Origin of the sequence: Micromonospora sp. NPDC047670 (assembly GCF_043204915.1) — a bacterium.
Lineage (GTDB): Bacteria > Actinomycetota > Actinomycetes > Mycobacteriales > Micromonosporaceae > Micromonospora.
The window spans coordinates 10,171-56,065 of record NZ_JBIDDA010000025.1 but is presented as its reverse complement, the minus strand read 5'-3'; the positions used below and the strand labels follow the sequence as shown (position 1 = coordinate 56,065).

General features: G+C 74.2%; 44 protein-coding genes and 1 tRNA gene. 22 read left to right on the top strand and 23 right to left on the bottom strand.

Annotated features, from left to right (window positions below; genetic code table 11):
- Positions 1–361: 361 nt before the first annotated feature.
- From ACGF7U_RS31215 to ACGF7U_RS31205, 3 genes are all read left to right on the top strand, one after another.
- A complete protein-coding gene (locus ACGF7U_RS31215) occupies positions 362–898 on the top strand; it encodes a kinase (RefSeq protein ID WP_393112862.1) in 537 nt (178 codons plus the stop codon).
- A gap of 56 nt (positions 899–954) precedes the next feature.
- Positions 955–1,794 (top strand): alpha/beta fold hydrolase, encoded by an 840-nt coding sequence (locus tag ACGF7U_RS31210; protein WP_393112860.1) that lies wholly within the window; start codon positions 955–957, stop codon positions 1,792–1,794.
- 177 nt (positions 1,795–1,971) lie between these two features.
- The gene (locus ACGF7U_RS31205; RefSeq protein ID WP_393112858.1) at positions 1,972–2,763 is read left to right on the top strand and encodes a sulfite exporter TauE/SafE family protein; all 792 of its coding nucleotides are present in this window, start codon (positions 1,972–1,974) and stop codon (positions 2,761–2,763) included.
- A gap of 110 nt (positions 2,764–2,873) precedes the next feature.
- On the opposite strand, the gene ACGF7U_RS31200 is transcribed toward ACGF7U_RS31205, so the two are convergent.
- Entirely contained in the window at positions 2,874–3,122 is a 249-nt protein-coding gene (locus ACGF7U_RS31200; RefSeq protein WP_393112857.1) for a flavin reductase, read from the bottom strand.
- Positions 3,119–3,517, bottom strand: a complete 399-nt coding sequence (locus ACGF7U_RS31195; protein ID WP_393112855.1) for a hypothetical protein — start codon at positions 3,515–3,517, stop codon at positions 3,119–3,121. Before ACGF7U_RS31195 ends, ACGF7U_RS31200 begins: the two co-directional genes overlap by 4 nt.
- A gap of 229 nt (positions 3,518–3,746) precedes the next feature.
- Here ACGF7U_RS31195 and ACGF7U_RS31190 point away from each other — a divergent pair, with 229 nt between their 5' ends.
- Positions 3,747–4,514, top strand: coding sequence for a Scr1 family TA system antitoxin-like transcriptional regulator (locus ACGF7U_RS31190; protein ID WP_393112853.1), 768 nt, complete (start codon positions 3,747–3,749; stop codon positions 4,512–4,514).
- Positions 4,505–4,696, top strand: a complete 192-nt coding sequence (locus tag ACGF7U_RS31185) for a DUF397 domain-containing protein (protein ID WP_393112851.1) — start codon at positions 4,505–4,507, stop codon at positions 4,694–4,696. The genes ACGF7U_RS31190 and ACGF7U_RS31185 overlap by 10 nt, the downstream gene beginning before the upstream one ends.
- Positions 4,697–4,820: 124 nt before the next feature.
- Here ACGF7U_RS31185 and ACGF7U_RS31180 read toward each other — a convergent pair whose 3' ends face one another.
- Together ACGF7U_RS31180 and ACGF7U_RS31175 are read right to left on the bottom strand one after the other, a co-directional pair.
- Positions 4,821–5,387, bottom strand: a complete 567-nt coding sequence (locus tag ACGF7U_RS31180) for a YdeI family protein (RefSeq protein WP_393112849.1) — start codon at positions 5,385–5,387, stop codon at positions 4,821–4,823.
- 6 nt (positions 5,388–5,393) lie between these two features.
- Positions 5,394–5,804 carry a VOC family protein gene (locus tag ACGF7U_RS31175; RefSeq protein WP_393112847.1) on the bottom strand — a complete coding sequence of 137 codons (411 nt, stop codon included), beginning with the start codon at positions 5,802–5,804 and terminating at the stop codon, positions 5,394–5,396.
- Between the two features lie 62 nt (positions 5,805–5,866).
- On the opposite strand from ACGF7U_RS31175, the gene ACGF7U_RS31170 reads away from it, so the two are divergent.
- The 3 genes from ACGF7U_RS31170 to ACGF7U_RS31160 all read left to right on the top strand — a co-directional run bounded on the left by ACGF7U_RS31170 (position 5,867) and on the right by ACGF7U_RS31160 (position 8,196).
- Positions 5,867–6,832, top strand: a complete 966-nt coding sequence (locus ACGF7U_RS31170) for a helix-turn-helix transcriptional regulator (protein ID WP_393112845.1) — start codon at positions 5,867–5,869, stop codon at positions 6,830–6,832.
- Positions 6,833–7,054: 222 nt separating this feature from the next.
- Positions 7,055–7,669: a hypothetical protein gene (locus tag ACGF7U_RS31165; RefSeq protein WP_393112843.1), complete on the top strand. Its 615-nt coding sequence runs from the start codon at positions 7,055–7,057 to the stop codon at positions 7,667–7,669.
- A 32-nt stretch (positions 7,670–7,701) separates the two neighbouring features.
- Positions 7,702–8,196: a hypothetical protein gene (locus tag ACGF7U_RS31160; RefSeq protein ID WP_393112866.1), complete on the top strand. Its 495-nt coding sequence runs from the start codon at positions 7,702–7,704 to the stop codon at positions 8,194–8,196.
- 162 nt (positions 8,197–8,358) lie between these two features.
- On the opposite strand, the gene ACGF7U_RS31155 is transcribed toward ACGF7U_RS31160, so the two are convergent.
- Positions 8,359–9,648: a hypothetical protein gene (locus ACGF7U_RS31155; protein WP_393112841.1), complete on the bottom strand. Its 1,290-nt coding sequence runs from the start codon at positions 9,646–9,648 to the stop codon at positions 8,359–8,361.
- Between the two features lie 10 nt (positions 9,649–9,658).
- A complete protein-coding gene (locus tag ACGF7U_RS31150; protein ID WP_393112839.1) occupies positions 9,659–10,171 on the bottom strand; it encodes a SigE family RNA polymerase sigma factor in 513 nt (170 codons plus the stop codon).
- 194 nt (positions 10,172–10,365) lie between these two features.
- Between ACGF7U_RS31150 and ACGF7U_RS31145 the strand changes: the two genes are divergently transcribed.
- Both ACGF7U_RS31145 and ACGF7U_RS31140 read left to right on the top strand, forming a co-directional pair.
- On the top strand, positions 10,366–13,857 hold the full coding sequence (locus tag ACGF7U_RS31145) for a S8 family serine peptidase (RefSeq protein ID WP_393112837.1): 3,492 nt from the start codon (positions 10,366–10,368) through the stop codon (positions 13,855–13,857).
- 115 nt (positions 13,858–13,972) lie between these two features.
- Positions 13,973–14,524, top strand: a complete 552-nt coding sequence (locus ACGF7U_RS31140) for a hypothetical protein (protein ID WP_393112835.1) — start codon at positions 13,973–13,975, stop codon at positions 14,522–14,524.
- A gap of 104 nt (positions 14,525–14,628) precedes the next feature.
- Here ACGF7U_RS31140 and ACGF7U_RS31135 read toward each other — a convergent pair whose 3' ends face one another.
- Positions 14,629–14,847: a hypothetical protein gene (locus tag ACGF7U_RS31135; protein ID WP_393112833.1), complete on the bottom strand. Its 219-nt coding sequence runs from the start codon at positions 14,845–14,847 to the stop codon at positions 14,629–14,631.
- Between ACGF7U_RS31135 and ACGF7U_RS31130 the strand changes: the two genes are divergently transcribed.
- Both ACGF7U_RS31130 and ACGF7U_RS31125 read left to right on the top strand, forming a co-directional pair.
- Positions 14,846–15,604, top strand: a complete 759-nt coding sequence (locus ACGF7U_RS31130) for a hypothetical protein (protein WP_393112831.1) — start codon at positions 14,846–14,848, stop codon at positions 15,602–15,604. The genes ACGF7U_RS31135 and ACGF7U_RS31130 overlap by 2 nt on opposite strands.
- 38 nt (positions 15,605–15,642) lie before the next feature.
- Positions 15,643–15,822: a hypothetical protein gene (locus tag ACGF7U_RS31125; protein ID WP_393112829.1), complete on the top strand. Its 180-nt coding sequence runs from the start codon at positions 15,643–15,645 to the stop codon at positions 15,820–15,822.
- Positions 15,823–15,904: 82 nt separating this feature from the next.
- Here the strand turns inward: ACGF7U_RS31125 and ACGF7U_RS31120 are convergent.
- Positions 15,905–15,991, bottom strand: a tRNA-Ser gene (locus ACGF7U_RS31120).
- 75 nt (positions 15,992–16,066) lie between these two features.
- On the opposite strand from ACGF7U_RS31120, the gene deoD reads away from it, so the two are divergent.
- The 3 genes from deoD to ACGF7U_RS31105 all read left to right on the top strand — a co-directional run bounded on the left by deoD (position 16,067) and on the right by ACGF7U_RS31105 (position 18,033).
- Positions 16,067–16,774, top strand: coding sequence for a purine-nucleoside phosphorylase (deoD, locus tag ACGF7U_RS31115; RefSeq protein WP_393112827.1), 708 nt, complete (start codon positions 16,067–16,069; stop codon positions 16,772–16,774).
- A gap of 156 nt (positions 16,775–16,930) precedes the next feature.
- A complete protein-coding gene (locus tag ACGF7U_RS31110; protein WP_393112826.1) occupies positions 16,931–17,569 on the top strand; it encodes a TetR/AcrR family transcriptional regulator in 639 nt (212 codons plus the stop codon).
- Positions 17,566–18,033, top strand: a complete 468-nt coding sequence (locus ACGF7U_RS31105) for an acyl-CoA thioesterase (protein ID WP_393112825.1) — start codon at positions 17,566–17,568, stop codon at positions 18,031–18,033. The genes ACGF7U_RS31110 and ACGF7U_RS31105 overlap by 4 nt, the downstream gene beginning before the upstream one ends.
- A 55-nt stretch (positions 18,034–18,088) precedes the next feature.
- On the opposite strand, the gene ACGF7U_RS31100 is transcribed toward ACGF7U_RS31105, so the two are convergent.
- Genes ACGF7U_RS31100 through ACGF7U_RS31085 form a run of 4 tightly spaced genes read right to left on the bottom strand, consistent with a single transcriptional unit; the run spans position 18,089 to position 21,634 of the window.
- Positions 18,089–19,333 (bottom strand): ABC transporter permease, encoded by a 1,245-nt coding sequence (locus ACGF7U_RS31100; protein WP_393112823.1) that lies wholly within the window; start codon positions 19,331–19,333, stop codon positions 18,089–18,091.
- Complete coding sequence (locus tag ACGF7U_RS31095; RefSeq protein WP_393112821.1) at positions 19,333–20,031, bottom strand: ABC transporter ATP-binding protein; 699 nt, start codon at positions 20,029–20,031, stop codon at positions 19,333–19,335. The genes ACGF7U_RS31100 and ACGF7U_RS31095 overlap by 1 nt, the downstream gene beginning before the upstream one ends.
- Complete coding sequence (locus ACGF7U_RS31090) at positions 20,028–21,110, bottom strand: efflux RND transporter periplasmic adaptor subunit (RefSeq protein ID WP_393112819.1); 1,083 nt, start codon at positions 21,108–21,110, stop codon at positions 20,028–20,030. Before ACGF7U_RS31090 ends, ACGF7U_RS31095 begins: the two co-directional genes overlap by 4 nt.
- The gene (locus tag ACGF7U_RS31085) at positions 21,107–21,634 is read right to left on the bottom strand and encodes a hypothetical protein (protein ID WP_393112817.1); all 528 of its coding nucleotides are present in this window, start codon (positions 21,632–21,634) and stop codon (positions 21,107–21,109) included. The genes ACGF7U_RS31090 and ACGF7U_RS31085 overlap by 4 nt, the downstream gene beginning before the upstream one ends.
- A gap of 190 nt (positions 21,635–21,824) precedes the next feature.
- Between ACGF7U_RS31085 and ACGF7U_RS31080 the strand changes: the two genes are divergently transcribed.
- Both ACGF7U_RS31080 and ACGF7U_RS31075 read left to right on the top strand, forming a co-directional pair.
- Positions 21,825–22,481, top strand: a complete 657-nt coding sequence (locus tag ACGF7U_RS31080; protein ID WP_393112815.1) for a response regulator transcription factor — start codon at positions 21,825–21,827, stop codon at positions 22,479–22,481.
- Positions 22,478–23,641, top strand: coding sequence for a sensor histidine kinase (locus ACGF7U_RS31075; protein WP_393112813.1), 1,164 nt, complete (start codon positions 22,478–22,480; stop codon positions 23,639–23,641). Before ACGF7U_RS31080 ends, ACGF7U_RS31075 begins: the two co-directional genes overlap by 4 nt.
- 19 nt (positions 23,642–23,660) lie before the next feature.
- Here ACGF7U_RS31075 and ACGF7U_RS31070 read toward each other — a convergent pair whose 3' ends face one another.
- The 4 genes from ACGF7U_RS31070 to ACGF7U_RS31055 all read right to left on the bottom strand — a co-directional run bounded on the left by ACGF7U_RS31070 (position 23,661) and on the right by ACGF7U_RS31055 (position 25,600).
- Complete coding sequence (locus ACGF7U_RS31070; protein ID WP_393112811.1) at positions 23,661–24,308, bottom strand: nucleoside deaminase; 648 nt, start codon at positions 24,306–24,308, stop codon at positions 23,661–23,663.
- On the bottom strand, positions 24,298–24,825 hold the full coding sequence (locus tag ACGF7U_RS31065) for a tRNA adenosine deaminase-associated protein (RefSeq protein WP_393112809.1): 528 nt from the start codon (positions 24,823–24,825) through the stop codon (positions 24,298–24,300). The genes ACGF7U_RS31070 and ACGF7U_RS31065 overlap by 11 nt, the downstream gene beginning before the upstream one ends.
- Before the next feature lie 114 nt (positions 24,826–24,939).
- Positions 24,940–25,107, bottom strand: a complete 168-nt coding sequence (locus ACGF7U_RS31060; RefSeq protein WP_350709602.1) for a hypothetical protein — start codon at positions 25,105–25,107, stop codon at positions 24,940–24,942.
- Between the two features lie 106 nt (positions 25,108–25,213).
- Positions 25,214–25,600 (bottom strand): hypothetical protein, encoded by a 387-nt coding sequence (locus ACGF7U_RS31055; protein WP_393112807.1) that lies wholly within the window; start codon positions 25,598–25,600, stop codon positions 25,214–25,216.
- 60 nt (positions 25,601–25,660) lie between these two features.
- Between ACGF7U_RS31055 and ACGF7U_RS31050 the strand changes: the two genes are divergently transcribed.
- The 3 genes from ACGF7U_RS31050 (at position 25,661) to ACGF7U_RS31040 (ending at position 30,669) form a co-directional block, all read left to right on the top strand.
- Entirely contained in the window at positions 25,661–26,416 is a 756-nt protein-coding gene (locus ACGF7U_RS31050; RefSeq protein ID WP_393112805.1) for a M23 family metallopeptidase, read from the top strand.
- Between the two features lie 388 nt (positions 26,417–26,804).
- Positions 26,805–29,528, top strand: coding sequence for a glycosyl hydrolase (locus tag ACGF7U_RS31045; protein ID WP_393112803.1), 2,724 nt, complete (start codon positions 26,805–26,807; stop codon positions 29,526–29,528).
- Between the two features lie 64 nt (positions 29,529–29,592).
- Positions 29,593–30,669, top strand: a complete 1,077-nt coding sequence (locus ACGF7U_RS31040) for a PHP domain-containing protein (protein WP_393112801.1) — start codon at positions 29,593–29,595, stop codon at positions 30,667–30,669.
- A gap of 97 nt (positions 30,670–30,766) precedes the next feature.
- On the opposite strand, the gene ACGF7U_RS31035 is transcribed toward ACGF7U_RS31040, so the two are convergent.
- Positions 30,767–31,747 carry a DMT family transporter gene (locus ACGF7U_RS31035; protein WP_393112799.1) on the bottom strand — a complete coding sequence of 327 codons (981 nt, stop codon included), beginning with the start codon at positions 31,745–31,747 and terminating at the stop codon, positions 30,767–30,769.
- 235 nt (positions 31,748–31,982) lie between these two features.
- On the opposite strand from ACGF7U_RS31035, the gene ACGF7U_RS31030 reads away from it, so the two are divergent.
- Positions 31,983–33,653 (top strand): DUF885 domain-containing protein, encoded by a 1,671-nt coding sequence (locus tag ACGF7U_RS31030; RefSeq protein WP_393112797.1) that lies wholly within the window; start codon positions 31,983–31,985, stop codon positions 33,651–33,653.
- 61 nt (positions 33,654–33,714) lie between these two features.
- Here the strand turns inward: ACGF7U_RS31030 and ACGF7U_RS31025 are convergent, their stop codons facing one another.
- The 6 genes from ACGF7U_RS31025 to ACGF7U_RS31000 form a co-directional block, all read right to left on the bottom strand.
- Positions 33,715–35,187, bottom strand: coding sequence for a DUF6114 domain-containing protein (locus tag ACGF7U_RS31025; RefSeq protein WP_393112795.1), 1,473 nt, complete (start codon positions 35,185–35,187; stop codon positions 33,715–33,717).
- Positions 35,188–35,265: 78 nt separating this feature from the next.
- Complete coding sequence (locus tag ACGF7U_RS31020) at positions 35,266–35,877, bottom strand: DUF6230 family protein (protein ID WP_393112793.1); 612 nt, start codon at positions 35,875–35,877, stop codon at positions 35,266–35,268.
- Between the two features lie 380 nt (positions 35,878–36,257).
- Entirely contained in the window at positions 36,258–37,430 is a 1,173-nt protein-coding gene (locus ACGF7U_RS31015) for a DUF3068 domain-containing protein (RefSeq protein WP_393112791.1), read from the bottom strand.
- Positions 37,431–37,499: 69 nt separating this feature from the next.
- Entirely contained in the window at positions 37,500–38,324 is an 825-nt protein-coding gene (locus tag ACGF7U_RS31010; RefSeq protein WP_393112789.1) for a class I SAM-dependent methyltransferase, read from the bottom strand.
- Positions 38,321–42,676, bottom strand: coding sequence for an alpha-(1->3)-arabinofuranosyltransferase family protein (locus ACGF7U_RS31005; protein WP_393112787.1), 4,356 nt, complete (start codon positions 42,674–42,676; stop codon positions 38,321–38,323). The genes ACGF7U_RS31010 and ACGF7U_RS31005 overlap by 4 nt, the downstream gene beginning before the upstream one ends.
- On the bottom strand, positions 42,673–44,340 hold the full coding sequence (locus tag ACGF7U_RS31000) for a substrate-binding and VWA domain-containing protein (protein WP_393112785.1): 1,668 nt from the start codon (positions 44,338–44,340) through the stop codon (positions 42,673–42,675). Before ACGF7U_RS31000 ends, ACGF7U_RS31005 begins: the two co-directional genes overlap by 4 nt.
- Positions 44,341–44,588: 248 nt before the next feature.
- On the opposite strand from ACGF7U_RS31000, the gene ACGF7U_RS30995 reads away from it, so the two are divergent.
- Entirely contained in the window at positions 44,589–45,746 is a 1,158-nt protein-coding gene (locus tag ACGF7U_RS30995; RefSeq protein ID WP_393112783.1) for a glycosyltransferase family 4 protein, read from the top strand.
- Positions 45,747–45,895 lie beyond the last annotated feature (149 nt).

Sequence of the window (45,895 nt, the reverse complement as noted above, 5' to 3'; positions counted from 1 at the left end):
TCAGCCCCCGCCATCCCCGCCGGAACCCCTGGTCAGCGGGGGTGACGACGCCCTGACCTGAGGCGATAAACAAGTTCGAATCTCGTATCCTCCGCTCTCCTGAGCAGGAAGAACGACAGGGTCGGCCCCCACGGGGACCGGCCCTTCGTCGTACGGCGGCCCGGTTGTCGGCTCGTTCGTGCCGCCGGTGGGGAGCAACCCCCGTGACCGCGGGGCCTACGCTCCTCCGGGCAAGCGACGACTCCGGCAACCCGGCCTCCCGGCTGGGTGCCGCGTGGCGAGAGGACGCCAGTTTGTCATCCCCTCGGTCCAGCCTCACCCGGCCGGACTCCCCTCATCCGCGCCTGCCGGGAGCCTCGGCGTGAACCCGGGCATCATCCTCTACGGCCCACCGGCCGTCGGGAAGGACACCATCACCCGGTGCCTGGAGGCGCTGCACGAGCGGTACGCCCTGTTTCCGCGCCTCAAGGCCGGACGGGGGCGGACGAACGGCTACCGGGCGACCACCCCGGCCGAGATCGAGGAGCTGCGCCGGCGGGGCGACGTCCTCTGGGAGGACCAGCGGCAGGGCGCCACCTACGCCATCGACCGGTCCCGGCTCACGGCGAGGCTGGCCGAGCACGTTCCCGTGGTCCACCTCGGCCAGGTCGGGGGCATCGACGCCGTCACCGGCGCCATCCCCGACACCCGCTGGGTCGTCGTCTTCGTGTGGTGCCCCCGGGAGATGGTCGAGGTGCGGCTGAGAAACCGCGGCATCGAGGACCCGGCCGAAGCGCTGCGGGCGTGGGACGCCGCCCCGCTCATCTCGGACAGGGCCGACCTGACCATCAACACCCTCCTGTACGACCCGGAGGACGCGGCCCGACAGATCCACGAGTACGTAACCGCCATCGGCTAGGAACGGCGGATGGCGGCCCCTGGTTCCGGCGAATCCCAGGTGAGAGGGTCTATGCCATGCCCTCCTTCTCCGCCTCCGACGGAACCCGGCTCTCCTACCGCACGGCCGGAGACGGCGACCCGCTCGTCTGCCTGCCCGGAGGCCCCATGCAGGACTCCGTCTACCTGGGCGACCTCGGCGGCCTGTCCCGGCGCCGCCGGCTGGTCGTCCTCGACCTGCGCGGCACGGGACGGTCGGCGATCCCCGAGGACACCTCCTCGTACCGCTGCGACCGCCTGGTCGACGACGTCGAGGCCCTGCGCGAACACCTCGGGCTCGACCGGGTGGACCTGCTCGGCCACTCCGCCGGCGCGAACCTCGCGACGCTGTACGCGGTCCGACACCCGCGGCGCGTCGGCAAGCTGGCCCTGATCACGCCCAGCACCTTCGCCGTCGGCATCGCGGTCACCGGGGAGACGCGACGCGAGACGGCACGACTCCGGCAGGACGAGCCGTGGTTTCCGGCGGCGTTCGCGGCGCTGGAGGCGATCACCAACAACCGGGCCGACGACGCCGACTGGGAGGCCATCGCCCCCTTCCGCCACGGCCGGTGGGACGCGGCCGCGAGGGGCCGGCACGCGGCCCAGGGCTCGCAGACGAACCAGGAGGCCGCCGGCATCTTCGCCGCCGAGGGCGCCTTCTGCCCCGAGACGATCCGCGCGGCCCTGGCCACCCACCAGAACTCCGTCCTGCTGCTGGCCGGGGAGTTCGACGTCAACAGCCCGCCCCGTTCCGTGATCGAGTTCGCCGGTCTCTTTCCGCACGCCTCGCTCGCCGTGCAGCCGGGCGCGGGCCACTTCCCGTGGCACGACGACGCCGACCTGTTCGTGGAAACCGTCACGGCATTCCTGAACTGACGGGTTGGGGGGCCGGCCGGGGCGTGGGACGGCTGGCGCTCGGCCGAGGTGATCTCTGACGCACGTCGGTCGACCGGCGGGGCGCGGACCCTACGCTGGCACCCGCATTCGACAGCGAGGTAACCGGGCGGCGGCGACCTGAGGGCGACGACCGGCCCGGGGAAAGCGCGGACACAAATGAACACGATGCTGAACGCCGCCGAGGGGCTGGCCGTGCTGGCCGCCGGGGTCGCGGCGGGCGCCATCAACGCGGTGGTGGGCTCGGGCACGCTGGTGACCTTCCCGGTGCTGCTGTCGCTGGGCTATCCGCCGGTGGTGGCGAACGTGTCGAACACGGTCGGGCTGGTGCCGGGGTCGTTCTCCGGGGCGTACGCCTATCGGCACGATCTGGCCGGGCACCGCGGGCTGCTGGCGCGGCTGGGCGTCGCCGGCGTGCTCGGTGGGCTGACGGGCGGCGTACTGCTGCTGCGTCTGCCGCCGGGGGCGTTCCGGGCGATCGTGCCGGCGCTGATCATCGTGGCGCTGGTGCTGGTGGTGGCACAGCCGCGACTGGCCCGGGCCCTGGCCCGCCGCCGGCAGGATGCGGGGGAAGCCCCGCCGGCCGGCGGGGAGGTCCGGCGGGTCGGGCCGCTCCTGCTCCTCGGCGTGTTCGCGACCGGGGTGTACGGCGGCTACTTCGGCGCCGCCCAGGGCGTGCTGCTGCTGGGGCTGCTCGGTGTGCTGCTCTCCACCGACCTGCGCTGGGTCAACGGGGTGAAGAACGTGCTCGCCGGGCTGGTGAACGGGGTCGCGGCGGTGTTGTTCGTCGCCCTCGGCACGGTGGCGTGGCAGCCGGCCCTGCTGATCGCCGCCGGTTCCGTGGTGGGTGGGCTGGTCGGCGGCCGCTGGGGACGCCGGCTGCCGCCGGTGGCGTTGCGCGCCGCGATCGTGGTCGTCGGGCTCGCCGCCCTGGTCAACCTGCTGGCCTGAGCCGCGCGCCGCACCACGGGCCGCCGGCCGTCGCCGCACGCACGGGCTGGTCAGCCCCACGCGCCGCACGCACGGGCTGGTCAGCCCCACGCGCCGCAGGCACGGATTGGTCAGCCGCGCGCGCGGGCCCAGGTGATGAAGCGGTCGGCCAGGCCGGCGGGGTCGACGCCGGGGTCGAGCCGGGCGAGTTGCTCGGCGGCCTCGGCCAGGAGGGTCGCCAGGTAGACGGTCAACGCCGCCTGGTCGTGGCGGTACTCGCCGAGCAGCCGCAGCTTCGCCGCCGAGCAGGGCCAGGCGATGCCACACGCCCGGCAGCGCCAGGTCGGCCGGGTCGGGACGTGCTCGCGGCGTCGACTCACGGCCGGGCCGCCGCCGCTCCGGCGGGCCCCGCACCGCCGGCCACCGGCCCGGCCGACTCGGCGACGACCGGCCCCACCGGTTCGGGGCCGGCGGAGAGCACCCTGGCCCGGTCGACGCGGACGAAGGCGAAGCGCGCGCGGGAGCGCAGGGCGCCGTCCGGGGTGACCTCGTGGCCGCGTACCTCGGCCCAGACCCGTCCCTCGAACGGGCCGACGCTCAGCACCTCGGTGATCCGGAGGGTCAGCGGCCCCTCGCCGAAGCGGTACGCGTCGTCCGGCACGCGGATCGTCGCGCCCACGGTCAGGGGCGTCCGCGGCTCGCGGTGGGGCGTGGTCGGGGTCGGTTGGCGCTGGTCGGCGACGGGGTCGGGGCCGGGCGGGCGACGGGTCGGCACGGGCGGGACCTCCTCCGGGAGCGCGACGCGAGGTGCGCGACGAGCGGGCTGGAGGGGGCCGCCCCGCCCTCCCCGCCGGGGCGGCCCCACGACTGGCGCGACCGCCGGGCTCCCTCGCCTCCACCGGCCACGCCGCCTTCGTCACCCCAACTTGCCGGTAGTGAGCAGACAGGTACACCGCGTGCATATATGGTCGCCAGATATTTGGGACATCCGATGGGAGGAGCCCGTGAACGACGCGCTGCGGGTCGCGCTCAGCGACACCGGGCACACGACCGAATCCCTCGCCGAGAAGGTCGGCGTCGACCCGAAGACGGTCGGGCGCTGGCTGACCGAGGACCGTATCCCGCATCCCCGGCACCGGCTGGCGGCGGCGGAGGCCCTCCACCGGGACGTGTCGGACATCTGGCCGGACACTTCGAGACGTCGTGACCCGATCTGGTTCCGTCCGTGGCAGGAGATCGAGCGCGAGGCGGTGTCGCTGCGGTCGTACGAGTCGGTGGTGTTGCCCGGGCTGCTCCAGACCGAGGCGTACGCCCGTGCCGTGCTGACCGGCGGCGGCCTGTTCCCCCGGGGCGACGTGGAGCGGCACCTGGCGGCCCGGCTCGCCCGCCAGGGCATCCTCCGGCAGGACGAGCCGCCGCAGTTCACGGCCGTCGTCGACGAGGCGGTGCTGCGCCGGCCGGTCGGCGGGCCGGCCACCATGCGCGAGCAGCTCCGGGCCATCGTCACCGCCTGCGCGGAGCCGCACATCCGGGTGCACGTCGTGCCGTCGTCGGTCGGGGCCTACGCGGGGCTGAACGGGCCGTTCGTCATCGCCAACAGCCACGACCACCGGATCGCCGGCTATCTCGACAACCAACTCCAGGGACAAGTGGTTAGCGACCCCGCCGACATCGCCGCCATGATGGCTGCGTGGGAGAACGTGCGCGGCGAGGCGCTGACCCACTGGCAGTCTGTCGATCTCATCACGGAAGTGGCGGAGACATGGAGCTGAACGGCGCGCGGTGGCGCAAGAGCAGCCGCAGCAGCGGCAACGGCGGCAACTGCGTCGAGGTGGCGGACAACCTGCCCGGCGTCGTCGCCGTGCGGGACTCGAAGGACCCGGCCGGCCCGGCGCTCGCCTTCACCCCCACGGCGTGGCGCGCCTTCGTCGCCGGGGTCGCCCGGCGCCCCTGAGCGGGCGGCCCCCCCCGAGCGGGCAGCCCCCCGCGCAGACGGCCACCCACGCAGACGGCCCCCCGAGCGGACGGGCCCCCGCGCGGGCGGCCCCCGCACGGACGGACCTCCGAGCGGGCGGGGCCTACCCGTCGAGGGCGGTCGCGCCCTCCAGGGTCGCCATCGCCCGCCGCAGCGCGCCGGCCCGCCCCGCCGCCGTGCGCGCCTTGAGCAGCGGCAGGAAGACGGCGTACCGGGCGCTGCGGCTCAGCGCCTCGTACGCGGCGCGGGCGCGGTCGTTGCCCGCCAGGGCCGCGGCCAGGTCGTCGGGCACGGCGGCGGCGCGCTGCGGCGCGTACGCCGCCGCCCAGCGGCCGTCGGCCTTCGCGGCCGCGACCTGGGCGCGGCCAGCGGGGCGCATCCGCCCGGCCGCCTCCAGCGCGGCCACACGCTCCACATTGACCTGCGACCACGGGCTGCCCGGCCGGCGCGGGGAGAAGCGCTGGAGGAAGCGCGTCGCGTCGAGGCGGCGGCGGTGGCTGTCGATCCAGCCGTGGCAGATGGCCACGTCACCGGCCTGGGCCGCCGTCATCCCCGCCGCGCCCTTCTTGGCGATCGTCAGCCAGACGGCGGAGCGGCTCCCGCCGTGCTCGGCGAGCCACCGGTCCCACTCGTCGATGTCCGCGAAGCAGATGGTCTCGGCGTCGTCCATCCAGGCTCAGCCTCTTCCGGACACGATCTCGACGTAGTGCGGGTTGTACATGACGCCCAGCAGGTTGCCGAACGGGTCGACCACCGTGGCGGTCACGAAGCCGCTGCCCCGGTCCTGCGGCCGCTCGTGCTCGGTGGCGCCCATGGCGAGCAGCCGCGCGAACATGCCGTGCACGTCGTCGACGTGCCAGTACAGGACGACGCCGCCCGGCCCGGACGCCGTGCCCGGCGGCCGGTAGCGGCTGTCGATCAGCCCCAGCTCGTCCCGGTCGTCGCCGAGCCGCCATTCCGCGTAGCCGTCGCGCAGGAAGTACGGCTCGAAGCCGATCAGGTCCGTGTACCAGTCTTTGGCGGCCTGCCAGTCCGCGGCCCAGTAGCTGACGTTCGCCATGCCGCGCAGTTTCGGTGTCTCGGTCATGACCCCACGCTAGGAGGGGTTGAGGAACATCAGGTTCCTCAACCTTCGGCAGAATCGGAGAAATGCTGGAAACCTCGGTACGCCTCCTGCGGCTGCTCGCCCTCCTGCAACAGCGGCGCGAGTGGTCCGGCGCCGACCTCGCGGCGCGGCTGGAGGTCACCGCCCGGACCATCCGCAACGACGTCGACCGGCTCCGCCGGCTCGGCTACCAGATCGACTCGGCCACCGGCCCGACCGGGGGCTACCGCCTGGGCGCCGGCACCGCGCTGCCGCCGCTGCTGCTCGACGACGACGAGGCGGTGGCGGTCGCGGTGGGGCTGCGGGCGGCCGCGGCGGGCACGGTCACCGGCATCGAGGAAGTGTCGCTGCGGGCGCTGACCAAGCTGGAGCGGACGCTGCCGAAGCGGTTGCGGCCGCGCGTCGACGCCCTGCGCGCCGCGACGGTCTCGGCGGCCGGCGGCGGCCCCACCGTCGACGCCGACACGCTGAGCACCGTCGCGGCGGCCGCGCACGGGCACGAACGGCTGCGGTTCGAGTACGCCGGCCACGACGGGCGCACCAGCGTGCGCGACGTGGAGCCGCACACGCTCGTCTACACCGGTCGCCGCTGGTACCTGCTGGCCTGGGACACCGACCGGCGGGACTGGCGCACCTTCCGCGCGGACCGGCTGCGGCCGCTGCCGCCGGCCGGGCCACGGTTCGTGCCGCGCGAGCCGCCCGGCGGCGACGCCGCGGCGCACGTGCTGCGCGGGGTGCGGTCGCTGGTCTGGCCGTACCGGGCGCGGATCCGCTTCCAGGCGCCCGCCTCGGTGGTGGCCGAGCGCAGCACCATCACCTCGGGTGAGGTGATCCCGCTCGACGACGCGACGTGCGAACTGGTCACCGGCACCGACTCGCTGCACGACCTGGCCACCTACCTGAGCAAGTTCGACGTCCCGTTCACGGTCCTGGACCCGCCGGAACTCCGCGACCTCCTGCGTACCCTCGCCACCCGCTACCTCGCCGCCCTCCCCACCCAACCCACCTAACCCACCCACCCTGCCACCGCCCACCCCGCCCCGGCGATCTTGCACGTCGCGCCCGGGCAAAAGCCGTTCACCGCCCGAAACGAGGGCCGAAAGTGCAAGATCGCGGGGGCGTGGTCGGCGGTTCACACCGTGGTGGAGGGTTCGGTACGGTCTCGGGAGCGGCGGGAGCGGGATCGTCGTACACATGTTCCATCCACAGGCTGTGGACGGCGGAGGGCGCGGATGAGTTACCAGCTCAGCGCGGTCGTCGCGGACGCCGAGCTGCTCCGCGAGCAGACCGCCGACCTCGACCACGCGGTCCTCGGCGAGCTGCGCCAGGACTTCGCACTGCTGCCGGTCACCCCGCAACTGGTCGAGGAGCTGACCGGGGCGCTGCCCGACTTCTCGACGGCGGAACGGTCGCCGGAGGAGCCCTTCCACCTCGTACTCTCGGCCGCCCTCACCGCGACCCTCGCGCGCTGGTCCCGGTCGGGCCCGGTGGCGTACCTGGAGGCCGAGTTCGCCGGGGGCGCCGGCTACCAGTCGGCGGTGGTGTGGCTCGGCGGCGGGGTGAGCTGGGGGCCGCGCGTCGACCGCCTCTTCGACGGGCCGCGGCCGGAGTGGCCGCTGAACGCCGCGCTCACCCGGATCGGCGTCGAGCCCGGCGCGTGGATCGACCCGTTCGCCGAGCTGGGCCTGCACGTCGAGCGGAACACCGCCGGGTGGCTGGCGCACGGCCGCCGCCGGCTGAGCGCCGACTACTGGGACGAGCTGGCCGAGGAGTGGGAAAGCCGGCAATCTGGGGACGAGCAGCAACCTGAGCGCTCCGGTCCCGTTGGGGACTGGGGGATTCCATGAAATTGCGACAATTCGGCTTTATCGCGACGCTGCTGACTGCTGCCTCGATCGCGGGCAGCGGCGCGCGCCCGTCGTGGCCCGAAGTGGACGGTCGGCCCGCCGGGGCCGTCGAGGTGGTCGACCTGAACGGGCTGCGCAACGTCGAGTTCGGCGACACCGAGGACGAGCTGACCCGGCGGGGCATCCTGCGTACCGACGTCGACGCCTGCGGCCCGTCACTCGCCGGGCACGACACCACCAGCCCGATCTTCGTCGACGACCGGCTGGTGCTGCTCTGGCTGGGCGACGCGACGCGCACCCCGGAGGGGGTCACCGCGGGCAGCCCGGTCGAGGAGGTCTGGGCCCGCTACCCGTCCCTGCGCGAGCTGGACGCTCCACGCGGAACGCACCGGTTCGACGGACTGCTCGCCCGGCAGGGCGACCGCGCGTACCTCTTCCTGCACGACGGGCGCTCGGTCCGAAAGATCATCGTCGGGTACGCCGACTGGGCGCAGCGTCTCTTCGACGAGGGCCACAGCCCCTGCTGAACCCGGCCACATCCCCTGCTGGACCCGGCCAGTCACCTGCTGACGGCGCGGCGACGGCATCGCGCGGGCCGGCCGTTCCGACGCCCGGGCACCGCCGGGATCGGGAGACGCCCGGCCGGTCCACGCGGATCGACCGGGCGTTCCCGCCGCTGCCGGACTCCGTCACCCGCAGCGCCAGACGACGGCCTGGATCGTGCCCGACGCGTCGTCCGACTGCCCGCCGATCGTGCGCCCGTCGTCGCTCACCGTCGTCGCGATGGTGGACAGGCCGTCCGGCCGGCCGGCGGTCAGCCCCGGAAGCACCACCGTGGCGGCGTCGGTGACGAGCACCGCGCGCCCCTGCTTGTCGGTGCCGAGCAGCCAGCCCTGCGCGTTCACCGTGCCCGCCTGAACCTGCAACTCGCCGAACACGCGCACCTCGCCGGTGCGGACGTTCCACCGGACCACCCGCACCGGGTTCTCGCGATCGGTGCCCCGGCCCGCGGCGCCCGACGGGTCCGCCTTCGGGCGCGTCCCCGCGCGGTCGAGGGCGCCGGCCACCCCGGTCGCCCAGCCGTTCCGGATGGCGAAGACCCGGCTGCCCGGGTTCTGCACCCCGTCGATGCGTGGCGTCGGAAGCTCGCGGTGGGTGCCGTCGGGGAACCAGACGTACGCCTGCCCCCCGCTGACGTTGCCGACCACCGTGCCGTCCTCGTCGATGTCGCCGGCCGTGACCTCCGACGCGCCGGCGGGCAGCGGCAGCCGGATCGGCTGCGCGGTCGCCGACGGCCAGACCAGCGCGGCGCGGCCGCTGTCGTCGTCGCCCACGATGGCCCCGGCGTCGTTGATCGCGTAGGCGGATCCGCGCCGCACTCCCGGCAGCTCCGAGACCCGGCCGTCGCGGTAGACGTACGGGACCGGGCCGGTGTCCGCCTCGCTGCCCCCGGCGTAGCTCCAGCCGACCGCCGTACCCGTCGAGTTCACGTCCTCCAGCAACTCCTCGTCGCCGCCGGGCAGCATCACCTTGCGGGCCTGACCGTCGTGCCAGATGACCGCCTGGTAGCCGCCGGCCTTCGGGTACGAGCGCCCGACGAGGTACCGGCCGCTGGGGTCGGCGCCGCTGACCAGCGCCATCGGCGCGTTGTCCGGGGCGGGCAGCCGTTCGAGCGCGCAGCCGGTGGGCGGGGTCGCCGCCGGCGCCCGCCAGCCGGGGGTGCCCGGGATCGTGTACGCCGGGACGGTGGCGCGCGGCGCACCGGTCGCCGCGGTGTGCGCCGGGGCCTGCTCGAAAACCCCTGCGATGACCGACGTGCCGGCGACGGCGAGCGCGGTCACGGCCGCGGCGCCCGCGTACCCGACGCGGCGCCGGACCCGGCGGCGGCGTCCGGCGGCGATCGCGCGCCCGATGTCCACGGTGGAGGGGGAATGCGGTTCGTCGTCGAGCGACCGCAGCAGATCGAGTTCGGATGACATCATCGGCTCCTCAGTTCACGGCGGAGAAGGTCGCGAGCTCCCGCTCACCGAGCAGGCGCCGCAGCGTGGCCAGCCCTCGGGACGTCTGGCTCTTGACGGTGCCGGACGAGCAGCCGAGCATCTCGGCCACCTCGTCGACCGGCAGGTCGTGGTAGAACCGCAGCACCAGCACGGCCCGCTGCCGGCGGGGCACCTGGCTCAGCGCCGCCCGGACGACCTGGCGCTCCTCGACGCCGTCGTCCTCGAACGGCGGCGGCTCGGGCGCCTCGCGGAACAACCGGACCCGCGCCCACGCCAGCCGTCGCTCGTTCAGGTACGTGCGCACCAGCATGGTCCGCACGTACGCGTCGAGCCGGTCGGCGGCCCGCGCCCGGCGCCACTTCACGTACAGCGTGGTGATGGTCTGCTGGACCAGGTCGTCGGCGCGATGCTCGTCGCCGGCCAGGAGGTACGCCAACCGCCGCAGCGCGGGAATCCGCGCCGAGACGTAGTCGACGTACTCCTGCTCCGAAACATCGCGCATCGCCTGTCCCTCCGTCGGGTCGCCACCCCTCAGACGAGAGCGGGCGACCGCCCGGTTGTCACGCCCCACGAACTGATCCGAGGCCGGGCTGGCCACCGCGTGTCGCGCCGCGCCGGCCGCGCTCGATCCGCCGATCCGGCGGTTCGGGCAACCCGGTGGGCACCCGAGCCTCTCTAAGGGGCGTGAATGTCTCGATGGATGGACCAAGGAAACGCGGCCGCGTTCGCCGGCTGATGCTCGGGCTGCCCGCCGTCGCGGTGCTGCTGGCGTCGCTGACGGTCACCGGCGTGGGCGTCGCGGGGGAAGCGAGCGGCGCGACCGGCCCGGCGGACGCCGCCACACCGTCGCTGCTGCCGGCCGGGCGGACCTACACGGTGACGCTGTTGACCGGGGACGTGGTAACCGTACGGGGAACGTCGTCCGGCTGCCCGGCGGTGACCGTGCGCCCCGCCGCCGAGAGCGGCGTGCTGAGGCGCAGTTGCGGCCCCGACGGGCACGTACGGGTCGTCCCGGCCCGGGTGGCGTCGATGGTCGGTCCGGTGCTGGACCCGGCCCTGTTCGACGTGACCGCGCTGATCCTCGACGGGTACGACGACGGGCGCACGAAGCACCTGCCGCTCATCGTCCGTCCCGGCGGGCAGGCACGGGGGCTGACGACCGACCCGCTCGTCGCGGGCCTCGCCGGGGCCCGGACGTTGCCGAGCATCGCGGCGGTCTCGGGTCGCCGCCCGAAGGCGACCGGCACGGACCTCGTCCGGTCGTTGTCGGCCCGCTCGGCAGCGGTGCGCTCGTCCGGCCCGGCGCCGAAGGTGTGGCTGGACCGGCGGGTACGCGCCACCCTCGCGCCCGCGGCCGGCGCCGAGCGGCGGGAGCCCGCCTCCCGCACGCCCGCGACCACCGAGCGGTGGGACCGCAACCTGCGCCAGGTCGCGGCGCCGCAGGCGTGGGACGCCGGGTACACCGGCGAGGGCGCCCGGGTCGCGGTGCTGGACACCGGCGTCGACGCCACCCACCCGGACCTGACGGGACGCATCGCGGAGAAGAAGGACTTCACCGTCGACGGCGGCGACGCGGGCGACCGGGTCGGCCACGGCACCCACGTGGCGGCCACGATCGCGGGCACCGGCGCGGCCTCGGGCGGCACGCGCCGGGGCGTGGCGCCGGGCGCGCGCCTCGTCGTGGGCAAGGTCCTCGACGACAACGGCGAGGGCACCGACTCGCAGGTCATCGCCGGGATGGAATGGGCGGCGAGCCGAGCCCCGGTGGTGAACATGAGCCTCGGCGGCTGGGCGCCGAGCGACGGCAGCGACCCGCTGTCGCTCGCGCTCGACGCGCTGTCCCGGCAGACCGGCGCGCTGTTCGTGGTCGCGGCCGGCAACTCCGGCTCCGCCGACCGCACCGTGTCCTCGCCGGGGGCCGCCGCGACCGCGCTCACCGTCGGCGCCGTGGACGACGGTGACCGGCTCGCCGACTTCTCCAGCCGCGGACCACTGGTCGACACCCACGTCGCGAAGCCCGAACTGGTCGCGCCGGGAGTGGAGATCGTCGCGGCCCGCGCGGCCGGTACCACCATGGGTCGGGCCGTCGACGCACGCTACGTCGCCGCCTCCGGCACGTCGATGGCCACCCCGCACGTCGCCGGCGCGGCCGCCATCCTGGCCCAGCGCCACCCCGGCTGGCGGGCCGAGCAGCTCAAGGCCGCACTGGTCGGCGCGGCCGATCGGATCGCCGACGGTGACGCGTACGCGAGCGGCGCCGGGCGGCTCAACGTGGCCCGGCCGTTGTCCGGCGTCGTCAGCGCCCAGCCGGTGGTCCACCTCGGCACCTTCGCCCACCCGCAGTCCGGCACGGCGGAGACGAAGCTGGCGTGGGTCAACACCGGAACCGGCCCGGCGGCGGTCACCCTCGACGTGGCGGTGACCGACCGTCACGGCGTTCCCGCGCCGGCCGGCGCCGCCACCCTGTCGGCCGGTCAGGTGGCACTCGCCGCCGGTGCCGGCGGCGGCGTCACGCTGCGCGTCGACCACGCCGCGTTCGCGGCCCGTCCCGGCCTGTACACGGCCGTGGTCACGGCCCGCGCCGGCGGTGCCGTGGCGGCGCGTACGCCGGTGACGTTCTTCGTGGAGCCACCCAGCCACGACCTCACCGTCGCCACGACCGCGATCCCGGGCGCTCCGGACGCGGCGATGAAGTGGGTCGACGTGACGGTGGTGAACCTCGACGACCGGGCCGTGTACGCCCGGCTCGAGTCCGGTGAGCCCGGCGACACGTTGAGCTTCCGGGTGCCCGCCGGCCGGTACAGCGTCATGGCCTCGTTCGTGTCGTGGGCGGAGGGCGACGAACGCGCGGTCCTGGCCGGCGATCCGGACGTGGACGTCGCGGGCGACACGCCGCTGCGGCTCGACCTGTCCCGGGCCCGCCGACTCGCGGCGAGCGTCGACGGCGTCGCCACCGAGGCCAACTCGATCGGCCTCACCTACGTGCAGATGCCCCGGCGCGGCCCCGGCTGGAGCGACTTCGCCTTCGCCTGGGGCGACGCGGCCAGAGCGGGCAACGTGCTCGTGGTGCCGAACAGCGGGACCGGCCTCGGCACGTTCCAGACGTACGCGTCCTTCGGTCTCGACGCGCCGGGGAACGGGCAGAGCCCGTACCTCTACGACCTCGTCCGCCCGTTCGGCAACGGGATCCCGGACGATCCGACGTACCGGGTGACCGCCGCCGAGCACGCCACCCTGGCCCGGATCGACCAGCGCTTCCACAAGCTCGACGCGCCGGAGTTCGACACCGACCACAAGCGGTACGGGATCAGCCCGGACGGGGTGTTCATCGCCGAGAACACCACCCGCCGGCTCTCCGGCGACCGCACCGACTACGTGTCGTCCGGCTACGCCTGGTTGGACGAGGCGTTCTGGAAGGGGACGGTCACCCAGGAGGGGACGCGGCGGTACGCGCCGGGCAGCCGGCAGGAGAAGGTGTGGGTCCGGCAGCCGCTGCGCTCCGACTGGTACGACGACCCGGCCGGCTCGCCGAGCGGATGTCAGCCCCTCGCGCCGGGGCGCACCAGCGGCAACCTGCACGTCGAACTCGTCACGCTGACCGACCAGCACGGCCGGTTCGACTGCCTCGCGGACGGCGTCGACCTCGACATCGACCGCACGCTCACCCTCCAGCGTGACGGGCAGACCGTGGGCAGGGTGGAGGACGCGGTCGCGGACTTCAGCGTCCCGCGGCGGGCCGCCGACTACCGGCTGACCTACGACATCGACACCAGCGCCGTCCTGCCGGTGTCCACCAGGGTCACCACCTCCTGGACCTTCCGGTCGGCCGGCCCCAAGGGCACCGGCACCGTCCCGCTGCCGCTGTTGTCGGTGGACTACGCCCTGCCGCTGGACGCGGCCAACCACCCCACGTCCGGCACGGCGACCTTCACCGTGCGCCAGGCGCACGGCGTCCGGCCGCAGGCCATCACCTCCTTCACGCTGGCCGCCTCCCTCGACGGCGGCGCCAGCTGGCAGCCCGTACGGGTCGACCGAACCACCGACGGCACGTACCAGGCCCGGCTGCCTCAACCTGAGGCCGGCGGGACGGTCTCGCTGCGGGTGGCGGCGCAGGGCGACGCCGGCAGCGGCATCGAGCAGACCGTCATCGGCGCGTACCGGGCCGGTCAGCCCCAGCCGACGGGCTGACACGTGTACGTGCTCCTCGCCGACCGTGTCGGCGAGGAGCACGTCCGTGCCGCCGGGGGCGGTCACCGGCATCGCCTGAGGCATGGGTGGCCGAGCGTCGGGTAACCGCCCGGGCATGGCGCGGTACACGAAGCCCGAACTGCGGGAGCAGGTCAAGGAAGAGATCATGGCTTCCGACAAGGGCGGCAGGCCGGGGCAGTGGTCGGCGCGCAAGTCGCAGCTACTCACCAAGGAATACCAGCGGCGCGGCGGGGGCTACCAGGGCCCGAAGGACGAGCGGCAGAAGTCCCTCCAGCACTGGGGCAGCGAGGACTGGCAGACCAAGGAGGGTGGCACCCGCGCGCGGCGCGGCGGCGAGACGAGCCGTTACCTGCCGAAGAAGGCATGGGAGCAGCTCTCCGAGGATGAGCGGCGCGCGACGGACGCCAAGAAGCGCCGGGAATCTAAGTCCGGCAAACAGTTCGTCGCCAACACCGAGCCGGCCAAACGGGCACGCCGGGACGCCACGTCCGTCGCGCGGCTGTCGGAGCTGCCGGTCGCCGAGGCGGTCAAGCTGGTGCGGGGCCTCGACACCGGCCAGCTCAGGGCGGCGCTGCGGCGCGAGCGCGACGGCAAGGGCCGCAAGACGCTCATCCAGCGGCTGGAGTCGGAGCTGGACCGGCGCTGACCGGCGTCCGAGCTGTCGCGCCCGGCGCGCGAGGGTCGTCTGCAGCAGCGCTCGGCGCCCGCCGGGCTCGACCGGGCGGGCGCCGACGAGGACGCTGCCGAGGATCATTCCCACGGCGTACGCGGCGAGGGCGCGGCTCGACCAGACGGCCGTCGCCGGTCCGGGCCCAGCAGGTCGCCGTACCAGGCCGGGAGCATCGCCAGCACCGGCGACACGGCCAGGTTGCTCCATGCCCCGAAGGCGAGCAGGTAGCGCAGCCCGCCGAACCCTCGCGAAAGCGTGATGTCACGAACGTCGGAGCGCGGTGCTAGCTTGCGCCGCATGAGCATCAGCGAAAAGGTCGCGGCGCTTCGCGAGGCCGCCGAGATGAACGATGCAGAGGCGGCTCGCGAACTCGGTCGGCTGATGTGCCTGGTTCCACAGGACCCGAAGGCCCGAGGGCAGGTCGAAGCCTTCGATTTCGACGTGACGTGGCCCGCCGAGCCCTGGTTGCGTGCTGCTACCTCCGCGCGCGCTGAGGACGGGCTGGCAAAAAAGCTGCTGGCCGGTGTGCTGATTCGCCAGATTGCGTATTGGCAGAGCGTTGACCAAATAGGCAGTCCGGATGTGGACGGAGCTGAGTTGGCGGCTGCCAACAACCGTCGGCAGGCCGAGGCGGAGCGCCTCTACTCTGATGTCCTGAGAGCGAATCCCGACGACCGCACGGCCCGCGCCGGGCTCAACGCGCTGCTCGAAGCGAATGTGATCGTGGACGACTATCCGACGGAAGAAGGTTTCTCCTTCTACCGTGTCGAAAACGAGCTGTGGAGCGGATCGGTCTGCACCTTGGAGCGCCTCGTCGTGACTGATCCCGACGAGCTGCGCTGGGCGTGCGACGCCTGGCTGGGATTGGACCCTGACTGGCCGGTTGGCGACCTGACCCTCGTCGTATACCGCCACGGAACGGAGACTGACAGGATCTCGCTGGCTGAGCACTTCGACGAGACGATGGACTGGAGCGCCGTCACGATTCCGCCACTGGCCGGCGAGATATTACCGGTTGAACACATGTGCTACGGGTACACGATGGAGGCGGGCTAGCCCCATCGCCGTCCATTCGGGCGGAAAACGAGAATGGCTTGTCGCACTTTTCGGGAGACCTGATCACCTGGCTGCCGGGAAGCTACGTCAAGTACAACAACGCGACATCGAAGCCGCAGGACCTGTCCTACGACAGGCACACCCGATGGCTGTGGAACATGTTCGAGACGCCCCGCAAGCGCCTCGTGTACGCCCGCAGCATCGACCAACTCGCGTAGCAGGTCGGCCAACCAACTGGCCACAAGCGGAACGCCCGGTGCGATCCTCGCGGATCGACCGGGCGTTCTCGCTGTTCACGAGCGGTGGCGGCGGGATTTGAACCCGCGGAGGGCGTAAACCCTCACACGCTTTCGAGGCGTGCTCCTTAGGCCACTCGGACACGCCACCGCCGACGAGGGTACAGGACCGCGGGTCTGGATGCCGAACCGGTATCCCCGCCTCCGGCCTGGCAGGATCCTTGCCATGAGTACGCACATCGGCGCGAAGCCGGGAGAGATCGCCGAGCGGGTCCTGATGCCGGGCGACCCGCTGCGGGCCAAGTGGATCGCGGAGACCTACCTCGAGGACGCCCGGTGCTACTCGACGGTCCGGGGCATGCTGGGCTTCACCGGCCGCTGGAACGGCGTCGAGGTCTCCGTCCAGGGCTCCGGCATGGGCATGCCCTCCGCCTCCATCTACGCCCACGAGCTGGTCAACGAGTACGGCGTGAAGACGCTGATCCGGGTGGGCTCCTGCGGCGCCCTCTCCGAGGACCTGCGGCTGCGCGACGTGATCGCGGCGATCGGCTCGTCCACCGACTCGAACATGAACCGGATGCGCTTCGACGGGCTGATCGACTACGCCCCGGTCGCGGACTTCGGGCTGCTGCGCACGTCGGTCGAGGTGGCCGAGCGGCGCGGCATCAGCATGCGGGTCGGGCCGATCCTGGCGGCGGACGCCTTCTACACCGACCGCCCGGACCTCTACGACACGCTCGCCGACTACGGCGTGCTGGCGGTGGAGATGGAGTCGGCGGCGCTCTACACGATCGCCGCCCGGTTCAAGGCCCGCGCGCTGACCGTGCTGACCGTCAGCGACCACATCAAGACCGGCGAGAAGACCACCTCCGAGGAGCGCGAGCAGACCTTCAGCCAGATGGTCGAGATCGCCCTGGACACGATCATCGCCTGATCCCTCGTCGGCTGCCGCCGCCCCGCCGTCCCCCGGATGGCGGGGCGGCGTCGTCTTCCGGACGCTCCGGCCGTACGCGGTGCGAGGCCGGTCCGGTGACCACCGTCACTCCACAAAACTATACGACCGGTCGTGCTTATTTATTAGCCTCTGCTCATGACAGTCGACGGACGCGTCGCCCGCGGCGACCGGACCCGCGCCGCCGCGCTGGACGCCGCCGTGATGCTGGCCACCGAGGTCGGCCTGCACGGGCTCTCCCTGGCCCAGCTCGCCGACACGCTCGGGGTCAGCAAGTCCGGCCTGTTCGCGCACTGGCGCTCCAAGGAGGCGCTCCAGCTCGCCACCGTCGACCGGGCGGTCGAGCAGTGGCAGGAGCGGATAGTCGAGCCGGCCCTGCGCGCCCCGAGGGGCGTACGGCGGCTCTGGGCGCTGCACCAGGCCCGCATCGACTTCTACGCCGCCCGGGTGCTCCCCGGTGGCTGCTTCTTCGCCAGCACCGACTTCGAGTACAACGCCCGGCCCGGTCCGGTCCGCGAGCGGCTCGCCGAGGTGTTCGGCCGCTGGACCGCGTTCCTCGAACGGCTCGTCCGGGAGGCCGTCGACGCCGGCGAACTGCCCGCCGACACCGACGTCGCCCAGCTGGCGTACGAGATCGACGCGCTCGGGATCAGCGCCGCGCTGCGCTCCCGGCTGCTGAACCCCGACACCACCTACCGGCACGCCCGCCAGGGCCTGCTGAACCGCCTGCGGGCGCTGTGCCCCGACCCCACCCTGCTACCGGAAGGCCACCCATGAGCCACGCCATCGTCGACCAGCCGGCCGTCGAGTTCGGTCACGTCGAGCACGTCACGGTGCACTTCGACGACCTCGACGCCCTCGGCATCCTGCACAACGCCAGGTACGCGGTGCTGCTGGAGCGGGCCCTGACGCCGTACTGGGCCGAGCGGGGCGTCTCCTTCCAGGCCGGGCGGCAGAGCGCCCCCGACGTGTTCCACGCGGTACGCGAGTTCACCATCACCTACCGCGCCCCCATCACCGGGACCGGGCCCGTGGCGGTGCACTTCTGGCTCGAACACTTCGGCACCAGCAGCGCCGAGTACGGGTACCAGTTCCGCTCCCTCGACGGTCGGGTCGTGCATGCCGAGGGCCGCCGGGCGATCGTCCGGCTCGACCCGGCCACCCTGCGCCCGGCGCCGTGGACGGAGACCGCGCGGGCGGTGGCCGCCACCCTGCTCCGCCCCGCCCCGAGCCCGGCCTGACGCGGTCCGGGTGCGTCCGTCGTCGCGCGGGGCGACCACGGACGCACCCGGACCGTCAGGCCAGCGCCTCCGTGGGGGCGAGCCGGGCGGCACGGACGGCCGGATACAGGCCGGCACAGCCGCCGATCACCAGGGTCGCCGCCACGCCGCCGGCCACCGCCCAGGCCGGCACCACGGTCGGCCACCCCTGGGAGAACGCGTAGCCGGCGGTCACCAGGATGCCGAGCAGCACCCCGCCCGCCCCGCCGAGCGCGGAGAGCAGCAGCGACTCGGCCAGGAACTGGGTGCGGACCTGCCCCCGGGTGGCGCCCAGCGAGCGGCGCAGCCCGATCTCCGCGCGCCGCTCCAGCACCGAGATGACCATGGTGTTCGCCACCCCCACACCGCCGACCAGCAGCGCCACCGCGCCGAGGCCGAGCAGCAGCCCGGTGAACGCCTCGTCGGTGGCCTCCGCGGCCGCCAGCGCGTCCGACGGCCGGGACACCTCCACCTCGTTCGGCGCCTCCGGGTTCGCGGTCGCGCCGAGCACCGACCGGACCGCCTCCACCGACGCCTCCCGGGACCGCGTGTAGACGGTCGTCGGGTGCCCGTCGAAGCCCAGGTACGCCTCCGCCGCCGGCCAGCCGACCAGCGCCGAGCCGTCCAGCTCCGGGGCGAGCGGGGCCGGCGCCAGGATGCCGACCACGGTGAACCAGCGCCCGCCGAGGTGGACCTGCACGTCCGGGCCGGCCGCCCCGAGGCCGAGCCGCCGGGCGGCGGCGTCACCGAGCACCACGGCCGGGTACCGCTCGGTGGCCCCGTTCAGCCAGGTGCCGCTGCGTACCGTCGCGCCCACGGTGTCGAGCAGCCCGAGCTGGGCGGCCCGGGTGGCGATGCCGCCCGTCTCGCCCGCCGGGATGCGGTCGGAGCGGTAGACCGGCGTGTCCGGCACCTGCCCGGTGGCGGCCACCCCGGTAACCGGCCCGATCCGGCGGATCATGGCGACCGACTCCACCGGGAGCCGGGCCTGGTCGCCGAAGAGCGTGCTGCCCGGGGCCACGGTGAGCAGGTTGGTGCCGAGCCGGTCCAGCGTGCGATCCAGGTCGGCGCGGGACGACGACGAGATGCCGACCACCGCCACCATCGCCGCGATGCCGATCGCGATGCCCAGCGCGGAGAGGAACGCGCGCAGCGGCCGGGTGCGCAGCCCCACCCCACCGACCCGGAGCACGTCCGCCGGCCCCAGCCGGGCCGGGACCAGCGGCGGTCGGGTGTCCACGACCGTCAGCCCACGCCTGTCGCGCCGGGTGTCCACGGCCATCAGCGCACCCCCACGACGGCCGGCGGCGCCGAGTCGGCCACCACCCGGCCGTCCCGCATCCGCACCTGGCGGGGCAGCCCGTCGGCGATCTCCCGGTCGTGCGTGATCACCACGACCGTGGTGCCGGCCGCGTGCAGCTCGCGCAGCAGCGTGAGCACGCCGGCGCCGGCCGCCGAGTCGAGGTTGCCGGTCGGCTCGTCGGCGAGCAGCACCGCCGGCTCCCCGACCACCGCCCGGGCGACCGCGACCCGCTGCCGCTCGCCGCCGGATAGTTCGTGCGGCCGGTGCGCCAGCCGGTGACCCAGCCCGACCCGGTCGAGCGCGGCCTCCGCGCGCCGCCGCCGCTCCCGTCGGGGCACGCCGGCGTAGAGCAGCCCGTCCGCGACGTTGTCCAGCACCGGCGTGCCGGCGGCGAGGTGGAACTGCTGGAAGACGAAGCCGATCCGGCGGGCCCGCAGCGCGGCCAGCCGGCGGTCCGGCAGGGTCGCCACGTCGTGCCCGTCGATCCGGACCCGGCCGGCGGACGGGCGGTCCAGCGTGCCGATCAGGTGCAGCATCGTGGACTTGCCCGACCCGGACGGGCCCACGATCGCCAGCAGCTCGCCGTACCCGATCCGCAGCGACACCTCGCGCAGCGCCACCACCCCGCCCGGGTACGTTCGGCTCACCCCGTCCAACACGACGGCGTCGGCGGTCATGCCGGCATCCCCACGGTCATGCCCTCGGCCACGTCCGGGCCGCTGATCTCGACCTGACCGGCGGCGAAGAGCCCGGTGGTGACCGCGACGATCCGGCTCCGCCCGTCGTCGACCACCTCCACCCCGTAGCCGCCCTCGGCGAGGGCCAGCAGCGCGGCCACCGGCACGGCGAGCACGTCGGGCCGCTCGGCCGCGGTGAAGGTGACCTCCACCGACGCCTGGTCGTACCCGGCGAGCTTCGCCGGGTTGGCCAGCGACACGGTGACCTCGATCTTCGTCTCCGCCTCCGTGGACTGCCCGGCGGCGCTGCCCGTGCCGGCGTCGATCACCGTCTGCACGCTCTCGATCCTCCCGGCGACGGGCTCGCCGCCCGGCAGGCCGACGTCGACCGCGCCGCCCTTCTTCGCCAGCCGCTGGTCGTCGACGTCCAGCTCGACGGTGACCAGCCGGCTGGTGCCGGTGTACGTCAACACCGCCTGGCCCGGCTGGGCCGCGTCCCCGGGCGCCGCCTGGTGGCTCTCCACCCGGACCGCGCCGGCCGCGTAGACGATCCGGCCCGGCTCGACCCGGCCGGTCTCGGGCAGCCCCAGTTCCTCCTGCCACTGCCGGACCGCGTCGGCGGTGCTGCCGGTGTACTCGTCGTCGACCGTGAAGCCGTCGTGGCCGAGCGCCCGCAGGTTCCGCTCGAACTGCTCGACGTCCGCCCCCTCCACCCCGGGTTCGAGCACCCGGTACGCGGGCAGCGACCCGTACAGCAGCAGCACCGGGTCGTTGTCCACGGCGTACAGCCGCCCGCCCCGCTTCACCGTCGCACCGGTGTCCGGCACCGCGGTGATCGTCCCGGTGAGCCGGGCGGTGGCGGTGCGGGTGGCGCCGTACCCCAACTCGCCGTCCACGGTCTGGGCGTCGGTCAGCGTCCGCCGGGTGACCGTGGCGGTGGCCGGCGGGGCGGTGTCGGCGGCGGCGGTGCTGCGGTCGGTCCCGTCGAAGCCCACCGCGGCGACGACACCGGCGGCGGCCGCGACCACGACGGCGGCGGTCAGCGCGACCGTCCGGAGCCGGAACCGGCGAGCGCTCACCGCGCGGCTCCGGCGATCTTCGGCGCGTACTGCCGGCACTTCTCCATCGCGGCCTTCACCTTCGCGTCCTTGACGTCGACCGCGTCGAGCCGCAGCTGGATGCCGCCCTCCGCGGAGGGGTCCGGGAACTCGGGCACGCCGTTCTCGCGCATGCAGGCGGAGAACCTGCGCAGCCGCTCCACCTGCTCCGGGTCGAGCTTGCGCTTCTCCCCGCCGTTCGGCAGGTGCTGACGGCACTTCTCCATGGCCGCCTGCACCTTGGCCGGGTCGGTCTGCCCGTCGAACCGGAACAGCCGGCCGCCGCCCGGCTCCGGGTCCGGCACCTCCACCCCGTTCTCCCGCATGCACTCGGCGAACCTCAGCTGCCGTTCCTCGTCGCTGAGCTGGGCGGCGGCGGAGGCCGGCACCGGTTCGGCGCCGCCGGCTCCGCCCGCCGTCGCCACCGCCGGTCCGTCGCCGGGCCCGCCGCAGCCGGCCGCGGCCAGGGCGACCAGCAGCGGCACCGCGAGTAGTCCTCGTCGCATGACACGCTTCCTCTCCGCCCGGCGAGAGCCGCCGGGCGCTTCCCGATGGGCCCGACGGAAGTTGCCGGGCACCCCCCGTTCGGCCCGGCGGTCCGCCGGGCGTCCCGGTCAGTCGACGGCAAGGGGCGTATCCCGGGCGTAACCGTCGGCGTTAACGGCGGCGTTATCCGGGGCGCGGCACCATTGGCGGGTGAGAGTGCTGGTGGTGGAGGACGAGAGCCTGCTCGCGGAGAGCATCGCCGAGTGGCTGCGCCGGGAGGCGTTCGCGGTGGACGTCGCGTACGACGGCGACGCGGCGCTGGAGCGGCTCGGCGTCAACGACTACGACGTGGTCGTCCTCGACCGGGACCTGCCGCTGGTACACGGCGACGAGGTGTGCCGGGCGATCGTGGACGGCGGCGGGGAGACCCGGGTGCTGATGCTCACCGCGGCGGCGGCCGTCCGGGAACGGGTGGCCGGCCTGGCGCTCGGCGCCGACGACTACCTGACCAAGCCGTTCGCCCTGGTCGAGCTCTCGGCCCGGGTGCACGCGCTGAGCCGGCGGGCCCGCCGGGCCGCGCCGCCCACCCTGGTCCGGGCCGGCATCGCGGTCGACCCGGGCCGCCGCGAGGTGCACCGGGACGGCCGGTACGTGCCGCTGTCCCGCAAGGAGTTCGCGGTGCTGGTCGAGCTGCTGCGCGCCGACGGCGCGGTGGTCTCCGCCGAGGAACTGCTGGAACGGGCCTGGGACGAGCACATCGACCCGTTCACCAACGTGGTCCGGGTCACCGTGATGAAGTTGCGCCGCAAGCTGGGCGACCCGCCGGTGGTCGAGACCGTGCCCGGTGTGGGATACCGGATCTCGTGAAGCGCCTCTCGCTGCGGGCCCGGCTGACCCTGATCTACGGCGGCCTCTTCCTGGTCGCCGGGCTGGTCCTGCTCGCGGTCACCTACGTGCTGGTCGAGCAGCGCACGACGCAGCCGTTCGGGGTGGCGCTGCGCGACGTCAAGCCGGTCGTCCACGGGGTGGAGACCAAGCTCGACGGCGTCCAGGCCGAGCAGCTGCGGCTGCTGGTCAACAGGGCCCAGGACGACGCCCGGGAGCAGACCCTGTACTCGCTGCTCACCCAGGGCGGCATCGCGCTGGCCCTGGTCTCCGTGGTGGCCATCGCGTTCGGGTGGCTGGTCGCCGGCCGGGCGCTGCAACCGCTGCACCAGATCACCGGGACCGCCCGGCGGATCGCCGGCGCCGACGTCGCCGGACGCGGCCTGCACGAACGCATCTCGCTGCATGGGCCGCGGGACGAGGTCCGGGAGCTGGCGGACACCTTCGACGAGATGGTGGAGCGGCTCGACCGCTCGTTCGACGGGCAGCGCCGGTTCGTCGCGAACGCCTCGCACGAGCTGCGCACCCCGCTGGCGCTCAACCGTGCGCTGATCGAGCTGGCCGTCACCCGGCCGGGCGCGTCCGAGGACGTCCGCCGGCTGGGCGAGTCGCTGCTCGCGGTGAACGAGCGGCACGAGCGGCTGATCGACGGACTGCTCACCCTGGCCGACTCGGAGAACGAGCTGAGCGCCCGGTCCCGGGTCGACCTCGCCGAGGTGGCCGCGCACGTCGTCGACCAGGCGGTCCGGGCGGGCGACGGGCCGGCGGTGACCCGGGAGCTGGCGGCGGCGCCGGTCACGGGCGACCCGGTGCTGCTGGAACGGCTCACCACCAACCTGGTGGAGAACGCGCTGCGGCACAACCTGCCGGCCGGCGGGTGGGTCGCGGTCAGCACCGGCCTGGTGGCCGGGCGGCCGACGCTGACCGTGAGCAACACCGGCCCGGCGGTGCCCGGCTACGAGGTGGAGACCATCTTCGAGCCGTTCCGCCGGCTCTCCGGGGAGCGGGTCGGCGGTGGCCGCGGGTTCGGCCTGGGGCTGTCCATCGTCCGGGCGGTGGCCCGGGCGCACGGCGGCACGGTGACGGCCCGGCCCCGCGACGGGGGCGGGCTGGACGTCACGGTCGAGCTGCCGCCCGCCTGATCCCCACCCTCCCCGGCGGTCAGCGGAAGAAGGCGCGCAGCAGCGCGGCGCTCTCCGGCTCCAGGACGCCGCCGTAGACCTCCGGCCGGTGGTTGAGCCGGCGGTCGCGCAGCACGTCCCAGAGCGAGCCGGCCGCCCCGGTCTTCGGCTCCCAGGCACCGAACACCACAGTGGACACCCGAGCCAGCACCAGCGCGCCCGCGCACATGGTGCAGGGCTCCAGGGTGACCACCAGCGTGCAGCCGTCGAGCCGCCAGCGACCCAACCGCTCGGCGGCCCGGCGCAACGCCAGCACCTCGGCGTGCGCGGTCGGGTCGCCGGTCAGCTCGCGCTCGTTGCGCCCGATCGCCAGCTCGGCGCCGTCCGGCCCGTAGAGCACCGCGCCGACCGGGATGTCGTCCGCGCCGCCGTCGCCGTCCGCGCCGGCGGAGGCGGGACCGGTGACCGCCACCTCCAACGCCCGGCGCATCCACACCTCGTGCCGCTGCCGCCGACCGGCGCCGTCCGGGTCGGCCAGCCACTCGTCTGCGCCGGGCCCGACCCGGCCGACCGAGCCCGGGGTCGGCTGCCCCGGTCGTACGGTCTCCAGAGCCGGATCGGTGGCGTCGGCCGGCTCGCCGCCGCCCGCCCCCGACCGGCCCGGCCCGACGGACCCGTCAGACCTCACGCAGCTCCTCGACCTCGTCGGCGCAGCCGAGCACCTGGCACACCTCGGCGGTGACGTCGGCGGGCATCATGCCCTCGTGCGCGCAGAGGTTGAGCAGCTTCTGCGCGGAGACCCCCAGGTCGGCCAGGATGTCGGCGTCGCCGACCGGGTCGGCCTCGGGGTCGACGGCGGGCTGCTCGGTCTCCTCGTCGCCGGAGGCGGCCGGGCGCGGCTCGTCGGTGTCGTCCAGCCCGGTCACCGAGGTCTTGAGGTCCCCGACCAGCAACGCGCCCAGCCGGGACTCCTCCGCGTACGCCGAGTCGGAGCCGAAGACCCGCAGGTCCTCCCCCTCGTCGAGGCGCAGGATCACCAGGTACGCGTCCTCCGCCTCGATGAAGAGCAGCGACAGGTCGGCGTCCTGGTCGACGTCGCGCAGCCGGTCGGCGACCTCGTCGAGGTCGGTGACACCCCGCAGGTTCACCTCGGCGGCGGTCCAACCGCTGTCGTCACGCACGACCGCCGCAGCGAAGTACGACACGGTCCCCCCAATAAGCCTCAGCACGCCGACCCGTTACGCGTGCACGTTAGCCGGTCGGGTCGGCAGGCGACCGGTCAACGCCCCGAAGGGCCGGTCAATCCTGGGGAAAACTCATCAGCCGGCGACGCGACGGCGGGTGGCGATGAGCTCCCGCAGCCGCTCGCTGCGTACCCGCTGCGGCCGCTCGCGCTGGCGGACCGCCCGGGCACCCGCCAACTCGGCGAGGAGCTGCTGGCGACGACGGCTGCGCTCGGGATCGAGGCGCGGAGTGGTCCAGGCCATACCGCCGAGGGTGCCGAGTCCGGGCGGCCACGTCAAGCCGGGATTCGCTGCGCAGCCGGCCCGCGACGCAGCGCAGCCACGCGAACCGGGCACCCGCGACGACGGCCTACCAGAGCGGCCAGTTTCCGCTCGACGCCCAGCGGGCCGCCACGATGGCGGCGGCGATGCTCCACCCGCCGGCGGTGACGATCGCGATCCCGGTGGCCACCCCCCGGTCGCCCGCGCGGACCAGCAGCAGCGCGGCCAGCCAGGCCAGCCCGCCGGCCAGCACCGTCCACCAGGCGTACTCGAACACGCTGCGGCCGAGCAGGCCGAACAGGAGCAGCCAGAGGGTGGCCGCGCCGCCGCCCGCGGCGACGCCCGCGCCGGTGACCGGGTGCGGCTCGCGGTAGGTGGGCCGCGACGGCGGCCCGGCCGGAAAGAGCCCCGAGGGGGCGCGCGGCGCCGGCCGGAAGCCAGGGTCGGGCGGAAAGGCGTACCGTCCGGTCGTCACCGACCCCTCCCCTCCGCCGTGGACCTCGTCCCACCGTACCGACTCTGTCAGGATGTCCGGATGCCCTCGCCGACGATCGGACGCCGCCGCGCGCGTCCGGCGTATCCGGTCCTGTTGCTGCTCGTGCCGGTGCTGGCCGCCGGCTGCGCGACGACCCGGCCGGGGCCGGTGCCCGGCACCCCCCGTGCGAGCCTGCCCGCCACGGCCGCGCAGCCGGCGCCGCCCTCCGCCGCCCCGACCCGCGACGCCGCCGCCCCGACCGGCCCGTCGGCGGCGCCGACCCGCGCCGGGCTGCCGCATGTCTTCCCGGTACGCGCGGCGGATGTCGCCTACCACCCGACCCATTCGGCCTACCCGGGGACGGACATCTTCGCCGACTGCGGCGAGCCCGTGGTGGCGGTGACCGACGGCGTGGTCCTGGAGGTCAGCCGGGTGGACCGGTTCGACAGACGGGGCCCTCGGGGGCCCCACAACGGCGGGCTGTCGGTCTCGCTGCTCGGCGACGACGGGGTGCGCTACTACGGCTCGCACCTGCGGGAGATCGCCGACGGGATCGACGCGGGGGTGCGGGTGCGGGCCGGGCAGCGGCTCGGCGCGGTCGGCAAGACGGGCAACGCCAACAACGTCTGCCACCTGCACTTCGGCATCTCCCCGCCGTGCACCGGCCGGGACGGGTGGTGGATCCGGCGGGGCGTGGTGTGGCCGGCGCCGTACCTGGACTCGTGGCGGCGCAAGGGCAACCGCGAGCCGGCCGCCGAGGTGGCCGCGTGGCACCGCCGGCACGGCTGCCCGAAGGCTCCGGCGACGACGGGCTGACCGCCCGCGACCGCCCCTCGGGCCGGACGTCCCGACTCCCGCCCGACGCCGGCAATTGTCGACATCAGTGGTTCACCGCTCGGAAACATTGACGGGAGTCTTGCTGCTGGGCTAGCGTCCCGCCTCAAGAGAGCGCTCTCCGAAGCGACTTTCCTGACAATTCACATGCCCGCCCGCACCCCGTCCCCGACCGGCACTCCCCCGACCGGAGGCACTGTGAAACCTCCCGCGACCCGCCGCACCTGGGCCGTGGCGGCCACCTCCGCCCTGGCCCTCGCCCTCGGCGGCCTGGCCGTCGTCGCCACCACCCCCGCCGAGGCCGCCACCGTCGGCGCCGGCAGCTACACCACCGACCGCGTCGGCCCCCTGCCCACCCGGCTGCGGGGACATGACCACCAACCCCCGGCAGTTCGCCACCGCCGACGCGCCCGCCGGGCCGATCCCCACCAACGACTGGTGGTCGTCCCTGCTGTGGAAGCGGACCAACTGCTCCTACAGCGAGCCGCTGCACGCGCACCCCGTCTCCTACCAGCCCTTCGGCGACGGGCTCGGCCTGTCGGCCACCTCCACCCCCACGATCACCGGCACCGCGACCGGCGTCGGCGAGTTCAAGTACGCGTACGCCGAGGACATCCGCGTCGGCGTGGCCGCGCTCGGCGCCCCCGTCGTCAAGGTCGACGGCTGGACCGACTGGACCGTCACCCCGTACTGGAACGACGGCGCCCGCACCATGCGGGCCACCATCGGCCACGGCCTGCCGTTCGCGTACTTCCGCACCAGCGGCGGCGACGCCCTGGTCAACGCCACCGGCGGCAGCGCCACGGTCTGGTCGAACAGCGGCGCCACGATCGGCTTCACCGTCCGGGGGCACGACTACGTCGCGTACGCGCCCAGCGGCGCCACCTGGTCCGTCAACGGCGGACGGATCACGTCCAACCTGGCCGGCAGGGGCTACTTCTCGGTCGCCCTGCTGCCCACCACGCCGAGCACCGACGCCGCGTCCCGCGCCGAACTGGCCGCCACCTACGGCCGGTACGCCCACGCCCACGTCACCGGCACCCGGGTCTCGTACGCGTACGACCCGGCGACCAGCACCGTCACCACCACGTACGCCTTCACCACGACGCCCCGCGAGGGCACCGCCACCCGGACGGTGGCCAGCCTCTACCCGCACCAGTGGCGCTCGCTGACCGGCGCCACCCCGCTGGCGCTGACCTATCCGTCGGCGCGCGGCCGGATGAAGGTGCTCGCCGGCGTCGACGCGTTCCGCACCTCGATGAGGTTCCACGGGGTGCTGCCGGAGGTGCCCGCCGTGGCGACCGGCGCCGGAGCCGACCTGACCACGCTGCGCAACCACCTGGCGGCGGTCCGGGGCAACCCGATGGACCAGCGCGGCACCGACACCTACTGGACGGGCAAGGGCCTGGGCCGGGCCGCCCGGATCGCCGAGATCGCCGACCAGGTCGGCGACGCGGAGACCCGCACCGCCGCGCTGAACGCCATCCGCGGCACGCTCACCGACTGGCTCACCGCCACGCCCGGCGAGACCGAGGGCGTCTTCCACTACGACCGCAACTGGGGCACCCTCATCGGCTACCCGGCCTCCTACGGCTCCGACCAGGAACTCAACGACCACCACTTCCACTACGGCTACTTCGTCGCCGCCGCCGCGACCCTGGCCAAGTTCGACCCGGCCTGGGCCCGCCAGGACCAGTACGGCGGCATGGTCGACCTGCTGATCCGGGACGCGAACAACTACGACCGCGCCGACGGCCGCTTCCCGTACCTGCGGGACTTCGACATCTACGCCGGGCACGACTGGGCCGCCGGGCACGGCTCGTTCCACGCCGGCAACAACCAGGAGTCCTCGTCCGAGGGGATGAACTTCGCCAGCGCCCTCATCCAGTGGGGACAGGCCACCGGCAACACCGCCGTGCGGGACGCCGGCATCTTCATCCACACCACCCAGGCCGCCGCGATCCAGGAGTACTGGTTCGACGTGACCGACGAGAACTACCCGGCGGCGTTCGGGCACTCGACGGTCGGCATGGTCTGGGGTGACGGCGGGGCGTACGCCACCTGGTTCAGCGCGGAGCCGGAGATGATCCAGGGCATCAACATGCTCCCGATCACCGGCGGGCACCTCTACCTCGGCCACCACCCGGCCTACAACCGGGCCAACTACCAGGAACTGGTCCGCAACAACGGCGGCGAGCCCACGGTGTGGCAGGACATCCACTGGCAGTTCCTCGCGCTCGGTGACCCCGACGCGGCCCTGGCGAAGCTCCGCGCCAACCCAGGCCACACCCCGGAGGAGGGCGAGAGCCGGGCGCACACGTTCCACTGGATCCGCAACCTCGCCGCGCTCGGTCAGGTCCACACCGGCGTCACCGCCAACCATCCCCTGGCGGCGGTCTTCCAGCGCAACGGCGCCCGCACCTACGTGGCGAGCAACATCACCGCCGCGCCGCTGACGGTGACGTTCTCCGACGGCACGCGGCTCGACGTGCCGGCGGGCCGGACGGCGACCGGCGGCGCGCACACCTGGAGCGGTGGCACCGCGACCGGCGGGGTGACCGGCCCGACCCCGCCCACCACGACCCCGCCGACGACTCCGCCGCCCACCACCCCGCCGCCGTCGCCGGACCTCCCCACCCGGTACCTGCTCCCCGGCGGGGGTCTGGCGGCGGCCGGCAGTCCGGCGACCGCCACGGTGGCCGGCGCCGGCGGCGTGAACCGCGACGGCACCCCGACCAACGCGCAGGTGTTCACGGCGACCGGCCTCGATATGGCCTACCTCGGCGGACAGACCACGTTCGACCTGTTCCTCGACGCCGGCACCGCCGTCGGCAACGGGGTCCAGGTGCGGATCTCCTACGACCTGACCGGCAACGGCGGTTGGGAGCGGGTGGAGACGTACCGCTACTTCGCCACCGACCCGGTGCCCGGGTACGAGCACTACACCCAGCAGAGCGGGCTGCACTCCGCCACCGGCGCCCTCGGCAACCTGGCGAACGGCACGGTGCGGGTGGAGGTCTGGTCGGCGATCGGGAACAACCCGAGCACCCTCGGCATCGGCGACAGGTCCGTCGTCACGCTGCCGTACGCCTGATCCCCGCGTCCCGCGCCGCCGGTCGTCCCTGCGACCGGCGGCGCGGAGGCGTATTTTCCTTGGAATGAGCGCCCGGGACCCGATCGCCGATCTCCGCCGGATCGCCTTCCTCCTGGAGCGGGCGAACGAGGCGACCTACCGGGTCCGCGCGTTCCGGTCGGCCGCCACGGCCCTCGCCGCGCTGCCGGCTCAGGAGGTGGCCGAGCGGGCCCGCACCGGCAAGCTCACCGAGCTGTCCGGGGTCGGCGACGTCACCGCCCGCTGCGTCGCCGAGTCGCTCGCCGGCGAGGAGCCGGTCTACCTGCGCCGGCTGGTCGCCACCGAGGGCACCGACCTGGACGCCGAGGCGACCGCCCTGCGGACCGCGCTGCGCGGCGACTGCCACACCCACTCCGACTGGTCCGACGGCGGCTCGCCCATCGAGGAGATGGCGCTCGCCGCGGTGGAGCTGGGCCACGAGTACATGGTGCTGACCGACCACTCGCCCCGGCTGAAGGTGGCCCGGGGCCTGACGGCGGACCGGCTGCGCCGCCAGCTCGACCACGTGGCGATGGTCAACGAGGCGCTGCCGGAGGGCTTCCGGATCCTCACCGGCATCGAGGTGGACATCCTCGCCGACGGTTCGCTGGACCAGGACGAGAAGCTGCTGGCCCGCCTCGACGTGGTGGTCGGCTCGGTGCACAGCGGCCTGAACGACGACCGGGCGAAGATGACCCGGCGGATGCTGGCCGCGATCGCGAACCCGCACCTGGACATCCTCGGTCACTGCACGGGGCGGATGGTGTCGTCCCGGCCGGCCGGGGTGAAGGGGCCGGGCGACCGGGCGCACCGGCCGCGGACCCGGGCGGAGAGCGACTTCGACGCGGACGCCGTCTTCGCCGCGTGCGCCGAGCGGGGCGTGGCCGTCGAGATCAACTCACGCCCGGAGCGGCAGGATCCGCCGAAGCGGCTGATCCGCCGGGCGCTGGAGGCCGGCTGCCACTTCGCCATCAACACCGACGCGCACGCCCCCGGTCAGCTCGACTGGCAGCGCTTCGGCTGCGAGCGCGCCGCCCTGTGCGGGGTCCCCGCCGACCGGGTGGTCAACACGTGGAACGCCGACCGGCTGGTCGACTGGGCACGCGGGCACTCCGCGGGCTGAGCCGTCGTCGGCCACCCACCGGCCGGCTGATCGACCGGGCGCGCGGGGCGCACTCCGCGGGTGTGCCGTCACCCACCGGCCGCCGCGCGGCGACCGCTCAGGGGCGGGTGGCGGGCACGGCGGCCGGCGCGGGCGACGCGGCGACGTCGGCCGGCACGGACCGGCGCCGGCCGATCAGGCCCTGCGAGACGGCGACGCCCACCAGCACGATCAGGGCGCCGACCGGCTGGTGCCAGGTGAGCCGCTCGCCGAGGGCGAGGGCGCCGATCAACACCGCGAAGATCGGGATCAGGTAGGTCACGGCGGAGGCGGTGCTCGCCCCGGCGACCCGGATGTTGCGCATGTTGATGACGAAGGCGAGACCGGTGCCGAGCGCGCCCAGCGCCAACACGCTGGCGATCACCTCGGGCGAGAGACTGGTCGGCACCGGGGGCGCCCCGGCGACGAACGGCGCGACGACCGCGAGCTGGGCCACAGCCATCACCAGCTGTGCCGCCGAGAGCGAGAGCCCCGAGTGCGCGCTGGCGGCGACGAACTTCTTCTGGTAGGGGATGGCGACGCCGTAGCAGGCCGCGGCGCCGAAGCACATCAGTTGCCCGACGAAGTGCGCCCCGCCCACGCCCTGCCAGACGCCGAGCACCACCAGCACGCCGACGAAGCCCAACCCCAACCCGACCGCCCGGCGTACGGTCAGCCGCTCGGTGCGGAACACCAGCACCGCCAGCGGCAGCACGATGAGCGGGGTGGTCGCGTTCCAGATGCCGGCGAGCATCGACTCCACCCGCTGCTCGCCGTAGCCGAAGAGGGTGAACGGCACGGCGACGCCGAGCGCGGCGACCACGGCCAGGTGCGCCCAGACCCGCGGCTCGGTGGGCAGTCGGTCCCGAAACACGGCGAGCACCACCAGCAGCGTCACCGCGCCGGCGCCGACGCGGTAGAGGGTCAGGTGCAGCGGGTGCAGCTCCTCGACGCCGACCTTGATGAACAGGAAGCTGGAGCCCCAGATCGCGGCGAGTGCGATGAACCCGGGCAGCCAGCTCCGCAGCGCCGCCCGGTCAGGAGTGGATTCCGCCGTCACTCCTGACACTCTGCCGGAGACGTACGACAATGTCGCGCCACTTCCGGACGTCGTGTCGACCGCCACAGCGATCGTCCTACAGGTCGGGAGCACGGGGCCGGGGCGCCGACGCCGGGCCTCTCGGCCGGGGCCGGGCCGACCCCCTGTCCCCGATCCGGACCGACCCGCGCCTCCGCCCCCTGAACACCGCGAACACGCTCGACAACGCGGCGGTCGCTTCGCGTAGGGTCGCAGCGTGGGACGAATCGATGACCTCGCGAACCGGTACGTGGCCGACTGGGCGCCACTGAGCCCGACCGGCGCCACCTACGTCGGCATCGCCGGCTACGACGGCCAGCTCGACGACCTGTCTCCCGACGGGTACGCGGCCCGGGCCGACCTGATCCGACGCACCCTGGCCGACCTGGACGTGACCGAGCCGGAATCCGAGCCGGAGCGGACCGCCAAGGAGGCCATGCAGGAGCGGCTCGGCCTCGACCTCGCCCGCTACGAGGCGGGCGAGACGACCAGCGAAGTCAACGTGATCGCCAGCGGCCTGCACGAGGTCCGCATGGTGTTCGACCTGATGCCGACCGAGGGCGACGACGCCAGGGCCAACATCGCCGCCCGGCTCAACGGGTTCGCGGGCGCGCTGGAGGGCTACAAGGCGACGCTGCGCGAGGCGGCCGCCGCCGGCCACGTCAGCTCCCGGGTGCAGCTGGTCGAGGTGGCCAAGCAGTGCGACATCTGGACCGACCCGGACGGCGACAACTTCTTCCACGGGCTGGTCGAGCGGCTGGGCGCCGACGGCACCCTCGGGGCGGAACTGCGCCGGGGCGCGGCGGCGGCGACCGCGGCGACCGCCGAGTTCGGGCAGTTCCTCCGCACCGAGCTGGCCCCCCTCGGTCGGGAGAAGCAGGCCGCCGGCCGCGAGCGCTACGAGCTGGCCTCGCAGTACTTCCTCGGCGCCAGGGTCGACCTCGACGAGACGTACGCCTGGGGCTTCGAGGAGCTGGCGCGGCTGGAGGCCGACATGCGGGCGGTGGCCGCCCGGATCGTCGGTCCCGGCGCGACCGTCGACGAGGCGGTCGCGGCGCTGGACGCCGACCCGGCCCGGACGGTCCAGGGCAAGGAGGCGTTCCGGGACTGGATGCAGGCGCTCGCCGACAAGGCCATCAGCGACCTGCACGGCACCCACTTCGACATCCCGGAGCAGGTCCGCCGGATCGAGTGCTGCCTCGCCCCGACCAGCGACGGCGCGATCTACTACACGGGCCCGAGCGAGGACTTCTCCCGCCCGGGGCGGATGTGGTGGGCGGTGCCGCAGGGCGTCACCGACTTCTCCACCTGGCGGGAGGTGACCACCGTCTACCACGAGGGCGTGCCGGGTCACCACCTCCAGGTCGCCCAGACCGCCGTCCGGGCCGAGTTGCTCAACCGCTGGCAGCGGCTGCTCTGCTGGGTCTCCGGGCACGGCGAGGGCTGGGCGCTCTACTCGGAGCGGCTGATGGACGAGCTGGGCTACCTGGACGACCCCGGCGACAAGCTCGGCATGCTGGACGGGCAGGCGTTCCGGGCCGCCCGGGTGATCGTCGACATCGGCATGCACCTGGAGCTGGAGATCCCGAAGGACAACCCGTTCGGCTTCCACCCCGGCGAGCGCTGGACGCCGGAGCTGGGTTGGGAGTTCATGCGGGCGCACTGCCGGGTGCCGGACGAGAACCTGCGCTTCGAGCTGAACCGCTACCTCGGCTGGCCGGGGCAGGCCCCCTCCTACAAGGTGGGCGAGCGGATCTGGCTCCAGGCCCGCGACGAGGCGAAGGCCCGCAAGGGCGCCGACTTCGACCTCAAGGAGTTCCACCGCCAGGCGCTCGACCTGGGCTCGCTCGGGCTCGACCCGCTGCGCAAGGCGCTCGGCCGCCTCTGAGGTTGACGGTGCGGGGCCGGAGGGACACCGGCCCCGCACCTGGTCTCGTCGCGGAGCGAGGTCAGTCGAGGGTCAGCTTCAGCGTCGGCCGGGCGGTCAGCGTGTCGCTGCTGACGAAGGCCAGGTCCATGGCCGGATCGGTGAAGGTGATCGGAATTGGTGAGGTGACCGGCAGCCCGTCGGGGAACGGCAGGTCCGGGGTCAGCGTGATCCTGATGCCGAGCAGCCGCCCGACGAACCGGGTGGCGTAGAAGGCGACGTCCCCGCGTACCGTCAGCTGGTCCGTGGCGAAGCGCATCGTCCGGCCCGCCGGGCCGGGCGTACGGAGCAGGAAGTCGTCCGTGACCGCCTGGTCCATGCCGAACTTCAGCGCCCTGAGCGTGCCGTCGGCGGTGGGCAGGTCGATGATGCCCTCGAACCGCAGCCCGGTCATGGTCACCTTCGATCCGGTGAGCTTCGACGGCACCGCCGACACCAGGGGTTGCCCCGGTTCGGCGGCGATCCGGGGCAGTGGCCTGCCCTCTTCCGCCGTCGCGGGACGGCTCGGCTTCGGTCGGTCGGGACCGCACGCCGGGCCACGGGTGGGCCGGCCGGTGGCCGGGGGACGGGCGCTCGGGGCGGCCGAGGGCGTCGGGCCCGCCTGCTCGTCGCCGTACCGGCCGCCGCCCAGGAGATCCCCGATGCCCTCCAGGATGTCGGTGATGATGTTGCCGCCCGAGTCCCCGCCGACCGTCGAGGGAGACGGGCTCGGGCCGGCCGGGGTCGTCGTCGTGCTCGGCGTGCCGGTGGGCGCCGGCCGCGTCGGGCAGGCGGGGGCCGGCGGCGGGGCGGCGTGCGCCGGCGTGGCCTTCGGCGCGACGAGGGCCACGGCGGCGCAGAGGCCGAGCAGCGCCGGGAGCACCGCGTACAGCCGGGGGTCGTGCGGCCCGGGCACCCGCGGCGCGGACTCCGGCCCGGCCGGCTGCGCCGCCCCGGTCCCGCCGTCGTACGCCACCGTTGGCACCATGGCCGGCTCGTCACCGCCCGCCGACGCCTCGACGGGTGTCGCCCGTGCGTCGACGCCCTCGTCGACCGCCTGCGGGTCACCGGCGTTCCCCGTCGACGCCGGTCGTTCGCCGTCCGGTTCGGACGGGACGGCCGGCCGGGCGTCCGGCACCCAGGCGAAGCCGAGCGCGCCGCCGACCATGCCGAGCAGCAGCCCCACCAGGAAGCCACCCAGGTTGACCCCGATCAGGGAGAACACCGCGGTCACCGAGGCGACGACCGCGTAGAAGATCCGCTGCTGCGGACTGGACCACATCAGCAGTCCGCAGGCGACGAGGATGGTGGGGATCAGCCAGGAGAGGAAACCGGTCGGGCCCACTTGGAAGGTCAGGCCGCCCAGCGACATCTGGGTGGTACCGAAGATCTCCAGGCCGGCCAGCGCGGTCAGCAGGCCGCCCCAGAACGGTCGCGCCCGCCGCCAGCGGCGAAATCCGTGCCACGCCTCGCGCAGCCGGCCGCGCCGGTCGGGTTGCGGGTCGGCGGTCGTCACGTACGCCTCCTGCCGAAGCTGAGGGGTGGGCAGGGACAGGGACCCGCGCAGCCTGCGCCGCACGGGCCCACGGTCAGGTCAGAAGCATTCCTCGGCGTCCGCGCCGACGTTGACCTTCATGGTCAGCCCGGTCAGGTTGAACGTACCGGCGTGGGTGGACCGGGCCACCTGCCGCAGGTCCTTGATGACCACCGTGTCGGCCTGCTGCCCGAACGCCTTCACGTCGCCCCTCGCGCCCGCCGGGCCGCCGGTGAGGGTCGAGGCGTCCTGCCCGATGTTGATGTCCTTGAACGTGGCGTCGCCCTGGAGCGAGTCCATGTCGATCATGAGGCCGCTGGCGGTGGCGGGCTCGCCCCCGCCGCCGGCGTTGATGGTCAGCACGACCGGCGCGCCGGGGACCTTGACGGACTGGCAGAGGTCGTAGAGCTTGGCGTTGCGGATGCCGGAGACGGCCACCGGGTGCTTCCTGCCGTCGGATTCCTCGGCGATCCCGCCGTACTGCACGAAGCCGTCGCCGCGCAGCTCGGACGCGGAGACCTTGAACGTCTGGCCCGAGACGGCGAACGAGGCGGCGATGGCGCCGTTGGCCATGCCGAAGACGATCGTGCCGGCGACGGCCGTCGCGGGCACCAGCATCGCGGCGAAGCGCCGCCACCGGGTACGACCCGGGTTGTCGAACCGATCCTGCACGGTTCCTCCTCGAGGGTGTCGCGCGGACGGCCGGTCGGCGGACGGGAGGGCCCCGCACCTGGGCCTCGTCACCTGTTACCGGCGGGTAACGAATGTGCCGATGATGGTGCACCGGTGCGGCGCGGGTCACAAGACCCCGATTACCCGCCGGTAACACCTGCCGAGCCGGACGAGGCGGAGGCGTGACGGACGGTAGGCAAGCAGGCCTCGATGACGGTCCGACCAAGCCCACAAAGGGGTCAATTCACGCCGACACCGATCACCCTGAGCAACGAATATATCGATGCATTACGATTTCGTAACGAACGCCGATCGCGGCGTCGGTAACGGCGAAGGGGTGGACCGGCCGGTCCACCCCTCGCGATCGCGGCAGCGTGCGGTCAGCGCCGCTCCACCTCACCCGGCGCCGGGCGCTGGCCCGGCACCGACGGATCGTCGCCCCGCCAGTTCGTCGACGCCGGCGGGATCTCGTCGCTCAGCGGCCCGCCCGGGCGATCGGCGACGGTCGGCTGCTCGGCGGTGTCGTCGCGTACCGCCGGCTGGTCCACCCGGGTGGGCGTCGGGTCCGCGTCCGCCCGGTGTCGCGCCTCCACCGCCGACGCGGCAGCGCCGCGCCGGGCCACCAGCAGGCCGGCCACGATGAGCAACAGGCCCAGCAGCGCTACCCCGATCGGGGCGTACACCCCCAGGATGGTCAGCTTCTGCCGGCTGTCCTCCGCCCGCTTCACGGAGGCGGCGACGGTCTCCTCGTTGTACGAGAAGTCCGCGTCCAGCAGCGTGACCGGCGCCCCGATGTCCGGCACCAGGGTCTTGCGCTGCGCCTCGCGCACCTTCAGGAACGAGCCGGTCACCGGGTCGATCCAGACGGTCCGGGTGTTGCTGTAGACGACCTTGCCGGTGGTCGCACCCGGCGCCAGCCCGCCGAGCAGGAGCTTCACCCGGTCCTCCGCCAGGTTCAGCTGTTCGTCGGTGATCACCTGCTCGTAGCGGTAGGAATCGATGCCCTTGATGTCCTCGGTGCCCTTGAACTCCGCGGGGCGGACGTCCCGCAGGTCACGGTCGAAGATCTGGTAGGTCTTCTTCTCCGCCCCGAACGGGAACTTGTACATCTGGCCGGAGAACTGCACCTTCTCCCGCGTGCCGGTGTCGTCGAGGTACTGGTCGTTCCATTCGAGCGCGGCGCCGGAGACCCGGTCGAGCGCCAGCCCGGCACCGTAGGCGCTGACCAGCTCCTTGGTGTCGGTCCGCTCCACGGTCTGCCCGACCTGCCAGACGACGGCCTTGCCGTCGAGGTCACCGGAGAGGTTGCCGGTCGTCTTCGCGTCAGGCGAGACGCGGACGGTCGACTTCAGGTCGGCGCGGTTGATCGCGATGTTGCCGTTGGTGATCTGGAGGAAGGTCGCACCCCTCGCCTCGGCGACCGAGGTCGACGCCTCCAGATCGTACGGCAGCTTGGCCAAGGCGGGCTTGACCACGAGCACGAGCCCGGCGGCCAGCGCCAGGAGCAGTACGCCGCCGCCAAACAGCACGGCACCTATGGCGCGGTGCTTCATGTTTTTCCTCCCCGGAGGAGCTAATTTTCGCCGCTGTCGATGAGAGATGGCCGCGAGGTTACTACTTGGTCACATAGCACCGCGACCCCCGGTCAGCTCTGTTTTTTGCGCCGCGCCGCTCGGTTGCGCCCCGACGCGGCGCAGGACCAGCAGGAAGTTCCAGGCCGCGACCTCCCGGACGCCGGGGAGCCGGACGACCCACCGGCCCCACCACGGGTGGTAACGCGGCAGGGCGTCCAACACCTCGACGTCGCCGTTGCCCCTGGCCCAGCGCAGCGTCTCGGCGATCGAGGTCGGAAAGAGCGTCTCCCGGAACCGGTTCTTCGGGGGGCGGCCGTTCCGGCGCTGGTAGCGCCGCCGCGCCCGGTCGCCGCCGAGGTAGTGCCAGGGCGCGGTCTCGTGCCCGCCCCACGGCGAGAACCACGGCGTGAAGGACACGAAGAGCACACCGCCCGGGCGGGTCACCCGGACCATCTCGTCGAGCATCCGGGCCGGCTCCGACACGTGCTCCAGCACGTTGGACGAGAACGTCACGTCCACGCCGCCGGTGCGAACCGGCAGTGCGGTGCCGCTGCCCCGCAGCATGCCGGCGACCGACTCCCCGGCAGCGGAGAAGTCGCCCACGTCGGGGTCGAGCCCGACGTAGTGCGCGCCGGCGGCGCGGAAGGCCGCCGCGAAGTAGCCCGGACCGCCGCCGACGTCCAGCACGGTCCGTCCGGTGAGCGGCGTGTAGCCCGACACCTGGCGGACGGAGTCGTCGGCAAGCAGCCCGTAGAAGTGGTCCGGGTCGGTCTGCTCGACCAGGAAGGCCCGGAACAGGGCCACCGACCGACCCAGCGTGGCGAACCTGCGGCGGGCCGCCCGCCCACCGCTCTCCTCGTTTGCTGCGCTCATCGCGCCACCGTCCCGTCGTCGTCGCGATCCGTGGCCCCGGTCGGCGTACCGCCGCCCGTGTCCGGCGCCACATCATCCGCATCCGTCGCGCCGGTCCGCGCGCGGGGCACCACCGGCTCCGCCTCGGACGCCACGTCCGGCGTACCGGCGGCACCGGCCGGCGCGCCGGGAACCGCGGTGGGCGGCGGGCCGCCGGGGACCGGGAGCACCGCGGCGACGACCGCCGCGACGGCGACGAGCATCGCGCCCTGCGCCCACGGTCCGTACGCCCACTCCTGGCCGTGGCCCTGCAACCGCCCGCTCACCGCCGTCACCGTGGCGACGGTGAGCGCGCCGAACACCACCACCGGAAGCGCCCGGCGGGCGAACTGTCGCAGCAACATCGCGGCCAGCACGATGGCGAGCGGCAGCACCCCGCCCAGGGCGGCGAGCAACACCACCAGCAGGACGCCGGCGACCCAGGCGGGGCCCTCGGCCGGGACCACGTCGGTACCGGTCGCCACGGTGCCGGCGACCACGCGTCGCCGCAGCGGCAGCACCGCCAGCAGCAGCACCCCGAGCGCGGTCACCGCCCCGGCCGCCAGCCCGCCCCGGTACGTCCGGTCCGGCGCGAACGCCAGGTGAACCTCCCCGCCCGCGCCGGCGGGCAGCACCCATGCCTGCTGCCACCCGTCGACCCGGGTGGCGGTCAGGGGCCGGCCGTCCGCGGTCGCCGTCCAGCCGGCGTTGGCGTTCTCCGGCACCACCAGCAGCGCCTCACCACCGGCGGCCACCCGCACCCGCCGGTCGGTCGGTCCCCAGTCGAGCACGGTGACCTCGCGGTGCCGGGGCGCGACGGCCGCGGCCTCCGTACGCAGGGAGGCGTCCTGCACGACGAAACCGGCCGACGGCGACGTCGCCAGGCGGTGCCCGCCGGCGGTCAGGTCCACCACCGCGCCGATGTCGCCGCAGACGGTGACCGGCAACGGCCGGCCGGCCAGCACGTCGGCGAGGGTGCCGGTGACGGCGGTGTCGTAGCGGAACCCGTCCAGCTCGACGGCCGGCCCCGAGCCGCACCGCTCCGCGACCCGCGTCGTGCCGGGGATCGGGCGGAGCAGGTCGTCCAGCCCGGGAATCCGCACCTCGGCGATGCCGGGCGTCGCGCTCCAGCCGTTCCCCCGCCGGTCGGCCACCCGCTCCGCGGACTCCCGCACGACGATCTCGATCCGGTCCGTACGCACCGCCGGGAACCGGACCACGCCGTCGGCCCCGACCGGCAGCACCCTGCTGACGCCCGGGGTGCGCACCTCGACCGATTCCGGCAGCGAGCCGACCGGCAGCTCCGCGGGGCGCAGCCGCAGCTCGGCGATCCGTCGCGGCCCCGACCAGCTCAGCCGCAGGGTGGGGCGCAGGTCACCGGTGTCGGCGAGCCAGGCCGTCCCCGGGTCGCCGTCGATCGCCGCGTACCCGGCGACGGCCGGGTCGCCGGCCAGGTACGAGGAGGCGGCCGCCGTCACCGGCACCCCGGGCAGCGTCAGCCGGCCGCCCGGCCGGGGCACGGCGGTCAGGGCCAGCCGATACGTCCCCGGTTTCGCGCTCTGGAACAGCCGATCCACCCCGAGCGGCTCCTCGCCCACCCGGGCCAGGAACCGGTCGCACCGGATCACCGTCCCCGCGGGCCGGGCGCCCGAACCGGCCGACGGCACGGCGTCCGAGCCGGGGCCGGTGGCGGCGACCGGGAAGCAGGCGGGGCGGTCGGCCGGTCCCCGGCTGAACGACCAGGCGACCGGGCCGGCGAAGCCGGCCGGCAGATCGGTGGGAGTGCGCAACGCCCGGCGCGGCGCGGTGTCCGGAATGGTCAGCTCACGGATGCCGACGCCACCGTCGAGCCGCCCGCCGGCCACCGCCAGCACGGTGACCCGCACGCGGCTGGTGGAGCCCGGAAGCGTGTAGTACGGGTGGGCTCCCAGCGTCCGGGCGACCTCGTGGTCCACCGAACCCCGGTCCGTGGTGAGCCGGAACCGGGTCACCGGCCACCCCACCCCGAGGTCGTCGACGAAGGCGAGCGTGACGCGGTCGACCTGGCGCGGGGTGTCCAGGTCCACCTCGAGCCACTGGCCGACGGGCCCGGCCAACGACGCGGAGCGCCAGGCGGTGCGGTCGTCGCCGTCGACCGCCGCGAAGGGCAGGTGTGACGGGTCCGCGGGGGCCAGGTTGTCCACGAAGCTGGCGGCTGTCGAGGCGGTCACCTCGCGTACGCCCTGGTAGGTGGCGACCGTCTGGTGCCGCCTGCCGGAGAACGGCAGCAGGTCCAGAGCGACCCGGCCCTGACGGCCCGCCTCGGCCGCGGTCAACGTCTGGCTGAGATTGTCCCGGACCCGGCCGATGTCGCGCTCCCGGCGGCGCAGCCCGTCGGTCACGATCCACGCCTCGTCGTCGCCGGCGCGCAGGCCGGCCCGGTCGCCGGCCAGCACCACCGGCCGGTCCCGCTCCACGATCCCCTGCTCCAGCAGCGGCAGCAGCGACTCCGGTCCGCCGCTCACCGTCGGCACGTCGGCGGCGAGCACCGCCGAGGCGGCCGGCACCGGCCGCTGCACTTCGTACACCTCGACCGCCGGCAGCGGACCGGCGTCATCGTCGACGGGGCTGCCCGGCGTACGGCCGAAGGTGGTGGTGCTGCCGAAGGTCGCCACGCGCGCGATGCCCGGCGACGCGGCCAGGGCCCGGCGCAGCACCGCCACCGGCGGCGCGTCCACCTGGGTGCGGTCGATGTCGTTGCGCAGCAGCAGGTGCCGGAACCCGGACCGGGCCAGGAAGTCGGCCAGCGCGGCCGAACCCCGGCCGTGGGACAGGACCGACTCGACCGTGTCCATCATCCGGGTGTTGCCGGCGGAACCCAGCGGGATCTGATGGCGCACCGCCCAGGGCGCACCGGCCAGGGCCTGGAGCGGCTCGTCGACCGACCGCCCCCACTCGTACTGGCCGAAGCCCGAGCCGGGCACCACCAGGGTGCGGGCCAGCGCGTCCCGCTCGGCCAGCCAGGTCGCCGCCGCCCGCCAGTGCGACGGCAGGTCCGACCAGCCCGGCCCGGGCCGCAACTGGCCCAGCCACGCCGGCGCGGCGGCGCCCAGCACCAGCAGCAGCACCGGTACGAACATCAGCGGGCGCAGCCGGAGGGCGGGGCGTCGCCGGGCGGTGGCCCGGTGCAGCCGGGTGACCCAGGCGTCGACGCCGTGCGCGAAGCCGAGCATCAGCGGCAGCCGCAGCACCGGGTCCAGCTTGTGCACGTTGCGGAACGGGGCCAGCGGGCCGTCCAACAGGTCCCGCACCTGGGCGGAGAGCGGGCTGTCCAGGCTCCCGACATAGCCCATGGTGAGCAGGGTCAGCCCGGTGAGGAAGCCCAGCACCAGGAAGCGACGCTCGGGCAGCAGATTGCCGGCCAGCCCGGCCAGGCCGACCAGCGCCACCACGGCGGTGAGCGTCATCAGCACCGGGTTGTCGATCAGCAGCCAGCCCGCCGGCCACCACGGGTCGCCCTGCACGATGTACGCGACCCACTGGTTGGTGCCGCGGACCGCCTGGAAGAGCGAGGCCACGGCCGTCGTCGTGGTGGACGACTCGATGTAGTCGAGGAACGGCAGGCTGTACTCGCCGAGCAGCAGCAACGGCACGATCCACCAGAGGCTGACTGCCACCACGCAGAGGCACCACCAGCCCACCAGCCGCAGGTGGTCGCGGTCCCAGCGGCGGGTGAGCAGCCAGACGCCGGGCAGCAGCAGGGCCAGCAGCACCACCGCCGCGTTGATCCCGCCCATCCCGAGCACGGCCAGCGCGGAGAGCGCGGCGGCCCGGCGCGGGGACCCGATGCGGCGCACCAGGACCAACGGCAGCAGGACCCACGGCAACATGGCGGCGGAGAGCGTCTCGGAGGAGAGCGCACCGATCTCGGTGAGGATCCGGGGGGCCAGCGCGTAGCCGAGCGCGGCCGCGTACCGGGTCGGCTCGGTGCCGACGCCCAGCGCCCGGGCCAGCCGCAGCAGCCCGTAGAACGCGGCGGCGAGCAGCAGCGCGGTCCACACCCGCTGCGTGATCCACGGCGGTACGCCCAGCAGCTGCCCCCCGGCGAAGAAGGGCCCCATCGGGAACAGGTAGCCGTACGCCTGGTTCTGCAGCTCGCCGGAGGTGGCCTCGGGGTTCCACAGGTGCAGCGCCCGGGCCATGAAGTGCACCGGGTTCGCGGCGAGGTCGAGCTTGGTGTCGAAGGTGACCTGCCCGGGCCGCTGCACGAAGGCGACCACGGCGAGCAGCAGCAGGGAGAGGGCGGTGCCCGGCGCCTCCCGGGCCGGCCGGACTACCCGGCGCGCCAGGGTCACCGCCGGCACTCCGGGGGCAGGCAGCTCAGATCGGCGAGCGCGGAGAAGAAGATCTGCCTGATGCCGCTGGGCTGGTCGGTGCGGAACACCCGCCCGCCGGTGATCTCGGCGATCGACCTCAGCTCGTCCGCGTCGATGTCCTTGCCCAGCCCGATGAAGACGATCGGCAGCGGCCGGCGCGGGTCCTGCGACTCGGCCAGCTCGGCGAGGAACCGGGACCGGCCGATGCTGTCCTCGTCCTCGTTGCGCCCGTCGGTCATGACCAGCACCAGGTTGATCCGGCCGGGCGTCCAGTGCCGCCGGGCGTCCCGGTACGCGGCCAGCGTCGTGTCGTAGAGCCCGGTGCCGCCCTTCGGCTTCACCCGGACGTCGGCCAGCCGTTCGACCAGCCGCTGCCGCTGCGTGCGCAGCGGACCGACCGGCAGGATCTCGCGGTAGTCCCGGTCGCCGTCGACCTTCGTGGAGAAGACCCACACGCCCAGCTCGCTGTTGTCCAGCAGCAGGCCGGAACCCTCCCTGGCCGCCTTGAGCGTGGCCCCGAGCCGGGTCTCGTCGCTGCCCGGCACGCGGGCCGCCATCGAGCCGGAGATGTCCAGCACGGTGAGGATGCGGGCGCTGCGCTGCACGCCGCTCCAGCCGGTCAGCGCCTCGGTGACGGTCTCTTCGGCGGGCAGCGGCACCGGCTCGCGTACCTCCGCCGACAGCCGGCCGTCGCGGGGCATCGCCGGCGGGAAGCCGGCCGTGGTGCGAAAGCCGTACCCGCTCAGCGCGTCGCGGGCCTCGACGGTGAGCAGGTTGGCGAGGAAGTCGGCCGCGGCCTCCCGGACCGGGCCGTCGGCGCCGGGCAGCACCACGTACGGCAGGTCCAGCGAGGGGACCGCGACCTCCGGGTACGCGGCGACCAGCTTGTCGTCGCCGGCCAGCGCGTTGTGCCCGAGCACCGCCTGCTCGCTGGTCGCCACGGCACCGGCCTTGCCCGGCGGGCCCGACCCGGCCGGCAGGGTCCCGCCGTCCCCGGGTACGAACGTCCGGTCGGCGAGCCGGCGCAGCACCGCCGCCACCGAAGCGGCCGGGTCCCGTTCCCCGGCGGCCAGTCCCCGCACGCCGAGCACCGCCCCGACGCCGGCCGGGTCGACGGCCGGGTCGGGTAGTCCCACCCCGACGTCGCGGGCCTTCGGGCCGATCAGTGAGCGCCAGGTCAGCGGCTTCGCCGGCCAGCCCAACCGGCGCGCCACCGGCTCGGTCACGGCGAGCACCACCGGCGTGCTCGCCACCGACGTCCCCTGGCCGGGCACCTCGAAGGCGCCGGCGGCGCGGGCCCGGCGCAGCCAGAACGTGGACTCGGGCACCCAGGCGTCGGCGACGTCCGCGCCGTCGGCCACCTCCGCGGCGACGGCGGCGGATTCCCGGGCCTGGACCGCGATCGAGACGCAGGGCTGAGCGCCGACGCTGGCCCGGACGATCCGGTCCAGCGCGGGCGTGACCACCGGGGCCGCGGCCACCCGCAGCCGGACCCGCTCGACGCACTCCGACACATCCCGGTCCGACCGCACGTACGCCACCGTCGCCCAGCCGGCAAGCAGCAGCGCGAGCGCGGCGCTCAGCAGCACCACCGGCGACCGCCGGAAGAGGTGCCGGACCGTGGCGGGACCGTCGCGCAGCACCGCCCGGTCACCTCCTCGTCGTCGCCGGACCGGGGCGTCCGGCCGCAGGTCGCGCCGCACGGCGCCGGGCGGGACCGGTCACCGTACGCGGTTGCGTTGCACACCCTGCCAAGGTTTTCCGTCGCCGGCAAACCCCCGGCTGGCCGGTCGTGGTCGAACCGCCGTCGCCGGAGCGACCCATTGCGAATGTGACCCACGTCGCCCTAGTGTGGCGCGATCGTGCTTACTTACTCGCCGGTAGGAGCAGCGTGGACAACTCCGACACCTCCTCGCGCCACGTCCTGTTCCTCAACTGGCGCGACACGACCAACCCGGAGGGCGGCGGCTCCGAGGTCTACATCGAGCGCATCGCCGCCGAACTCGTCGCCGCGGGCCACCGGGCCACCCTGCTCTGCGCCGCGCACGGCAACGCCGGCCCGGCCGGCACCACGGCCGAGGGCGTACGCGTCCTGCGGCGCGGCTCCCGGATGACGGTCTACGCCCGGGCGGCCCTGACCTGCCTGGCCGGCCGGATCGGATTCGGTCCGCTGGGCCGGCGGGGCCTGGGCCGGCCGGACCTGGTCGTCGACGTCTGCAACGGGGTGCCGTTCTTCGCCCCGCTCTACGCGGGTCGCCCGGTGCTCGCGCTGGTGCACCACGTGCACCGGGAGCAGTGGCCGGTGATCTTCGGCCCCTGGATGGCGCGGCTGGGCTGGTGGATCGAGTCGTGGCTGGCGGTCCGGCTCTACCGCCGCTGCCGGTACGTGACGGTGTCCGAGGCGAGCCGGGCGGAGCTGACCGCCTTGGGGGTGGACGCGGAGCGGATCGACGTGGTGCCCAACGGGACGCCGCCGGTGACCGGGCCGCCGCTGCCGCGTACGCCGCACCCGTCGCTGTTGGTGCTCGGCCGGCTGGTGCCGCACAAGCGGGTGGAGATCGCGCTGCGCACGGTGGCGGAGCTGGTCGGCGAGCTGCCCGACCTGGAGCTGGTGGTGGCCGGCCAGGGCTGGTGGGAGCAGCCGCTGCGGGAGCTGTCCGAATCGCTCGGCATAGCCGGCCGCGTCCGGTTCACCGGTTTCATCAGCGAGGAGGAGAAGCACGCGGCGCTCTCCTCCGCGTGGATCGCGCTCACCCCCTCGCTGAAGGAGGGCTGGGGACTGACCATCGTGGAGGCCGCCGCCCGGAGCACACCGACCGTGGCCTTCCGCTACGCCGGCGGCGTCGCCGAGGCGATGGTCGACACCGAGACCGGCCTGCTCGTCGACGACGAGGAGGAGTTCACCGCCGTCGTCCGCGAACTGCTCGCCGACGACGTGCGGCGCAAGGCGATGGGCGAGGCCGCACTGATCCACGCGTCCCGCTTCACCTGGGCGGCGACCGGCGCCCGCTTCGCCCGCCTGGTGACGCAGGTGGCCGCCCGGTCCTGAGCCGGATACGACGAAGGGGGGCCCCCGCGCCCCGGGGCCCCCCCGGGGGGGGGGTGGGCGGGGGGGGGGCCCCGGGGGCCCGGGGCCCAGGCCCCACCCCCAGGGGGGTGGGGGCGCCGTGGGGGGCGGGCGGGGCGCCGAAGCCCCCC

Bases quoted from the DNA above. Each gene is read 5' to 3' on its own strand.
- ACGF7U_RS31040 (WP_393112801.1), top strand. From the start codon at position 29,593: ATGAGCGCCCGGGACCCGATCGCCGATCTCCGCCGGATCGCCTTCCTC.
- ACGF7U_RS31150 (WP_393112839.1), bottom strand. From the start codon at position 10,171: ATGCGCGATGTTTCGGAGCAGGAGTACGTCGACTACGTCTCGGCGCGG.
- ACGF7U_RS31110 (WP_393112826.1), top strand. From the start codon at position 16,931: ATGACAGTCGACGGACGCGTCGCCCGCGGCGACCGGACCCGCGCCGCC.
- ACGF7U_RS31045 (WP_393112803.1), top strand. From the start codon at position 26,805: ATGACCACCAACCCCCGGCAGTTCGCCACCGCCGACGCGCCCGCCGGG.
- ACGF7U_RS31210 (WP_393112860.1), top strand. From the start codon at position 955: ATGCCCTCCTTCTCCGCCTCCGACGGAACCCGGCTCTCCTACCGCACG.
- ACGF7U_RS31015 (WP_393112791.1), bottom strand. From the start codon at position 37,430: ATGAAGCACCGCGCCATAGGTGCCGTGCTGTTTGGCGGCGGCGTACTG.
- ACGF7U_RS31135 (WP_393112833.1), bottom strand. From the start codon at position 14,847: ATGCGGCGCAAGCTAGCACCGCGCTCCGACGTTCGTGACATCACGCTT.
- ACGF7U_RS31105 (WP_393112825.1), top strand. From the start codon at position 17,566: ATGAGCCACGCCATCGTCGACCAGCCGGCCGTCGAGTTCGGTCACGTC.
- ACGF7U_RS31155 (WP_393112841.1), bottom strand. From the start codon at position 9,648: ATGTCATCCGAACTCGATCTGCTGCGGTCGCTCGACGACGAACCGCAT.
- ACGF7U_RS31205 (WP_393112858.1), top strand. From the start codon at position 1,972: ATGAACACGATGCTGAACGCCGCCGAGGGGCTGGCCGTGCTGGCCGCC.
- ACGF7U_RS31100 (WP_393112823.1), bottom strand. From the start codon at position 19,333: ATGGCCGTGGACACCCGGCGCGACAGGCGTGGGCTGACGGTCGTGGAC.
- ACGF7U_RS31095 (WP_393112821.1), bottom strand. From the start codon at position 20,031: ATGACCGCCGACGCCGTCGTGTTGGACGGGGTGAGCCGAACGTACCCG.
- ACGF7U_RS31010 (WP_393112789.1), bottom strand. From the start codon at position 38,324: ATGAGCGCAGCAAACGAGGAGAGCGGTGGGCGGGCGGCCCGCCGCAGG.
- ACGF7U_RS31170 (WP_393112845.1), top strand. From the start codon at position 5,867: ATGCTGGAAACCTCGGTACGCCTCCTGCGGCTGCTCGCCCTCCTGCAA.
- ACGF7U_RS31185 (WP_393112851.1), top strand. From the start codon at position 4,505: ATGGAGCTGAACGGCGCGCGGTGGCGCAAGAGCAGCCGCAGCAGCGGC.
- ACGF7U_RS31130 (WP_393112831.1), top strand. From the start codon at position 14,846: ATGAGCATCAGCGAAAAGGTCGCGGCGCTTCGCGAGGCCGCCGAGATG.
- ACGF7U_RS31050 (WP_393112805.1), top strand. From the start codon at position 25,661: ATGCCCTCGCCGACGATCGGACGCCGCCGCGCGCGTCCGGCGTATCCG.
- ACGF7U_RS31085 (WP_393112817.1), bottom strand. From the start codon at position 21,634: ATGCGACGAGGACTACTCGCGGTGCCGCTGCTGGTCGCCCTGGCCGCG.
- ACGF7U_RS31140 (WP_393112835.1), top strand. From the start codon at position 13,973: ATGGCGCGGTACACGAAGCCCGAACTGCGGGAGCAGGTCAAGGAAGAG.
- ACGF7U_RS31175 (WP_393112847.1), bottom strand. From the start codon at position 5,804: ATGACCGAGACACCGAAACTGCGCGGCATGGCGAACGTCAGCTACTGG.
- ACGF7U_RS31180 (WP_393112849.1), bottom strand. From the start codon at position 5,387: ATGGACGACGCCGAGACCATCTGCTTCGCGGACATCGACGAGTGGGAC.
- ACGF7U_RS31165 (WP_393112843.1), top strand. From the start codon at position 7,055: ATGAGTTACCAGCTCAGCGCGGTCGTCGCGGACGCCGAGCTGCTCCGC.
- deoD (WP_393112827.1), top strand. From the start codon at position 16,067: ATGAGTACGCACATCGGCGCGAAGCCGGGAGAGATCGCCGAGCGGGTC.
- ACGF7U_RS31060 (WP_350709602.1), bottom strand. From the start codon at position 25,107: ATGGCCTGGACCACTCCGCGCCTCGATCCCGAGCGCAGCCGTCGTCGC.
- ACGF7U_RS31145 (WP_393112837.1), top strand. From the start codon at position 10,366: ATGGATGGACCAAGGAAACGCGGCCGCGTTCGCCGGCTGATGCTCGGG.